Annotated in this window: 39 protein-coding genes and 3 tRNA genes; 21 read left to right on the top strand and 21 right to left on the bottom strand. The window is 45.6% G+C overall.

Annotated elements, in window-relative coordinates:
- Positions 1–178: 178 nt before the first annotated feature.
- The 3 genes from QUA80_RS23465 to QUA80_RS23455 all read right to left on the bottom strand — a co-directional run bounded on the left by QUA80_RS23465 (position 179) and on the right by QUA80_RS23455 (position 2,411).
- Positions 179–250 (bottom strand) — tRNA-Thr (locus tag QUA80_RS23465).
- Between the two features lie 57 nt (positions 251–307).
- Positions 308–392: transfer RNA gene (locus tag QUA80_RS23460), tRNA-Tyr, on the bottom strand.
- A gap of 198 nt (positions 393–590) precedes the next feature.
- Complete coding sequence (locus QUA80_RS23455) at positions 591–2,411, bottom strand: ABC transporter ATP-binding protein (protein WP_333427425.1); 1,821 nt, start codon at positions 2,409–2,411, stop codon at positions 591–593.
- 23 nt (positions 2,412–2,434) lie between these two features.
- On the opposite strand from QUA80_RS23455, the gene QUA80_RS23450 reads away from it, so the two are divergent.
- The gene (locus QUA80_RS23450; protein WP_333427424.1) at positions 2,435–2,620 is read left to right on the top strand and encodes a hypothetical protein; all 186 of its coding nucleotides are present in this window, start codon (positions 2,435–2,437) and stop codon (positions 2,618–2,620) included.
- A gap of 83 nt (positions 2,621–2,703) precedes the next feature.
- Here the strand turns inward: QUA80_RS23450 and QUA80_RS23445 are convergent, their stop codons facing one another.
- Positions 2,704–2,844 (bottom strand): hypothetical protein, encoded by a 141-nt coding sequence (locus tag QUA80_RS23445; RefSeq protein WP_333241062.1) that lies wholly within the window; start codon positions 2,842–2,844, stop codon positions 2,704–2,706.
- A 218-nt stretch (positions 2,845–3,062) separates the two neighbouring features.
- Between QUA80_RS23445 and QUA80_RS23440 the strand changes: the two genes are divergently transcribed.
- From QUA80_RS23440 to QUA80_RS23415, 6 genes are all read left to right on the top strand, one after another.
- Positions 3,063–3,134 (top strand) — tRNA-Gly (locus QUA80_RS23440).
- 248 nt (positions 3,135–3,382) lie between these two features.
- Complete coding sequence (locus QUA80_RS23435) at positions 3,383–3,787, top strand: hypothetical protein (RefSeq protein WP_333241070.1); 405 nt, start codon at positions 3,383–3,385, stop codon at positions 3,785–3,787.
- A gap of 4 nt (positions 3,788–3,791) precedes the next feature.
- The gene (locus tag QUA80_RS23430; RefSeq protein WP_333427423.1) at positions 3,792–5,057 is read left to right on the top strand and encodes a glutamate-5-semialdehyde dehydrogenase; all 1,266 of its coding nucleotides are present in this window, start codon (positions 3,792–3,794) and stop codon (positions 5,055–5,057) included.
- Positions 5,058–5,388: 331 nt separating this feature from the next.
- Entirely contained in the window at positions 5,389–6,519 is a 1,131-nt protein-coding gene (locus QUA80_RS23425) for a fatty acid desaturase (RefSeq protein WP_333427422.1), read from the top strand.
- 368 nt (positions 6,520–6,887) lie between these two features.
- On the top strand, positions 6,888–8,024 hold the full coding sequence (locus QUA80_RS23420; RefSeq protein WP_333427421.1) for a PPC domain-containing protein: 1,137 nt from the start codon (positions 6,888–6,890) through the stop codon (positions 8,022–8,024).
- Positions 8,025–8,245: 221 nt separating this feature from the next.
- On the top strand, positions 8,246–9,067 hold the full coding sequence (locus QUA80_RS23415) for a hypothetical protein (protein ID WP_333427420.1): 822 nt from the start codon (positions 8,246–8,248) through the stop codon (positions 9,065–9,067).
- A 203-nt stretch (positions 9,068–9,270) separates the two neighbouring features.
- Here QUA80_RS23415 and QUA80_RS23410 read toward each other — a convergent pair whose 3' ends face one another.
- Both QUA80_RS23410 and QUA80_RS23405 read right to left on the bottom strand, forming a co-directional pair.
- Complete coding sequence (locus tag QUA80_RS23410; RefSeq protein WP_333427419.1) at positions 9,271–10,974, bottom strand: lipoxygenase family protein; 1,704 nt, start codon at positions 10,972–10,974, stop codon at positions 9,271–9,273.
- Positions 10,975–11,293: 319 nt separating this feature from the next.
- Positions 11,294–12,427 carry a class I SAM-dependent methyltransferase gene (locus tag QUA80_RS23405; RefSeq protein WP_333427418.1) on the bottom strand — a complete coding sequence of 378 codons (1,134 nt, stop codon included), beginning with the start codon at positions 12,425–12,427 and terminating at the stop codon, positions 11,294–11,296.
- A gap of 553 nt (positions 12,428–12,980) precedes the next feature.
- Here QUA80_RS23405 and QUA80_RS23400 point away from each other — a divergent pair.
- From QUA80_RS23400 to QUA80_RS23385, 4 genes are all read left to right on the top strand, one after another.
- Positions 12,981–14,036 (top strand): adenylate/guanylate cyclase domain-containing protein, encoded by a 1,056-nt coding sequence (locus tag QUA80_RS23400; protein WP_333427417.1) that lies wholly within the window; start codon positions 12,981–12,983, stop codon positions 14,034–14,036.
- 36 nt (positions 14,037–14,072) lie between these two features.
- Positions 14,073–14,513, top strand: coding sequence for an NUDIX domain-containing protein (locus QUA80_RS23395; RefSeq protein ID WP_333427416.1), 441 nt, complete (start codon positions 14,073–14,075; stop codon positions 14,511–14,513).
- Between the two features lie 67 nt (positions 14,514–14,580).
- Positions 14,581–15,099: an HD domain-containing protein gene (locus QUA80_RS23390; protein WP_333427415.1), complete on the top strand. Its 519-nt coding sequence runs from the start codon at positions 14,581–14,583 to the stop codon at positions 15,097–15,099.
- A 135-nt stretch (positions 15,100–15,234) separates the two neighbouring features.
- The gene (locus QUA80_RS23385; RefSeq protein ID WP_333427414.1) at positions 15,235–16,086 is read left to right on the top strand and encodes a hypothetical protein; all 852 of its coding nucleotides are present in this window, start codon (positions 15,235–15,237) and stop codon (positions 16,084–16,086) included.
- Between the two features lie 421 nt (positions 16,087–16,507).
- Here the strand turns inward: QUA80_RS23385 and fabG are convergent, their stop codons facing one another.
- Positions 16,508–17,272: a 3-oxoacyl-[acyl-carrier-protein] reductase gene (fabG, locus tag QUA80_RS23380; RefSeq protein WP_333427413.1), complete on the bottom strand. Its 765-nt coding sequence runs from the start codon at positions 17,270–17,272 to the stop codon at positions 16,508–16,510.
- Positions 17,273–17,345: 73 nt separating this feature from the next.
- Between fabG and trxA the strand changes: the two genes are divergently transcribed.
- Complete coding sequence (gene trxA / locus QUA80_RS23375; protein ID WP_333427412.1) at positions 17,346–17,663, top strand: thioredoxin; 318 nt, start codon at positions 17,346–17,348, stop codon at positions 17,661–17,663.
- Between the two features lie 157 nt (positions 17,664–17,820).
- A complete protein-coding gene (locus QUA80_RS23370) occupies positions 17,821–18,405 on the top strand; it encodes a hypothetical protein (protein ID WP_333427411.1) in 585 nt (194 codons plus the stop codon).
- A 119-nt stretch (positions 18,406–18,524) separates the two neighbouring features.
- Here QUA80_RS23370 and QUA80_RS23365 read toward each other — a convergent pair whose 3' ends face one another.
- From QUA80_RS23365 to serA, 5 genes are all read right to left on the bottom strand, one after another.
- Positions 18,525–18,923, bottom strand: coding sequence for a pentapeptide repeat-containing protein (locus QUA80_RS23365; RefSeq protein WP_333427410.1), 399 nt, complete (start codon positions 18,921–18,923; stop codon positions 18,525–18,527).
- Positions 18,924–18,971: 48 nt separating this feature from the next.
- Positions 18,972–19,484 (bottom strand): pentapeptide repeat-containing protein, encoded by a 513-nt coding sequence (locus tag QUA80_RS23360; RefSeq protein ID WP_333427409.1) that lies wholly within the window; start codon positions 19,482–19,484, stop codon positions 18,972–18,974.
- A gap of 235 nt (positions 19,485–19,719) precedes the next feature.
- Positions 19,720–20,103 (bottom strand): pentapeptide repeat-containing protein, encoded by a 384-nt coding sequence (locus QUA80_RS23355; RefSeq protein WP_333427408.1) that lies wholly within the window; start codon positions 20,101–20,103, stop codon positions 19,720–19,722.
- 304 nt (positions 20,104–20,407) lie between these two features.
- Positions 20,408–21,298, bottom strand: coding sequence for a 50S ribosomal protein L11 methyltransferase (prmA, locus tag QUA80_RS23350; protein ID WP_333427407.1), 891 nt, complete (start codon positions 21,296–21,298; stop codon positions 20,408–20,410).
- A 184-nt stretch (positions 21,299–21,482) separates the two neighbouring features.
- The gene (serA, locus tag QUA80_RS23345; protein ID WP_333427406.1) at positions 21,483–23,066 is read right to left on the bottom strand and encodes a phosphoglycerate dehydrogenase; all 1,584 of its coding nucleotides are present in this window, start codon (positions 23,064–23,066) and stop codon (positions 21,483–21,485) included.
- A 290-nt stretch (positions 23,067–23,356) separates the two neighbouring features.
- Between serA and QUA80_RS23340 the strand changes: the two genes are divergently transcribed.
- The 5 genes from QUA80_RS23340 (at position 23,357) to QUA80_RS23320 (ending at position 30,094) form a co-directional block, all read left to right on the top strand.
- Positions 23,357–23,863 carry a hypothetical protein gene (locus tag QUA80_RS23340; RefSeq protein ID WP_333427405.1) on the top strand — a complete coding sequence of 169 codons (507 nt, stop codon included), beginning with the start codon at positions 23,357–23,359 and terminating at the stop codon, positions 23,861–23,863.
- 77 nt (positions 23,864–23,940) lie between these two features.
- Positions 23,941–24,528 carry a Uma2 family endonuclease gene (locus QUA80_RS23335; RefSeq protein WP_333427404.1) on the top strand — a complete coding sequence of 196 codons (588 nt, stop codon included), beginning with the start codon at positions 23,941–23,943 and terminating at the stop codon, positions 24,526–24,528.
- Positions 24,529–24,864: 336 nt separating this feature from the next.
- Positions 24,865–28,155, top strand: coding sequence for a DEAD/DEAH box helicase (locus QUA80_RS23330; RefSeq protein ID WP_333427403.1), 3,291 nt, complete (start codon positions 24,865–24,867; stop codon positions 28,153–28,155).
- A 96-nt stretch (positions 28,156–28,251) separates the two neighbouring features.
- Positions 28,252–29,076, top strand: coding sequence for an SWIM zinc finger family protein (locus tag QUA80_RS23325; protein ID WP_333427402.1), 825 nt, complete (start codon positions 28,252–28,254; stop codon positions 29,074–29,076).
- 238 nt (positions 29,077–29,314) lie between these two features.
- Positions 29,315–30,094: a photosystem II S4 domain protein gene (locus QUA80_RS23320; protein ID WP_333427401.1), complete on the top strand. Its 780-nt coding sequence runs from the start codon at positions 29,315–29,317 to the stop codon at positions 30,092–30,094.
- A gap of 104 nt (positions 30,095–30,198) precedes the next feature.
- Here the strand turns inward: QUA80_RS23320 and QUA80_RS23315 are convergent, their stop codons facing one another.
- From QUA80_RS23315 to QUA80_RS23305, 3 genes are all read right to left on the bottom strand, one after another.
- On the bottom strand, positions 30,199–31,761 hold the full coding sequence (locus QUA80_RS23315; RefSeq protein ID WP_333427400.1) for a hypothetical protein: 1,563 nt from the start codon (positions 31,759–31,761) through the stop codon (positions 30,199–30,201).
- A gap of 166 nt (positions 31,762–31,927) precedes the next feature.
- Entirely contained in the window at positions 31,928–35,068 is a 3,141-nt protein-coding gene (locus QUA80_RS23310) for a CHAT domain-containing tetratricopeptide repeat protein (protein ID WP_333427399.1), read from the bottom strand.
- 649 nt (positions 35,069–35,717) lie between these two features.
- The gene (locus QUA80_RS23305) at positions 35,718–36,506 is read right to left on the bottom strand and encodes an SDR family oxidoreductase (protein WP_333427398.1); all 789 of its coding nucleotides are present in this window, start codon (positions 36,504–36,506) and stop codon (positions 35,718–35,720) included.
- Between the two features lie 97 nt (positions 36,507–36,603).
- Here QUA80_RS23305 and QUA80_RS23300 point away from each other — a divergent pair, with 97 nt between their 5' ends.
- Positions 36,604–37,944 carry a hypothetical protein gene (locus QUA80_RS23300; RefSeq protein ID WP_333427397.1) on the top strand — a complete coding sequence of 447 codons (1,341 nt, stop codon included), beginning with the start codon at positions 36,604–36,606 and terminating at the stop codon, positions 37,942–37,944.
- Between the two features lie 267 nt (positions 37,945–38,211).
- Here the strand turns inward: QUA80_RS23300 and QUA80_RS23295 are convergent, their stop codons facing one another.
- From QUA80_RS23295 to QUA80_RS23285, 3 genes are all read right to left on the bottom strand, one after another.
- Complete coding sequence (locus tag QUA80_RS23295; protein ID WP_333427396.1) at positions 38,212–38,448, bottom strand: 2Fe-2S iron-sulfur cluster binding domain-containing protein; 237 nt, start codon at positions 38,446–38,448, stop codon at positions 38,212–38,214.
- A gap of 68 nt (positions 38,449–38,516) precedes the next feature.
- Positions 38,517–39,983 (bottom strand): cobyric acid synthase CobQ, encoded by a 1,467-nt coding sequence (cobQ, locus tag QUA80_RS23290; protein WP_333427395.1) that lies wholly within the window; start codon positions 39,981–39,983, stop codon positions 38,517–38,519.
- A 108-nt stretch (positions 39,984–40,091) separates the two neighbouring features.
- The gene (locus QUA80_RS23285; RefSeq protein WP_333427394.1) at positions 40,092–41,687 is read right to left on the bottom strand and encodes a Ycf66 family protein; all 1,596 of its coding nucleotides are present in this window, start codon (positions 41,685–41,687) and stop codon (positions 40,092–40,094) included.
- Positions 41,688–42,050: 363 nt separating this feature from the next.
- Here QUA80_RS23285 and QUA80_RS23280 point away from each other — a divergent pair, with 363 nt between their 5' ends.
- Positions 42,051–42,227: a hypothetical protein gene (locus QUA80_RS23280; protein WP_333427393.1), complete on the top strand. Its 177-nt coding sequence runs from the start codon at positions 42,051–42,053 to the stop codon at positions 42,225–42,227.
- A gap of 379 nt (positions 42,228–42,606) precedes the next feature.
- Positions 42,607–43,044, top strand: a complete 438-nt coding sequence (locus QUA80_RS23275) for a DUF6918 family protein (RefSeq protein WP_333427392.1) — start codon at positions 42,607–42,609, stop codon at positions 43,042–43,044.
- A gap of 120 nt (positions 43,045–43,164) precedes the next feature.
- On the opposite strand, the gene QUA80_RS23270 is transcribed toward QUA80_RS23275, so the two are convergent.
- From QUA80_RS23270 to QUA80_RS23260, 3 genes are all read right to left on the bottom strand, one after another.
- Positions 43,165–44,667 (bottom strand): HoxN/HupN/NixA family nickel/cobalt transporter, encoded by a 1,503-nt coding sequence (locus tag QUA80_RS23270; protein ID WP_333427391.1) that lies wholly within the window; start codon positions 44,665–44,667, stop codon positions 43,165–43,167.
- 262 nt (positions 44,668–44,929) lie between these two features.
- Positions 44,930–46,336, bottom strand: a complete 1,407-nt coding sequence (locus QUA80_RS23265; protein WP_333427390.1) for a tetratricopeptide repeat protein — start codon at positions 46,334–46,336, stop codon at positions 44,930–44,932.
- Positions 46,337–46,462: 126 nt separating this feature from the next.
- Complete coding sequence (locus QUA80_RS23260) at positions 46,463–47,677, bottom strand: DUF4331 domain-containing protein (RefSeq protein WP_333427389.1); 1,215 nt, start codon at positions 47,675–47,677, stop codon at positions 46,463–46,465.
- Positions 47,678–47,947 lie beyond the last annotated feature (270 nt).

The raw sequence follows: 47,947 nt of genomic DNA, 5'->3' as shown, positions 1-47,947 counted from the left end.
TATTGCGCCTTTCCCCGAACGACAGCGAGGAGCTGACTGCTTTTTCTTTGAAACATCTTCTCAAATCCCCTTGACAACTGCCATCCAAGCTTAACTTGTTACGAATGGGTTAAGGGCGTCTTGTCCAGATTTTGACTCTCAGTTACGAAACCCTTGAGGGATATACTAGATACCAGTAAGCCCGTGACGAGATTTGAACTCGTGACTTCCTCCTTACCAAGGAGGTACTCTACCACTGAGTTACACGGGCATAAAAAATTAAGAATGTTAAATTAAAATTTTTAACTTTTTATTTTTATTTAAATTGTGGTGGGCCGGGCTGGATTTGAACCAGCGTAGGCGTAGCCAGCGGATTTACAGTCCGCCCCCATTAACCTCTCGGGCACCGACCCATTTGTACCCACAGTTAAACATCCTAGCAGCTTCTTGTTTTTTTGCAACATTATATTTAAAAGTTTAATCATTAAGTTGAGAACACATAAGTCATTTAGCGGCAAACCGGAAAATTGAATAGTGTTTCAGGTGCGCACTGCTAAGTCTAGGCTTGGCGCCCGCCCGGAGCACCCCAAGTCTAGACTTAGCCCAAATCCCTAATTCACTAATTCCCCAGTTTCTTGCAGGGAGTGCAGGCGGCGGTAAATGCCTTGTTGACTCAAGAGTTCGTCGTGACTGCCCACTTCGACGATTCTACCGCCGTCGAGCACGACGATCGCATCGGCTTCGCGAATTGTACTCAGTCTGTGGGCAATAATTATGGTGGTGCGCGTACCGAGAATATTCCGCATGGCTATCTGGATCGATCGCTCGCTTTCATAATCCAAACTAGAAGTAGCCTCATCAAAAATTAACACATCCGGCTCCACCAACAGCGCCCTCGCAATCCCCAACCGCTGCCGCTGCCCTCCGGACAAGCGCACTCCTCGCTCCCCGACAACAGTATAGTAACCTTGGGGCAACAGTCGCACAAAATCGTCTACTTTGGCGATGCGACAAGCATCCTCAACCTGCTCGAAAGTTGCATTTCTGTTTCCGTAAGTCAGATTTTGCAGCAAAGTACCGTTAAAAACGTCTACTTCTTGGTGGACAATCGCTAAACGCTGTCGGTAGCGAGTCACGTCTAAGCTGCAAATGTCTTCTCCGTCGATCAGAATCCGACCTCCGTTGGGTTCAAAGTAGCGAAACAGAAGTTTAACTAAAGTCGATTTCCCGGAACCCGATCGCCCGACTAATGCTATGGTTTGACGCGGATGAATCAATAAATTCACATCCTGCAAAACTGGTTTTTGACTGTCGTACCCGAATGTCAAACCGCTGAACTCAACTTTGCCCGTAAATTTATAAGGTGGCTGTGCCGATCGAGCATTTTCTGCTAAATTAACCGCATCAACACCGTCTGGCGTTTGCATAAACTCGTGGAAGCGGATCATTGAAGAATAACGGCGCGCCAATAATTCGGCGATAATGCTAATCGGACGCAGTTGGGAATATGCCATGCTTGCCAACGTGTAGACGGTAACAAAATATCCGAGGGAAATTTTGCCTGCAACCGTGGCTGCTAGGCTAAAACCGAGAACTGAAAACAAACACAACTCGACGATCGTCTGCTGGTATGTTCCCAGAGTGATGTATCCTTTGTGAATGCGCTGGATCACGACTTTTAATTCGCGATCGAGTCTGGTGGTTTGCCTTTTGAGTTCATCGCTTTCTGTCGCAAAAGCTTTGACTGTTTTGATGTTGGTGATAATTTCCGAGTTGCGGCTTTCGGTATCTTCGATGTATTCATCGAGAATTTCTTCCCGCGCAGTCAACTGTTGCAGGCCTTTGAGGGTGAAACTGAGGATAAATAGGAATGAAACCAAAATTAATAAGCCAATCCGCCACTCAATTAAGCAGATAACGGCAAAAATGCCGATTAAGCGGACGATTTCGGGGATGAATTCGCCGGCAACTTCTGGGTAAGTCCAAGTATGGTTGGCGATGCCTTTGGCGATGCGGCTGGCAATCCGTCCGGCGTTGTTTTCGTCGTAAAATTCTAGGGGTAAGGTGAGGATTTTGCCGATCGCGCCTCTCATTTGATCGCGCCTCGCCCTCAATGGTATCGCCCAGTGGAACCAATTTCCCAGCCAAGGCTTTACCGGCGCTTTGGCGACTGTTACCAGAAAAATTATCCCCAGCAAGACGGATAGGGATAATATTTTGTTGGGTGACTGCTGGGTAACAGAGGCGATCGCTGCTATCAGTTTTTGGGTTACTGTATCTGTAGGTTGACTCGACAATACGTTTAATATTTGGCCGATCGCGTAGGGAACAAGCAAATCGGCTAGCGTCAAAATGCTGGATGCGCCTATGCTGTAAACTGATATTTTCCAGTAGCGACTGTAGTATTTGAAGATGTCCTGAAAGCTTGCCATAAATTTGTGTTGAGATACAACCCTTGCAAACACTTGCATCTAAAACTGCGCTCTCGGCGCGCCGTGTTTACAAGTGTACTACAAAAGTAGTCGATCGGGGAGTTATCTTGACTCATGCTAGCGACTCGCCCGATCGGGTGATTTATGGCAATCCTTTGACGGTCAAGCATCTATCCGCATTCCTTGGCAAAAAGCTCACTCACGACTAAGGGCAAAAAATGCAAAAGACAGAATTTTTCTTAAATTCTGCCTTCTGAGGAGTGCCTTATAAGTTTTACGTTTGAGCAGTCTGTTAGCTGAAGGTGTAGGCTGATTGCAGGGCCCACCAGATCAAGAAGCCGATTCCGCCCGTAATGACAATCGCCGAAATGGCGATCGCAATGGGGCTGTCAGCTCCCTTGAACTTCATGATTCCGCGATTTAAGTCTGACATAGCAGTGTTCTCCCAAATTCCAGCTTGATTTTAGCTTTGCTGTCGGCCGATGGCTGTCAAAACTATGGCAATTACCGATTTAGTTAATAATTCAGGCTCCTCAAATGTCAAAGGGACTGGGGCGCGATCGCCCCTGGGCTGAATTGGTAAAAAAAAATTAGATAAAAGACTTGACAAACAAAGATACCTAAGGCAGTATAGTTAATACCGCAGGAAATGCGGGTGTAGCTCAGTGGTAGAGCGTCACCTTGCCAAGGTGAATGTCGCGCGTTCGAATCGCGTCACCCGCTTTAAAGGTCAAAAAAAATCAAGAAAACCCGAAAGTACATCCAGAAAGTTTTCGGTATACTCCCAATGGTGGTTGAGAATACCTAAGTTAGTGGTAATATTGAATGCAGAACTTGTAAGTCAAAATTGCCAAGTGGGCGGTCGCTCGGAACAGGCACTTAAAACCCTCGCTCGGGCAGAATTAACAAGTTTAATGAAATCGATATGTTAACGATGATTTTTGCAAAAACGCTTTTTTATCCGATCGCTCGTGCCATCTCAAAAAGCTCCAAAGATTGACTTAAACGATGAGTACCCCTGCCCTTGCCGGCGGCGGGGTCGTCTCGTCCCCATAACGTTGACAGAAGCCTTTGGGTGCAACCGCTGTCAGCAAATATTTGTATTGGATGAAAGCGGACACGTCATCGAGCAACTATCGACAAACTATCCTTACAAGCAGGCTTGGCGGTGGACGGGCAACCAGTGGAACAGAGCGCATCCGGGTTTGAAAGCGCACTACTTGCCGCTGGCCCTAGGCATGATTTTGGTGCCGCTAGTGATTTGGTTGCCCCTGGCGCTTTACTCCCCGGGCCCAAATATTATTCTGTGGGCAATGGTCGCCGTGCTGCTGGCCATGTTGCCGGCGCTGATGGTATGGCTTGCTTACAGGCGTTAGCTAGATGATAATAGAGGATTTTAGTCATTCATCAGAAGCGGCAAATGTCGCGCGCCGCGCTTATCAAGCTTCTTTGGAGTTGGCGGCGACAAAGAGTGCCGATCGTGCTGCTGCTTTGCAGGCAATGGCGGGCTGCCTCAAACGCCGGCAAAATGACATTTTAGAAGCAAATACTTTGGATTTAGAAGCGAGTCGGGACATGGCTATTCCCGACTTGATAGTAGAGTGGCTGAAGCTGACGCCGGAACGGATCAAGACAACTGTGCAAATTCTGGAACGGTTGGGGGAAATGCCAGATCCGATCGGCAGGGTGATCAATGCTTCTTATCAGGTCGATCGCTGTCAGGTGTACTGTCAGTCGCTACCGCTGGGGGCAATTGCTCTCATTTACGAGGCGTTTCCCGAGTTGGGGGCGATCGCTGCGGGTTTGTCTCTCAAAAGCGCTAACAGTTTGATTCTCAAAGGCGGCAGCGAAAGCTGGCAAACTAATACTGTAATTGGGGAAGCTTTGGTTTCGGCGATCGATGAGGTCGGTTTGCCCTCGGGATGTTTGCAGGTACTGCCGCCGGATCGGGGCGCTTCGATCAGAGAATTGGTCACTCAAGACCAATATCTCAATTTAATTATTCCCTACGGCAGGCCAAGTTTGGTGCAGCAGGTGGTAAGGTTGTGCACAGCACCAGTTTTGAGGTCGGCAATGGGAAATTGTTACCTTTATTGGTCACCGACTGGCAGTTTGGAGATGGCAAGGTGGATGATTTTGGACAGCCATCAAAGCGTTCCCGATCCTGTTAACGCGATCGAGAAAGTGCTCATAGATCGCAACCAAAAGCCTTCTTCCTTAGTCAGGCTTTGGAACAGTTTAAAAGAAAAAGGCTTTCAAATTAGCGCCGATGCGGATCTCGTCGCAGATTTCCCAGACTTGAAGCTGGCGGAACCATACGAGTGGACTCAACCTTATTTAAACAAAACCATCGCGTTTAAAGTTGTCGATAGTTTAGAGATTGCGATCGGCTGGATCAACCGCTACAGCAGCGGCCACGCTGACTGCATCGCCACTGAATCTTACTTAGAAAGCCGCCAATTTGCTCTGGATGTTAACAGCGCCTCAACTTTTATTAATGCCTCGCCTCGGTTTTGGCGTTATCAAAATCGGGGAGATGCGATATTTTTGGGAATGTCCAACCAAAAAGGTTATCGTCGGGGATTGATCGGGTTAGATACGCTCACGACAATTAAAGAAATTGTTCAGGGAAACGGACTTTTTTAATTTTATAGGTTATTTAGGATTCGTGATTGGAATATTAAACCAAAGTCAAAAGTGGGATAGTATTATCGATGCGTAAGCCTTTATAAGCCTTTAATATTTGTTTCCAATTTTTTGTTTATGAGATACAATAATATTTTGGTACAACAATTAGGCAGCTTTGATATCAAGCAATTTGGTCACAAGCTCCCGGAACGACACCGTGGACAAAGATCAAATTTCCGCATCCTGACAATAAGCCTGCGATTCATTTGTGGGTCAATCTAAAATCGGTACTGGATCTAATTAACTTTAGAAAGTTATTAACTCACATCAAAATACTCTTAGCGATAACATGAAATCCGAAAAATTACTCAATACTCTAGACAAGACGGCAACGCCAAATTTAGGCGAAGAAACGCTAATTCATCACTCGGTGTATGTAAAAAAATTGCGTCCGCTGCTGCCGTCAGATGCGTTTGAACCAGATCCCAGCAAGTTAGCAATACTATTCATCAACGCTGCTATTTTATTGCTGGGATGGGGAATTGCTGCTAATCTCGATCGCTGGCCTGTCTATCTGTTAGGGCTTTACTTACCTTTAGCCGTCATCATGGGCAATAGTATCATAGTTTTGCTATTTAGCTCCCACGATTTGATGCACGGTAGCGTTCAGAAAAAGTCGCGCCTCACTTATCCGATCGCCTTTTTGGGACTAAGTATGCTGTTTATGCCGCCTACTCAGTGGAAAAATCTGCACAACCTCGTACATCACAATAACACGAATTCTTTGGCAGACCCCGATCGCAACTATCTGTACCAGCAACCAGATACTTGGGGAAAATGGATTCAAAATCTGTTTGTCCCGTCGGTGGAAGTCAATCCGGTGTGGTTAATTGTAGGGATGGCCGGTTCGTGGTTAGTGCATAATTTCCGCAATCTCACCTCGGTACTGTTATTTAACGATAAATCTGTCGATTACGTACCGGCTGCCTTTACAGTTAGTCCTAAAGATAGATTGACAATCGCATTTGAATGTCTGGGAATTTTAGGAATTCATGCCAGCATTTTGTTCTACCTGGGATTTCATCCGCTCAAAATCGCTCTCGCCTACTTTTTGCCGATCGCAATTGGTCATGCAGGCGCAATGTTTTACATCTATACCAACCACATGGGTTGCCGGATGACCGCCATTAATGACCCCCTGATCAACAGTATGTCAGTGCGGGTTCCTCAAATATTTGACCTGCTGCACTTGAATTTTTCTTACCACACAGAGCATCATATTTTCCCCAGCATGAACTCAGACTATTATCCGATAGTGCAAGAGTTGTTGCAAACTCACTATCCCGGACGCATGAATTTAATAGATGCTGGAGAAGCTTGGCGGTTGCTGATGTCAACACCGCGGCATTATCAAGATGAAGTCACCTTCACTGATTCCTCTGGTACAATGTCCGTGAATTGCCCTTTTCCTCAAAAATAGATGCAGCAGTTATAGTTTAAGTAGGGTGCGTGACAGCCATTAATTTCCTAACTGAGGGCTAAAGAGACCCAAAAGTCAGGAGAATCAAGATTGCTTGCGGTCGCGCACCCTACCTTATAATTGGGATAGCTAACCCGGATTTGGTATAATTACCCGAACCAGATATTACTTAATTAGTATTTGGCTTAATAAAACTTTCAATAACTTAACTCAACCTAATAGTAATAATTATTTATTTACAATATAAAACGTTTTTAAATGTTGTTAGAAGTGCTTAATCGTTGACAGTAACATAATATGAAAAGTTCTAGTTATAAATAAAAAAAGTGTAGCATTTAAGTATAAATACGTTTTGGCTTTGCGAGATTATGCTGGAACTACAGACTTTCTTCAATCCCAATTTTTACATAGAAAATAACCCAGAGGTAACTCAAGGTTTAATCTTGGGTAATATCCAAAGTCCATTTGAACACTTTCGGCAATCTGGTCAATTTGCAGGGCTTGACCCAACACCTTTATTTGATACAAACTATTACCTCAAAGAAAATCCAGATGTTCAAGCGGCAGTGATGGCTGGTCAATTCACGGCGATCGGACACTTCATAGAATTCGGTCAACTCGAAGGACGGAACCCGAGCCCGCTATTTGACACGGAACTCTATCTGGAACAAAATCCGGGAGTTCAAGATAAACTTGTCACAGACAAACTGACAGCGATAGAACACTACGTTAAGTACGGTCAATTTGAGGGATTCCCGATGCCTGTTCCCGATCACGCGGGGAACACCCTGAACAAAGCAAACGATTTTGGTTTACTCGATCAAACACAAACCGCCTTCGACTTTGTTGGGGATGCCGATATCCGAGATATCTATCGTTTTGAACTCAACACAGCGGAGGAGTTGAAATTAACCCTCGATAGTATGAGTGGCGATGCCGATTTGCGTTTGGTTAGGGATGTCGGCAATGATGGGGCGATCGATGCTGGCGATATCATCAATATTTCCCAAAAATCGGGTAAAAGTCACGAGTCTCTCAGTCAACTTTTGCAACCAGGAACGTACTTCGCTGTTGTCTCTCAATTTGAGGGCGATACCACTTACAAGCTGAGTTTGTCGGCAACCCATCCCGACTATTTGCCATCCGACAATGCGGGGAACACCCTAACTGAAGCGCGGAATATCGACATTCTTACAGGCGATCGCATTTTTGGCGATTATGTAGGACCTTTAGATCGAGATGATTTTTACCGTTTCTATCTGGAACGGGCTAGTAATTTCAACCTGACTGTCAATGGTTTGAGGGCTGATGTTGATGTCAGCTTACTTCAAGACATTAATGGGAATGGTGCGATCGAAGACAATGAGATTTTGAGAACGAGTTCGGAACCAGGTACTAATCCAGAGACGATTAGCGGAGTTTTGCTGCGCGGAAATTACTTTGTGCGGGTGTCTCGGTTTGAGGGCGAGACAAACTATAGCCTGACACTATCGGCGACTACTTAAGCAATCGCTGAAAATTGGTACGAAATCGATCGGGAATAGGACTTACGCACGACGGAATTCGATCGTTGCGATCGACAATCAAGTAATCGCAGCCTGGTGTTTTCCAATAATTGGCGTAAGTCCTGACTGAAAAAGCAATTGTATCTCACTCAATTGAAAAGCGCAATTGTGAATAATGCAAACCTTTTCTCTGGAAACAGCCAATATTCGGAGGCCAAATTATGTTAGGCTTTCAAAATTTTACCAGCACAAACAGTTACGATTACAGTCACGGTTATTCTGGTTTTTACCCTGACATTTTAATGACAACAGCTTTGCTCTCTGACCTTAATTCGCCATATAATTACGGGACGATCGCGGGTGCAACTCCTGTCTCGAATGCAAACAGTGCAAACAGCGATATCGCGGTGGTAGATAGTCTTTTATCTGAGGCTTGGGGAATTTTCCAGGGGGCTGGCACCAGTGCAACTGCGCCTGTTAGCAGCTATCCTAGCCCGAATAATATTGTAAATGTTGGCAGCGTTGGAGTAGGGCATCAAACAGGCGATCGGCAGGTAGATAGTTTGCTGAATCTAAGCGATGAGGTTATTGCTGATAACAAAAGCTGGCTGGATTCACTTCCTAAAGATCCTTTAACAGGTATGCCTGTGAGTTCGCAATCGACTTTAGATCCACAGGTTCAGAGTGCGCTAGGTGAGGCAAATAAACTCCTTGCTAGTGGGAGTCCGCTACTCAATACGACAGGAGGCGGCACGTCTATGGTATCTTTCTTTGAGTCGCTGGGACAACAAACTTCTACGATCCTGAATCCCAACACGACTGATGCCCAACTGAACCAGATTAACAAACAGAATATATGGGCGCAAAAGGTTATTGGAGGTCAAGTGATGTTGGGAGACACGAATAACAGCATCAACAAAACGGATCAAAGTTTGAATAAACATAGGTTTGATTCATACAACACATTCAATAATGGCCCCGTATATGGTCCCGATTGGCAATGGATTGGATACCAAAGCGGAAACGATGTCTCTTTAGTCTAGTTGCGCTAAACAAACCGGGTTTTTAACGGATATTGAGGGTTTTGGGCCAATATTTTGGGTAAAAACCCGGTTTCTAGAAAGCCGTGCGTAAATCCTAGTAGGTTTAAGTAAGGTGCGTGACAGCCAATAATTACTTCGCGGTGGCTCGAAGATTTATTGCTGTCATGCACCCTACCTGGAGGTATTCTGCGTAAGTTATCCAACTACATACTGATGCTATTGATTACCAACGAAGGCTTGAGAGCAATGTAAGGGATTACTCGTTTTTGATTGTTGGCATCAATCTTTTGTTCTGCCATATTCAAATTTTGCTGGAACTGTCTGGCTAAAATTTGGATCGGGGTTCCCGCAAAAACTTCGTCGAAGCTCATCCGGTAGAGTTCTCGGAAAGATTTATCGTAATAACCCAAACGGTCATATCGATAAGCTGACAAAATAAACAGAATTTTCAGTTGTTCAGCCGCTCGCTTGTACGGAGGAAGCAACCGTAAAATGTCCTTTTCCGTAATCACTTCGAGAGTCCCAGAAGCATTAATTTTGGGAATGTCCCGGTATGCTGCCAAAGGCATATTGGCAGCAAAACTCATGTATTCATACTGGGGAAAATTGACGGCTGAATGTTGTGGGCCACAGGTAAAAATTACAGTTGTGACAATTGCAATTAATTGTTCAACTGTGTCGATGCGGTCTGGCATTCCTTTGACTTTACCGCCGTTATCAGAGGCTAATTCTTTAGCCCAAGTTTGCAGTTCCACATCTTGTACGATCGCCCGATCCGTCGGGTAAAAGAATTTAAGATAGCCCGATACAAAGGTTTCGATCGCATTCCACAGCAGCAATCCATCATCTCGGTAAGGATAGTGAGGCAGTTGATTTGGATCGTCCATGCCCCGATTTTTCAGTTCGGTTGGGAAGGCAAATTGATCCAGACTCCAGTTACTGCAAGCCTCTCTAGCTATTTCCATTGTCTCTGGCAAGCTACCGCTTAGCAAGTCATCGACTGGCCCGCCCGGAGCGATCAAATAAGAACGCGCCAGCTCGTTGTTAGTCAACATAAACCGAAAGTGCGGTTTCAGCAGCAGGCTAAGGGGGTGATTTTTAGCCAACTGTCGGGCGGTGACGATCGCGATTGGTTCCATCACCAAATGAGTTCGACCTAAATGCGAACTCATTTCGTGGTGATTGGCATCTGCTACTTGCACGCAGAGTTTCGCAAACAGCCAATCCACAGGAGGATCGAACGAGGTGTAAAGATGGCTATTTGGCGTCGGATCTAGTTGAATGGCAATCGGCACCAGTTCACCGCGATCGCGGATTCCCGTCCACCGCCAAGCGAAAAAAGCTCGCGGTTTTGGCAAGAATTTTCTACCTTTTTCATAGCTGCCGCCTCCAATTTTTGAAGGCGCGCGATAGTGTTGGTCGCTACCCGTATAATCGGCAATGTAAATGTTTTTTTGTTGCAACTCTTGACCCAGATCGAATAATGGGTGAAAGCTGGAAATTTGTGCCAGTGTTTGCGCCCGAGGATCGCCGGCATCTAACAAACGAAGCACCATCGGATTTGCTCCAGACAGGCGCTGTTCTGCAAAAGAGCGATCGGTTTGGTAGATTTTGGCAACAGCAGGTAGCGGCAGCAGAGTAAAGAAATCTTCATAGTCTTGGAGCTCGTCGAGAGGATCGAGAAAACTCCTCGAATCGGCCGCCAGCATATTTCCGGGAAGTTCCGATGTTGCTAGTATCCGCTCTCCAATATACTTGCTCGAAAAGTTCTCGACTGGTGGCAGATCTTTCAATAATGCCAAAGGTGATAAACTCTCATAGTCAAACTGATAAGCTTGTTGCTGGCGATTCAAGGAATCTTTGCGCTGTTCTTGGTTCGGGTCGTCTTGAGGAAGAGAAGGTTTCATATTGTCTACCATTGTATAAATCAACTCTCTTTTTGTAGTAACATATCGGAGATCGTCACTACCGATCGAGGATGGAATTTAAAAAGTATTGTGCAGGCTCACGCTTGATATAGTTCTTATTCACCGAGCAATAATCTTATTCCGGATTTTTTTAAATTCAGAAAATTTTCTCAAAAGAAGGCAACACTTATCATCGCCCTCAATCAACCTAGAAAAGTTTCATTCTCACGATAAGTAGGTTGCATTTGACAACCCCGGCTTCTCTAAAGAAGTCGGGGATCGAGGTGTTCGGTTTTTTGAGCTGGGTCTTGATTAGCGGTTAGGCACGAACCATTAAATATTGACCGTTGCCGTTATATTCGCCGTCGCAACTCGCGAAATTAGTCCCCAACCAAATTAAGTAAAACCGCCAGATGCGACGAAATTTGGCATAGTCGATGCCGTAGTCCAAATCTTTGACTATTGCCTGAGAATCGTCAAAGTTTTTTAGCCAGTTAGCAAATGTTTTGGAGTAATTAGAGCCGTTGATATACCATCTTTTAATGGTCTTGAGGTCTTTATTGTGGCTGGGAACGGCATCGTATTTCCAGTAACGGCCGTGGGGGAAAATGTATTTGTGGGTGAAAACGCTGGATATATTGTTGGGAGTGCGAACTGTGATGATGTGAATGAAAACTTTGCCGTTATCCTTCAGGAAAGATGCCAGCTTTTGGAAAGCCTTTGTTAAATTGCCTACATGACAAAAAACTCCGATGGAGAGAATTTTGTCAAATTTTGTCTCGAAGTTGGCGTCGTTCAAATCGCCTTCATATAGGGTAAATCGACCGGAACTAAGGTAGCTTTCGGGATCTTGCATCTTCTGACGCATATACTCGCATTGGTGGTGGCTGAGGTTAATCCCCGTAAAGGTGACATTGGGGAATTTGGAAAGAATGTAATTGGGAACGCAACCCCAACCGCAGCCAAAGTCTAAAATATTGTCGCCATCTTGAATCTCTAGCTTTTCAATCACATCATCAATCATCTGCATTTGCGATTGTTCAAGGTTGGCGGCTCCTTTTTCCCACAACCCCATGCTGTATTTAGGATAAATGAGTTTTCCGTCGCCTAACATGGGATTCAGCATGGCTTGAGGCAAGTCGTACTGAATTTTCATTAAATCCCGCGGCCCTTCGGCGGTGCGGTCTGTTTCTGTTAGTACCCATTCATAGGGTGCGAGGAGGGAGGGAAAATACTTAAATAAGACGGGCATACAGGTATCAAAAAGCGCTCGCAATACAGAATCTGGGACTTCTAATCCGTTGATGTAAGACTCTGCTACTGCCATTTGCAGCGTGTTAACCGTACTGACTGCGAGGCGGGTTGCTCCGTAGGCGAGCGGACTTTTGGTATGGATATTTCCTACGAGTGGAATGTGTTTTTCGATGCTTTGTAGGGCTGTTGATGAACTCATGGCTATACTGGTTTTAAAGATGTTGCTATTGTATCTCACGAAAATTAGCTGGTTGTTAGAAAGCCAAAAAAGCTGAAACTATTGCCAAGTCAGGTTTCCACAGCAAAAATCCCCAAAATCATAAAAATTTATGGCGGTTGAGGGGGATTTGATAACGGATTTATCGGGCTTTGGGCGAGCTTAATTTTATTAAGAATTATGTCAGCCAATTTGAGATTTGAGATTTGAGATTTCAGATTAACTCCACAGCTTGAATCGGGTATTTTCACGGTGCGATGGCGATTTTAGTGCTCAATTATACCATTTTAGATTTGAGCATTGGCAATGACTGATGAGCTAAAAGTTGGACTATTGCCTGAAGTTGCATTCTTTTTTTAAACTGCTGTCAGTTGGGCGGTTGAGCTGAGGCAACGAGAAGCAAATGCCGATCGCGACTTATAGTTAAGGAATCAGGGGATACAGAAAAAATGCAGAGGAACCGGGCTTGCATACAGGTTCGCTGCAATAACAGATGTCCGCGAGATTCCTCGCTAATTAGTTAGACGCGCCACATATGCCACAGATTCACTATCTGCCAGACGATCGCACGATCGAGATAGACGACGACGATATAATTCTCGAAGCTTCCCTGCGTGCCGACATTCCCCACACCCACATCTGCGGCGGTAGCGCCCGATGTTCGACTTGCCGGGTATTGATTGTCGAAGGCTTGGAATTTTGCTCTCCGCGCACTTCGCCGGAAGAGGAACTTGCCAAAAAATTGCGTTTAGACCCGGAAATTAGGCTGGCTTGTCAGACACAGGTTGCGGGCGGCAAGGTGATTTTGCGCCGATTGGCGATCGATTCTGAAGACTTGGAATCATTTACCGACGAAATGGCCGGAAAGTTGATTTCTACTCCTGTAGGTCAAGAGAAGAAAATCGCAATTTTGTTTGCGGATATTCGAGGATTTACGCCTTTTGCAGAATCGCTGTTGCCCTACGATGTAATTTATGTTTTAAATCGCTATTTCCAAAAAATGGGTTATGTAATCAACCGCAACGGCGGGATGATTAATAATTATATGGGTGACGGTTTTATGGCGCTGTTTGGGTTGGAAAATCCCGACAAGGCTGCGGAACAAGCAGTGAGAGCTGGGGTGGAGATGCTGGAGGAACTAGAGAAACTCAATCCCTATTTTGAGACTTTATACCGTCACAGCTTGCGAATTGGGATTGGCATACATTACGGGTGGGTGGTTGTGGGGAATTTGGGGGCGTCCAAGAGTCAGACAGTTACGGCGATCGGAGATGCGGTGAATTTAGCGAGCCGCATCGAGGCTGCTAACAAGCAAGTGGGAACAAGTTTACTTATTTCCGAGGAGACTTATCAGGAAGTCAAGGAATTGGCGATCGTCGATCGGCGCCTATTAGTTGAAATTCCGGGAAAAAGCGGTGAATATCCGCTCTATGAAGTAGTCGGGATGCCGCCGCTGCCCGTGAAAACCGAAGAGATTTCCGAGGTCAATGAAAAATCAATTTGGCAAACTTTTGTCAATAATTTGCGTGCTTTGTATGCTGTTGTTTACAATTGGATCGGGAAAATTTTGATTCACATCAAAAACCTATAAAGTAACTTTTTCTAGTTTGGTTATTTCCTCAAAAATATGAATATTCCCAATTCAATTGTCCGCATTTTTATAATGCTCCCGAACGGTCAGATAGTCGCACAACTGCGAGATAATATTCCAGGTATTGCAAGCCAAGGAATGCTTTCTACTTTTGGTGGTGGCGTGGACATTGGAGAAAGCCCACAGCAAGCAGCAGTCCGAGAATTGGAGGAAGAAACCAGCCTAAAAAGCGATTGCAAAGTTGAATTTATCACAACTTTTCTTTACGTAAAAAACAACAATCCCGAATTTATCCAAAAAAATCACCTATTTTTGGCAAAAGTTAGCAATTTTGAAAAAATTGAAATTCAAGAAGGTGTGGGTTTTGTAGTTTTGAGAAAAGATGTCGATTTCGAGAAAGTCAATGCAGGGGAGGGTACTCAAATGGCTTGGAAATTGTTGCAAGAATATTTAAAATCAAATAACCTGTGTATGTAGGTGCGGAGTGCGTAGCTTACACCATAGATAGACAATGAAAAAATACTCTCTTGCGTAAGTCCTATGTATGTCCGACTACTTAGCTCTTCTCCGGAAGCCGGATGAAACTATAATAGAGAACTTCTTTACTATGTTGTCAAATACGAATTCAGAGTACCAATCATTACTACAGCGGGCGATCGCGATCGCAGCCAAAGCTCATGAGGGGCAGGTTGATAAGGCAGGCAATCCCTATCTCGACCATCCGCTATTTGTGATGGAAAATGTAAATTCTCTAGAGCAGAAAATCGTAGCGGTTCTCCACGATGCGGTGGAAGATTCCGAACTTACACTCGACCAACTCAGAAGCGAAGGTTTTCCTGAATTTATAGTAAAGGCGATCGAGGCGATTACCAAAATAGAAGGAGAAGCTTATGCAGCTTATTTAGAGCGCGTGATTGCCAACCCGATCGCACTGCGAGTCAAAATCGCTGATGTTACTCATAACCTCGATCTGCGTCGCATCGCCAATCCCACAGAGGCAGATTTTCAACGCATTGCAAAATACCAAAAAGTCCTCAGTCAGTTGTGTGCCGCCTTAAAGTAATTATTATTTTTAATAAAGTGAAAATAGGTAAATTCCCCCAAATGGGGCTAAAACATTTTATAGTAAGTCTCCATAAAAGGAAATTGAAGGTTTTAATAGGGTATTATCTTATCCAAATGGACGGGAGTCTATAAGATGTTGAAATGGCTGAATTATTTTTGGCGGCAAGCGCTCAGCATACTCAAGCCTGCTGTGGAGGAGCAACCCGCGCCTTCTCCTGAAATTCCTAAAACATTTCTTCACCCAGCTCCCAGAAAAACTGTTGCTAAAGAATTACCGTATAACCTTGCAGTCGATCCGCTAGAATCCAGCTTGTTTTATCGCTCGCTTGAGGGAAAAATTGTGAGCCGATCGTTAGTTTCTGGCGCAATTGAGTGGCAATCTGAAGAATATGGCTATCCCATACGAGTAACCGATCAAATCCTTTGGGCGGTGCAAAGTGATGCAATCGCCGCATATTCCACAATAGATGGTCAACTGCTTATGCGATCGAATCAGTTGTGGCTACCTGGTGAAGTTACTCACTCACGGTGTGATTTATCTGACCAAACCTTGCGGATCGCTTTACTTTACATTCACGTTTGGAAGGGAGGGACTCCTGCCCCGAATCATCGGGATTCAGCAGCTTATCAGATTAATCTGATCGCTGGAGAAGTCACTAAGACATATGCTTTTGAGGATACACCGCGTTATGATGGGCCTAATTGGATACCGGGTGATGATCGGCGGCCTAATTTGCAAGAAGTCGAGGGGCAAATCTATCCATCGGTTTCTAGTGAGCAGCTTTTGAAAATAAACCGCCCTCTAGGAATTTGTAAATCTGCTCAGTTGCAAACCGCTTCAGTAATCATTCACAACTACCGCACTGTCGACGCAACTCAAAGAATTGTATTAAGTGTATTTAGTAACCAACCTCCCTATTCACAACTGTGGGAAGCCATCATAAACGAATATAGGGAGCAAGAATGGGAGCCACCGCATTGCTAACGCGACTTAGACAAAAACTGAAGCCATTTTGGCTTCAAACCCAGATATAGAAAAACTTTTAGATCAAATGGGCATTAATCTACTTATACCAAGGGTTTCAGTCATTTTTAGGTCATTGACCTCTTTCCATTGCCAGCGAGGGGTTTTGGGTTCCTAAAGAAGCTATAAAATGTTTAAGTCCCACTAATTAATTTCAGTTCAAATACGCTAACAGACATAAATTTAACCGCAGATATCCGCCTTCATCGTGGCACAGGAATCTTGCCTGTGCGATATCTAGGAATCTTGCCTGTGCGATATCTAGGAATCTTGCCTGTGCGATATCTAGGCATCTTGCCTGTGCGATATCTAGACATCTTACCTGTGCGATATCTAGGCATCTTACCTGTGCGATATCTGCGGTTAAAAAAATTCCCAAATCCTAAGCCATCACCATCCCCCCATCCACATTAAAAACCTGCCCCGTTATGTAAGCCGCCGCCACATCCGCAGCCAAAAACTTCACCATCCCCGCAACTTCCTCAACTTCCCCGTATCTCCCCAGCGGAATATACTTCAAAATCTCATCAGACTTGACATCCTTAGTCATATCTGTAGTGATAAAACCCGGTGCAACTGCATTCACAGTAATCCCGCGACTCGCCAACTCCTTCGCCACAGTTTTAGTAAACCCAATTACCCCAGCCTTCGCCGCACTGTAATTAGCTTGTCCGGGATTGCCCATTTGCCCAGCAACCGAAGCAATATTAATAATTCGGCCGCTTCGCTGTTTCAGCATGATTTTACTCGCAGCTTTCGCACACAAAAACACGCCAGTTAAATTCAAATCAATTACCGCTTGCCAATCTTCCAACTTCATCCGCAGCAGCAAAGTATCGCGAGTAATGCCGGCATTGTTCACCAAAATGTCAATTCGTCCCCATTTTTCCATGACATGACTGGTGAGTAAATCTACTTGCTCAGTTTTCGAGACATCTGCTGCAAGTGCGACAGCTTCTCCTCCAGCAGCGACTATTTCTGCTACCACCTCATCAGCAGCAGCACTCGAACTCGCATAGTTGACGGCGACTTTAGCGCCTTCTGCTGCTAGGGCTAAAGCAACGGCGCGGCCGATTCCCCGCGACGCACCGGTCACGACAGCAACTTGACCCCGCAATCTCTGAAAAGTCTCTGGTAATAATTCCATAATTGTATCCTCGCAATCTACCAGAGAATTTTGCACTAAAATCGAGCCAGAACCCAAAAAATTATTTTGTCTTATGGCAGTTCAAAAACAGTTCAGCAGTTTTGAGGAGTTACTATCGGGCTCTGACTTGCCGGTGTTGGTAGATTTTTACGCTACTTGGTGCGGGCCTTGTCAGATGATGGCACCGATTTTAGAGCAAGTTAGCGGTCAGATGAAAGACAAGCTGATGGTTGTCAAAATTGACACGGATAAGTACGACCAGTTGGCGTCGCAGTATCACATTTATGCTTTACCGACTTTGGTGCTGTTCAAAAATGGCGCTGAGGTCCATCGAATTGAGGGAGTTATGCAAGCGGCGCAGTTGATCGATCGAGTGCAACCTTACTTGTAGCGGGAGCCAATTATCTCACATAGGGTGCGTCAGCCAATAGACATCTCCCAAAAAGATATTCAAGAACAGGCAGGATGCCTGTGAAGCGACAATTATGGGGGATGTCTAATATCTGATTAATTATGAATAAAATAATCCTAGTTGACGCACCCTACTTATGAAGACTCCCAGCCACGCTATTATCAATCTGGCAATTCTCGGCAAACCGCAACTGCCGCAAGCTAATCTCATTATTGCGATCGGCGGAATCTTACCCGACATCCCAATATTTTTATTTTACTTGTGGGCGAAATACATTGCTCGCTTGCCGGAAGCTACAATCTGGTCGCAGGCATATTATGAGCCTTTTGTCCAGAATATTGTGGCTCTGTTTCATTCAATTCCCCTTGCGGTTATTGGTTTGCTAATTGCTTATTATTTTGGCTGGCCAAGCGTGCAAATTCTTTGTCTGAGCATGATTCTGCACTCTCTGGGAGATTTGCCGGTGCATAATGATGACGCTCACAGGCACTTTTTTCCGTTCAGCAATTACCGTTTTGTCAGTCCCTTTTCTTATTGGGATCGGAATCACTACGGGTCAATTGTTTCTTTGGTTGAAATGTTGTTAGTGCTGTTATCTACTTGCCGCGTTTTTGGTTTTGTTAATTCTTATGTTGGTAAAGGATTGTTGGTTTTGGTGAATGCTTTTTATTTGGTTGCAGCGGTGTCTTTGTACGTTCGTTCTTTAGTTTCTCGTTCTTAATTATGCTGCTGCAATTGCTCTCTCACCTGACGATGGAGATTGTTTTTGCCCAATTGAGGGCGATCGTACTTACGGCATTATCCTCGAAGCTGACCCACCCTGCTACTACTTCTTCAAATTTAAAATTCACCCTCCCTAATCTCACCAGGCCAGTGGTAAGTAGCACTCGTTGGACCCTGGATAAATTCTCCATCTGTCCAAGTAGTCTGGTAAAAGAATACATCTTCTTGGAGACCACCAGAAAGACAATTTTTAGCTCCTAGGAAGTTGCTTCCTATGAATTGAGAATAACTCATGTCAACTCCTGATAAATTAGCCTCTCTCAAATCGCAATAAAAAAAATAGACACCCAACCAATCTTCATCCCGACTAAATCGAGCATTTCTGAAATCAGAAAATATAGCCATTCCCAAGCCAACATTTTCCAAACAAGCACAACTAAAGTTGACATAGCTTAAGCGAGAACGACTCAGGTCAATATCACGCAAGTCAGCACCGCTCAAATCTACACGATGCAATATTTTATCCTGAAAATTTCGCTCGCCCTCGCCATAGCGCCGGAGCAATTATTCAGCAGACAACGTTCTGTTTAAATCGTTTTGAATCCTGCCGTCAGGCATTGTCACTTGATGACAAATAGTCTGCTCTGTTGTTTTAATATCAGTCAGGTTAGCATCAGTCAAGTTAGTGTCAATTAGCACAGCACCCGTCAAGTCTGCACCCGTCAAGTCTGCACCTGTTAAGTCGGCACCAGTCAAGTCAACATTAACCAATTTAGCATTCCTGAGATTGGCATTACTCAAGTTAGCTTTAATCAGTAAGGCTGAATTCAGCCATACTCTTTCTAAATTAGCATGGCTCAAGTTAGAATTAATTAAATTAGCCCCCCCCAAACTAGCGTCTTCCAGATTAGCACCGCTCAAGTTAATATCAACCAGGAAACAGTCGGATAGATCAAAATTTTTCAGATCGAAACCAGAAAAATTTCTCTCTCCAGCTATATACCGTCTCCGTAATTCTCGCAGGTCGTAGATTATCGTTGACTTTTTTTCGTCCACCACTGTTTTTTTTCTAGCCAATATTAGTTAATTTTAGCAGAACTATTATGAAATAGCTTGGGACATCTCTAAATATTCAACACATTACAGTTCATTTAACAGTAAGGTGCGTCAGCTTATAGCAATTCAATGAGCATCCAAAATCATCTAAGCTGACGCACCCTACTACTCCACAGCGTTACTTACTTGGCTTACTAGGCTCTTGACTTTGAATAAAATTTACAACCAGCAAAAAGGACTACTTCTAGTTTAGATTCTAACCGCGTTGACGGTTGCTATACCTATTTCTTTCGGGCCAATTTTTACTATTAATAGTGCCATCCGGCATGATGGTGTTGCAGAAAATCAAACGACCTTCTCCGGTGGCTGAAAAGTATGCACCCATGAAGTTGGCTCTGGTGAGATTAGTGCCAATCAACTGCGTACACTCCAGGCTAGCTTCTCTCAAGTCAACATCCACTAAGTCGCTTGCCAGTTCAGCATAATCCAGAATAGCATCCCTCAAATCAGCACCCGTCAATATAGTAACCCATAAACTAGCAGAATCTAAGTTAGCACTGCTCAAATTAGCACCACTGAGATTAACAAAACTCAGATTAGCCACAGTCAAGTTAGCACCGCTGAGATTGATACCCCTCAAATCATTCTGACCTGGTTCGAGTTCTTCGAGGTCTTCTACGTTAGCAATGTTTAAGTTAGCATGACTTAAATCTACACCCGAAAAATCTCTTTAGCCAGCAGCGTAACGCCTATATAGTTCTTCAACGTCCATAGCTTTCTTATTCAAGCTGTTTATAATTTCATAGTAGCGCGATTACTTCTACTTTTTATCAATAAATATATCAAGCTGTGCGAGAGGTTGAACCCGATCGGATACCAAGTAATCCAGATGGCTCAGAATCAATACAACTGTCCTAAATTCTCAACTATCAAATCTAAAAACGCTAACTACGCCGAATATTAAAACAGCACCAATCTTGGCGCTTCCAGAGAGTAGCGACAATCCAGCCGTGCTGTTCGAGAGTGTCAGCAATTGGCTTAGCTTGTTCGAGCAAAATGCCGCTGAGCACGGCCCAAGTAGTCGGTTTGCTAATTGCAGTGAATTGCGGGATTAAATCAATGATTACTTCTGCTAAAATGTTGCAGATCAAACCGTCGATCGGCTCATCTACAATTTCTTTCAAGCGATCGATACTGCCGAGCTCTGCAACTAACTGCTGAGAATTAACGCGGTTGAGCAGTCTGTTGCTAATGGTCGATCGCACTGCCAAAGGATCTGTATCCAAAGCATAAACTTTTGTAGCGCCCAACAACACCGCGCCGATCGACAAAATACCCGATCCGCACCCGATATCCGCAATTACGCACTTGCTGTCATCAAAACCGATCCGCATTTCCAGCGACTCCAGACAAAGTTGAGTAGTAGCGTGAGCACCAGTACCGAAGGCCACACCGGGATCTAAACGCAAAATAATGCGATCGGTATCAGTCGGTGGGGGCAGCCAGGCGGGGTTAATTAAAAAGCGATCGCCCACTTCTTGAGGCTGCCAGTGCTGCTTCCAAGTGCTGCCCCAGTCTTCCTCTTCAATCAAATCCCACTGCATCGCAGGTATGGGCAAACCTGCACACAGAGCATCTTGGCGCAGCCACAGAGACAGAGCGGCCAAATCCAGCAATCCTGCCTGTTCTTCGGGCAAATAAGCCGACATCAGGCAGGAATTACTTTTGATCTCAGTAGCAGTTCCCCGACAGTTAAATCGTTCTAGACGCCAAAAGATGATATCTTCTAGCGCCGGATCGCAAAGAATTCTAATTTCCCACCAGCTATGTGCCATAACGATTTTAGATTTTAGATTTTAGATTTTAGATTGGCCCAGGGGAACTGGAGACTGGGAACTGGGGAGTGAGGAATGAGGATTGGCTAATAGAAAAATTCCCGCTTTCTTGCCAATTACCAACGATCGATTACCCATTACCAATTATCAGTCCTGGCATCCAAAATCTAAACTCCTAAATCCGTCAAAGATTTACCGTGTAAGCATCCCGAATTCCCGGAACTTTTAGGATCTCGGCCAGTATCCCTTCTGGTAGAGGGTCATCGAGGCTCAAAACCATCACCGCATCGCCTCGCACGATTTTACGGCCTACCTGCATACTGGCAATATTGACATTAAAACTACCCAATTGGGAACCAATTTTGCCAATAATTCCCGGCATATCGCGGTGCAGGGTAAACAGCATATGGTGAGTGGGGGAAACGTTGACCGGGAAATCGTCAACGCTGGTAATCCGAATTTCGCTTTCGCCGAGCACTGCACCTGTCACGGTGTGTTCGCCGAGGGTTCCCTTGGCCGAGAGGTGCAGGGAGCCGGTGTAGTCGCGAATCGAGGCGTCTCTGGTTTCGACGACCCGAATTCCGCGTTCTTTGGCTTCAATGCTGGCGTTGACGTAGTTAACGCGCTCTCGCAGGGCTTGGGAGAGCAGGCCTTTGAGGGCGGCAACGACTACGGGCTGGCTTTGGTTGTTGGCCAATTCGCCTTGCAGTTGAACGTTCAGGTAATCGACTCGGCCTCCGGCTAGCTGGCTGACGAGGTTGCCGAGGGTTTCGGCGAGTTGCAGGTAGGGTTTGAGTTTTTCGATCGAGTCTGGGAAAATGCCGGGTATGTTCACAGCCGATCGCGCCGGCAATCCCAACAGCACGTCGCGAATTTGTTCGGCAACATCGATCGCCACATTCACCTGAGCTTCCGCTGTCGATGCTCCCAAGTGGGGCGTCAGCACGATGTTCTGGCCGACATTCCGCAACGGGGAATCGGCTTCGAGGGGTTCGTGTTCGTAAACGTCCAAAGCTGCGCCGGCGATCTTGCCTTCTTTGATGGCTTCTGCGAGGGCTGCTTCGTCGATGATGCCGCCTCTGGCACAGTTTATGATGCGGGCCGTAGGCTTCATTTTCGACAGCACTTCAGCGTTAATTAAGTGCAGGGTTTCCGGCGTTTTGGGGATGTGCAGGGTGATGTAGTCGGATTCGCGCATCAGCAGTTCGAGTTCTACCAAGCGGCAGCCTAACTGGTCGGCTCTTTCGGTCGAAATGAAGGGGTCGTAGGCCAGCAGTTTCATGCCCATTGCTTTGGCTGCGGTCGCGAGGTGCGAGCCGATTTTGCCCAAACCGACGATGCCGAGGGTTTTTTTGTAAACTTCTACGCCGATAAAGCGGTTGCGTTCCCATTTACCACCTTTGACGGATGCGTTAGCTTCCGCGATGTGCCGGGACATCGAGAGCATCATGGCGATCGCGTGTTCGGCGGCGGCGATCGTGTTGCCTTCGGGGGAGTTGACTACTACAATTCCTTTGCGGGTAGCGGCGGGTACATCGACATTATCTACGCCGACGCCCGCTCTGCCGATGATTTTGAGCGAATTCCCGGCTTCAATGATGTCTTTGGTAACTTGGGTGCCAGAACGAATCATCAAAGCGTCGTAATCTGGAATAATTCGTACCAGTTCTTGGGCCGAGAGCCCTGTGTTTACGTCAACTTGCGCGACTTGGGAGAGGATGTCAATTCCGGCTTGGTCGATCGGATCGGATACTAGAACTTTAGGCATAGCAAGCAATTGAGTGCAATAGTAAAAATAGACCGAGCGTTGGCGAGCTCAAAGTTGAGGCTTATGACTTAGAGCAGTATCTAACAGCTCAGCTCAAGCTTGCCTTTGTGCAGTTTGAATTGTATCTGTATTCGGTCAAGGTCGGCCGTTTTTTGCGTGAAATATTTTAGCTTTGCGGGCGATCGGACTCTCTGACCGTCTGAAAATCCCGCAAGTGCTTAGCTAGTATGTCTTTTCTGGCTATAATATACTTTGGCTATTCAAGCCTAACTATCAGGAATTGTTTTCTAATGAATTATCTTATCGCCGTACTGCCCGATCGAATGCAAGCCGAAGCTGCCTACTGTGCTCTGGAAAAAGAAGGCTTGCCCATGAAGCAAGTCAGCATTTTGGGCCGCGGCTACAAAACTGCTGATGAATTTGGCTTGATCGACCCCAACCAGCAAGCGAAGAAACAAGCTAAACTCATGGCTATTTGGTTGATTCCCTTTGGCTTTATTGCTGGCGTTACTTTCAGTCTGATGACTGAGTTGAAGACTTTCGCCTGGGCGGGCGAAATTGGCGATCACGCGATCGGTGGCTTACTCGGTGCGATCGCCGCTGCGATGGGCAGTGTTTTTGTAGGAGGCGCCGGCGGTATGACTTTTGGTAGCGGCGATGCTTTGCCCTACCGCAACCGTTTGAATGCGGGTAAATTTTTGATTGCGGTTAAGGGTACTGACGATTTGACAGGGAAAGCTGCGAATATTTTGCAGCAGTTTGAACCGGAAAATATCCAAGGTTATACAGAGACTTAGTTATTTGTTGACTGTCAAATGTTGACGGTTAACGGTTAACTGTTGACTGTCAACTCGTGTAATATTTGAAGGCAGTTATGGAATCACAAACTATCCCCCTACATTCTCCCCTAGAATTAACGCTTGAATTAACTGACGAGCAGTTTTTTCAGTTGTGTACAGACAACCGGGATTTGAGATTTGAGCGCACTGCTAGTGGAGGATTGATTATTATGCCACCTACGGGTAGCGAGACTGGTAGACGGAATTCAGACCTAAACTTTCAACTTAAGGCTTGGAGTCGTCAAAACAATTTAGGAGTTGTTTTTGACTCTTCAACTGGATTTAAACTGCCCGACGGTTCAGACATTTCTCCGGATGCTGCTTGGGTGCGCCGCGACAGGTGGGATGCTTTAACTCCCGAACAGAAAGAGAAATTTGCGCCGATTTGTCCAGATTTTGTGGTGGAATTGCGCTCGACCACTGACTCGCTAGAAAAATTGCGGGCTAAAATGAAAGTGTACGTAAAAAATGGAGCGAGGTTGGGATGGTTGCTCGATCGCAAAAATAGAAAAGTAGAAATCTCCCGTAAAGGTTCAGATGTGGAAATTTTAGACTCGCCTGCAACTCTGTCAGGCGAAGATGTATTACCCGGTTTTGTGTTGGATTTAACTGATATTTTATAAATTTGTAAGGATCGTCAATTAAATAATTTCCCTTTTTTCTTGGGGGATGGGCGTCCCGCCCGCCCAGAAAGGACGGGCGGGACGCCCATCCCACAACAAATAGGAAAAGTGGATTTTGTTTAATACTCATTCCTAAGAATACTCGGCAGTTGAAACCCCGTCTCCACAAGCAAAAGCCGCTGACGCGGGTTAAAGATAGCGCGGTAAAATTACGTTATTCTCTTTAGTCCGCGTCGGCGGACATCGTTTGTATAGCAGCGGTTTCAACCGCCGTCTTATCTTTTACCACTCATTCATGATATGATAGGCTGCCAAAGGTTGCGTTTGGTATGACCTATGAAAATCCTCCACGGGACTTGGATTCCTCAAGCAGAAGAGAGTTTTGTTCAAGGTGGAACTTTTTGTCTTTGGGTTGAAACCACTAACAAGAAAAAACAGCCTGCTAAGGTTCATCCCCGACAATTGGAGACGGCACAGTTAAGAGAGTTTCTAACGAAAGAAGCCGGGATTCAACTGTCAGCAGTCAGCAATACAAGTGCGATGGGGCGAGAATACGCGATCGTCCCTCGGTATTTTTTACTGCCCACTGCCGACAACCAGCCGTTGCCTTCTTTAGAACTAGCGCGATATTTAGAGACAGAGTTACCCGAAACATTTGAGTTGGAGTATTGGCAAGTTGATTGTGTGTCCATCGCCACCCAATATTTGACTAAAGTATTGAACGATCTGCATTTTTTTGCCCTCTACGATTTAGCAGAAGTTCAGTTTGGTTCAGACTTGCTATTTTGGTATCACTACACCCAAAATTTTAAGCAAATTGTTCTGAAAGATCGTTATATTCCGGCGTTGCGCTATCGAGAAACTGCTCCGATCGCGATCGCACCCATCGAAACATCCGAACCCGCTCAGAAAGCCACGCGCGGGCGTAAAAAAGGGGGCGAGACAAAAACCAAAACAACTGCAAAAACTTCAAAAACACCTGCCCAAATTGCACCCAGCTTTGAGATTTATCCGGGATGGGAAATTGTTTCAAGACAGTACGAAACTGATTTGCAACGCTATGTTGAATGGATGCCTTTAGTTTGTGTGTCCGGTTTTCGGAAGATCCAGCTACAAGATACACCAAAGTTCTACGATCGCGAACGGTTGCTGCGGCATTTTTCCGAGTGTGCGATCGCGGAAATTGTCACTCAAACCCCCATCCCAGCATCGTTTGAAAATAAGATTGCTGATTCTTTACTCCAAATCTGCCTCAATCAAACAGGAAAAATTGCGCGAGTAAGCCTCGAACAATACCGGCAATGGCAAACCTGGCGCGATCGCATTACGCGCAATCAATCTGCTGACTCATTCTCCCTCTGCTTTCAACTACAATCCCCCGAAAACCCCGAACAACCTTGGGTTTTAGAGTTTCAGGCGGCTGCGAAAAAAGACCCATCTCTGCGGATGCCGTTGCAGGATTATTGGCAATCGCGATCGACTCAACAAAAACAGTTGCAAACACAATTCGGAGACAACTTCGAGCAACATTTGCTGACAAATCTCGGCTACGCTGCCCGCATTTATCCCCAACTTTGGCAAGGGCTAGAAACCGACAAACCCGTTAACATTACCCTCAGCTTAGATGATGCTTTTACCTTTCTGAGCGAGTCCGCTTGGGTATTAGAAGATGCCGGATACAAAGTGATTGTCCCCGCTTGGTGGACGCCGAAGGGACGACAACGGGCGAAGATTCGCCTGCAAGTCAAAGGGAAGGGCAGCAAGAGCGCTGCAATCAAGGGTAAAGGATTGTTTTCGGCGGATTCTTTGGTGGAATATCAATATGAATTGGCGATCGGGGGTGAACGGGTTAGCGAACAAGAATGGCAGGCGTTAGTAAATAGCAAAACACCGCTGGTGCAGTTCCGAGGACAATGGATGGAACTGGACAAAGACAAGATGCAGGAGATGTTGGAGTTTTGGAAAAAACATCGCGAAGAAAACCCCGATTTAAGCCTGATTGACTTTATGAAGTTGACGGCAGAAGGAGAAGCGAGCGAACAGTTGGAGGTTGAGCGCGATCGGGCTTTATCTGATATGTTGGAGAAGCTGAACGATAAGAGTCGGTTAGAGTTAATTGCAGATCCAGCAAAGTTTCAGGGCAAGTTGCGGGATTACCAAAAGCGCGGCGTTTCTTGGTTGAGTTATTTGGAAAGTTTGGGATTAAATGGCTGTCTTGCCGATGATATGGGTTTGGGTAAATCGGCGCAGGTAATTGCTCGATTATTGCAAGAGCGGGAAGTTTTATCTACTACAAAAGAGATAGAAAAACAGACGGAAAAAGCGATCGCACCTTCGGTTCTACCCACGCTGCTAATTGCGCCCACATCCGTAGTTGGCAACTGGCAAAAGGAAATGGAAAAGTTTGCTCCCGAATTGCGATCGCTCATACACCACGGCCCTGGACGCTTGCAAGATGCCAAGGAATTCAAAGCCGCCGTCCAAGGTTGCGATATGTTGATTACTTCCTTTACCTTGGTGCGAAAAGACGAGAAACTTTTGAGCAGCGTAGCGTGGCATCGCGTGGTAATTGATGAAGCCCAGAATATTAAAAATCCGAAAGCGGCGCAAACCAAGGCGATTTTAAAGTTACCCGCTACCCATCGACTAGCATTGACTGGAACACCCGTAGAAAATCGATTGCTGGATTTATGGTCAATTTTTAATTTCCTCAATCCGGGCTATCTGGGTAAAGAGGCGCAGTTTCGGAAGTTGTTTGAGATCCCGATTCAAAAAAATAGCGATCGCACGCAATCGGCAGCGCTCAAAAAATTAGTGGAACCCTTTATTCTCCGGCGTTTGAAAACCGATAAGTCGATTATTCAGGATCTCCCCGACAAAGTTGAGCAAAAGCTTTACTGCAATCTCACCCGCGAGCAAGCTTCGCTTTATGAAGCAATCGTCAAAGAGGTAGAACAAGAAATTGACGAGACGGAAGGGATGAAGCGCAAGGGGATGATTTTGGCGACACTGCTGAAGCTGAAGCAAATTTGCAACCATCCGCGCCAGTTTTTGCAAGATGAAAGTGAGTTTACACCAGAGCGATCGCACAAACTGGAACGGCTGATCGAGATGATTGAGGAAGTCAAAGCAGAAGGCGAAAGTTTATTGGTATTTACGCAGTTTACAGAACTGGGAAGCGCGTTGGAAAAATACATTAAACAAACGCTACATTACAACACTTACTACATCCACGGGGGAACCAGTCGCGAAAAACGGGAACGGATGATTTCAGAGTTTCAAGATCCAGAGTCTGAACCTTCGGTATTTATTCTGTCACTGAAGGCGGGCGGCGTGGGAATTACGCTGACAAAAGCCAATCACGTGTTCCATTTCGATCGCTGGTGGAATCCGGCAGTGGAAGATCAGGCAACGGATCGGGCGTTTCGGATCGGACAGCAAAAAAATGTGTTTGTGCATAAGTTTGTGGCGATTGGCACTTTGGAAGAAAAGATTGACCAAATGATTGAGGACAAAAAGAAATTGGCCGGGTCAATTATTGGTGCGGATGAGTCGTGGTTGACTGAGTTGGATAATGAGGCATTTAAGAAATTAATTAGGCTCAATAAAAATGCGGTTCTAGATTAGGAGAAACAACATAAGAGAGGGAGAGGGGGAGAGGGGGAGAGAGGGAGAGGATTTTTGATTGTCATCGAAATATACAATTTAAATGCAGAACAGCTTATGTCACAATTTACTCGGACTTGGTGGGGTAATAAATTTATCGATGCGTTAGAAAGATTTACAGATTCTGGGCGACTCGGACGGGGACGTTCCTATGCACGGAATGACAAGGTAAAAAGCTTTAAGATTAATGATGGCTTAGTGATGGCAGAAGTAAGGGGGTCGGTAAATCCTTATTTTGGGGTTTATAAGGAGCCTCTGTACAAAACTAAAATTGAGTTTCAGGCGATTAGTCAGGAAAAGTGGCAAATGGCGATCGCCCAAATGGCATCAAAAGCCAGCTTCATTTCTCGGCTGCTGCTCAACGAAATGCCCGACAATATTGAAAAGGCTTTTTCACCCCTCGGATTGCACCTTTTACCCAGCAGCCGCGAGGACTTTAAGACTACTTGCTCTTGCCCAGACTATAGCAATCCCTGCAAACATATTGCCGGAGTTTATTATTTGGTGGCGGCCGAATTGGACAAAGATCCATTTTTACTGTTTGAATTACGGGGGCTTTCTAAGGAAGTGCTGCACCGCGAATTAGCAAAAACGCCTTTGGGCTTGGCGCTGGCGGCGGAGTTGACGGCTGATGCAGCGGCCCCTGCGGCGGTGGATTCCTATTACACGCAGGCGATCGCCAGTGAGGCGCAAACGGTCAGCCTGAAAGAGTTTTGGCATGGTGCGAAGCGATTGCCGCAGACGATTGAGGTGGCAGCGCCAAGTGGGGTAAGTGCGATCGTGGTGAAGAAACAGGGAGATTTTCCACAGTTTTGGCACAAGGATGGTTCGTTTATTGAGGCGATGGAAGAACTGTATTTGCGGGTGAAGAAGAATAAGTAGTTGGGTGGACAATTTTGCTGCCATACTCGATCGAGCTCTTGCAAAAACTTTAACTCGAAGACTTCATAGATTTGGTACAATAATCGTGCTCATCATATCAGCTTTACCAGCAACTAAAATCATAAGATCGTTATTTGATGATTTTAGACTATAATTAAATTAGTGCGACTGTTAAAAAAGTAGACTTTTTAGTTACAGCAAGCTTTGGCAATTTCAAATTAGAATCTAAAATTGACTGATGTTACCAAGAGAAGAACTGTTAAAAGGCATCGAAAACCGCGAATGTGTGGCGCGGGTACTCGACCAAGCGGAACAAGCAATTAAAACTTGGGAAGTTACTCAGACTGATTTTTTGTCGCCTCCAGAATTGGCGGACACTCTGACGGTATTTAAGCGGTTAACAGACGTGGAAGTAGTGGCTTGGGGCGGCTACCCGCAAGCTGAAAGACAAAGAATTGCGATCGCGCGATCGGATATCCCGATCGACTCTGCTAGCGTTAACGTTGCTGCGGTAGAAATCGCTGGCAATTTCTTGTTCGATACAGCTTCTCACCGCGACTTTTTGGGGGCGATGTTGGGTACGGGAATTGTCCGCGAGAAAACTGGCGATGTGATTGTTTTGGGAGAACGCGGCGCGCAAGCGATTGTCATGCCGGAGATGGTAGAGTATTTGGAGATGAGTTTGCAGCAAGTGCGATCGGTTCCTGTACAAACGCGGCGCATTGAGTTGAGCGAACTCAAAATTAGAGAACCCAAAAAGAAAGAAATGACAACCGTTGAAGCATCCATGAGATTGGATGCTGTCGCCTCGGCTGGATTCGCAATGTCTCGCAGCAAAATGGCCGATTTAATTGGCAGCGGCGAGGTGCGAGTTAACTGGAAAGACGTTACTCAAGCTAGTTATAATGTCAAGTCGGGAGATTTAATTGCTGTTACCGGCAAGGGAAGATTGGAAATTGGGGAAGTTGCGGTTACTAAGAAGGAACGCTATCGAGTCCAGTTAACTCGATATTTGTAATTTATAGCCCAGAAACCGGGTTTTTTCCGAGAATATTGTGACACAGCCGAAAAACCCCGAAAAACCCGGTTTCTTTGGTTTTATGCGTAAGTCATAAATCCAAATTATCGGGGAAAAGTTTTCCTTACCAACACGGCGATACCCAGCATTAACAAGCCCAATAGCAAGCCAAACAGCAGACTCCAGAGAATTGTCGCAGCAAAGGGATGCAGCGGTAGAGAAAAATCGGGTTGCCATTGAATCGGTTTATCCTTGATTAGAGGATAGGCGGCGGAAAAGATTTGTCCGCCGCCGATCGCAGTTCCGACAAAAAAGATGATATTCTCAAGCTGGCGATCGCGCTTTTTCTCCTTTTCTTCATTTTGCTTGTATAATTCCATCTGTTCGCGATCGCGCGTTTTTTCCTCTTCTTCCTTTTGCCTATATAATTGTATTTGTTCGCGATCGCGCTGACGTTCTCTTTCTTCCTTTTCGCGATCGAATTCTACCTGTTCAATTTCCACCATCCCGCGCACAGTGGATATCGACTGCTGGAACAAATCTTGGCTGGCAATCAGGTAGTTTAAATCTATTTCAATTTGCCGCTGATATTTATTCTCAGCCAAATCTAGAAACTTTTGCAAGAAATCCAGATTATCGCCTGGGATGCACAAACTTCTAATTTTGGTCAAGGCATCACCATAATTTTCAGCATTAGTGTCAATAGTATTTTTGTCTTCTTTCAAATACCGCACTTGCTGAGCACAATCAAACATTTGGGTGCGGATTTCAGCCAGCAATTGCTTTAAATTCTGCAACTTAACTTGTCTATCTTGTTCCCTTTCTATTTGACTGAATGCTGGAAGCTTATTTTCTAAATCGCTGACTATTTGCTGTGCTTGGCGATACTTTTTCCTAGCTTCGCGATGCACAAATACAATTTTAGCGCGAGAGCACAGCAGATTCATCAAGTAAAAGTTAAATGTCGCCGTTGCGAAGTTCAAAGTTTGGGAATTCTCTTGCAACCATACTAGAAAGTGACACCGCTGACGCGCATCATCTTCGCGGCTGTCATACTCAAAAATCGGACTGCTGAATAACTTTCCTTCGGCGCGAAACTCTACTGATGCTGGCTGTTTATCCTGTACAAAAGCTTTAACCGATTCGTCAGCTAGTTTCCGGTAAGTATCATAAACGGCTGGTTCGGCGTATAATAATAATGTTTGTCCCAGAGACGGTTTAATTGCTTTTGGCAACAAGCAACCTTGGGGATTTAATCGAGTTAAGTCCGCTACTTTTATTGTAACATTTTGATAGTAAAATGTCAAATCTGCGGTGTAAGTGTCGTGAATTCGCAGGGCATAGATAGCACCATCAAGTTTCTGGTTATCTGGCTGAATAATTTGCGGAAACTTCAGAGTTTTACCATCTGGAATTAGCAATTCTTCGTCAGTCAAATTTTCCAGTTCGCCGTCAGGATAATACAGGCCGTTTTTGTAGCAAATTAGCTTGTCTCTGAGGGATTTGAGTTCGTTGATATTAAATTCTTTGCCGACATTATCTGCTAAATTTTCCCACAAGGATTGAGCATTTATGGCTACTTCTCCGTAGCCTTCGTCGCTATCATCTCGCAGGTGGAAAGGATAGAGGGTAATGCTGGGATTTTTAATTTGCCATTCTTGGCTCATAATCAATTTTGTTAATTATTTTAGGGGATTCCGTGGCGGTTCAAAGTCCCCCTTATTAAGGGGGATTTAGGGGGATCAAGACTGGAGTGCAAGCGAGATTTATCTGTGACTCCACATTCCTCCGATCCCCCCTAGCCCCCCTTAATAAGGAGGGGACAAGAGTTTTTTATGTCGATTCTGTGCCCGAAGTATCAGTTTCAACCACATCCACAGAAGACTCAGACAAACCCAGTCGAATCTTATTTTCCTTCAGCGTTTCGTAAAACTCCCTGACGATTTCCTCCGGTGGATCGCTATCACCGCCGCCCGCACCCATTTGATAAATTTCGTTCTCTAAATTCTCTTCAATGTGAGGCTTCGTTTCGCACCAATCCTTGATTGTTTGAGCGATAATATTGATATTATCGGTCGAACCAACATCAATCGCTGATAATTGTTTGACAAATTGCGGCTCGGATATTTTCAATAACTTACTGAAAGCCGCCACAATTTCTTCGGGTGTGGCATCATCGGGAAGTGACATTATTAATCTCCTTAAATCACTCTTTTCAGTTGACAGCGGTAAAGTTTCGGTTTCGCCAATTAGGGTAAATGCAGCCCAAGCTATGGGACGCGGAAATCGAGCTTTTGTGGTTAGCATAGCACACCGCAAGGCGGCTGCTCGATTGTCGCCCCGTGCTAAATTTTGGTAGAATTCTGTCATTAGCAATTTGGCTGCTGGCGCACCCATATTCCACAGAGAAACGATGATGCTGGGGACTCCGGCGACGATGAAGCAGCGCGACAATCCGATGACTCCATCTCCGGTGATTTTACCGCCTCCGGTGCTGCACGCGCTTAATACTACGAGTTCGGAATCGAGTTTTAATTGCAGGATTTCTGCGGCGTTAAGCGCGCCGTCGTCGGTGTCTCCTGATGGTGCTAAAATAATCGCGCCGGGGATGCCGGAACCTTGGAAATCGTCGAGGAGTCCGTGGGCGGATAAATGGACGATGCGCGTGTTTAGCATTCTGTCTAAAATGGCGACTTTGGTGGCTTTTTTTCCGCTAATTGCTTCGGTTCCTAAAGTTGCGGCAATGGCTTCGGCGGCTTCTTTTGCCCTGGGGATTTGGCGGAGTTTGTAGGGGTTTTCGTTGAATTTTGCGGCGATGGTTGGATCGCCGACAATTAGGGCGGCTTGTCTCAATCCTCGCACTCGCTGTTGATGTTCTGCGGTTTTTTCTAATACTTGGATGGAAGGGGCGGTGAGGATGGTATGATTTTCGATTAGGTAGCGGTTGTTGCTATCTTGCAAGGCGGCGAAGGGTACTAAAAATAAGTCGTAGTGGGGGATGAAGATGATGGGGGAATTGGCATCGGTGGGGAGTAAGTCGATGATGGGTTCGATTAGGATTTGATGGAGGAGTTGCAATAGGGGAAAGCCACCTGTTTTGTCTGGTTGGTAGTGGGATTCTGGCTGAATTTTGTTGCCTTGGTCGTCGGTTTCTACGGTGCCGATGGAGACGCGGGTTTTGAGGATGATTTGTTTGAGGGTTTGGTTTTGTTGCTTGAGGGGTTGGAGGTTGGCGGCGCGATGGGTGATGTTGCCGTTTGGTTGGATTACCCAGATGTAAATATCTTCATCAGAGATAATCGAATATTCAACTATTGTGGAGTTTCTGTCGCGGGCGATTTGTTGGATTTTGGGAATTGATAATCTATCTGTTTGGTCATTCGCTGGCAAATCATTCGTTAATAAGGTTTGTTGCAATAATTCGACGAAGGCACGGGTGCGGGACATTTCGGAAATTTCTAAGGCTTCATCAAATTTAGTTTGGGCAACTAGAACTTTTTGTAGGTCGCGATAGGGAGATATTTGGGTTTCAAAGATTGAGGCTTTGTGGTCATTACTTACCAATTCAGAACGCAGAGTTTCATGAATTGCGATCGAGGCACGAAGTTGTGATTCTGCTTGTTCAAGGCAATAATGATCAAAAATAATGAAAATTTGTTTAACAATGAAGGCTAGGATTCTGGGAATGCTTTTATAAAGAATCCTAAGTCCCTTGCTGATTTGATAGTAAGCTAAGCCCAAATCGCTAAGGGAATTTGCTTCCCATTGACGATTTCCGATTTTATGTGAAATCTTTAAAGACCGTTCCTGAAATTCGATTACCTTATGGTATTGCCCTAAATAATTGTAAGCAATACCCAAATTGCAAAGGGAAGCTGCTTCTCCATTACGATCACCGATTTCCCGTTTAATCATTAAAGACTGTTGGTAAAATTTTATCGCTCTGTGATATTGCCCTAGGTAATCGTAAGAATTGCCCAAATTGTTTAGGGAAATTGCTTCTCCTTTACGATCTCCGATTTCCTGTGAAATTACTAAAGACTGTTCGAGAAATTCGATCGCCCTGTGATATTGCCCTAGGGAATTGTAAGCATTGCCCAAATTATTTAGGGAACTTGCTTCCCCTTCACGCTCTCCTATTTTTCGTAAAACTACTAAAGACTGTTCGTACAATTCGATCGCCCTGTGGAATTGCCCTAGGGAATAGTAAGAATTCCCTAAATAGCCTAGGGAAGTGGCTTCTCCTTGACTATTTCTGATGTCCCGTTCAATTGCTAAAGACTGTTCGTGAAACTCGATCGCTCTGTGGAATTGCGCTAATATCCAGTAAGCATTCCCCAAATTGCTGAGACGAGTGACTTCTCCTTGACGATCGCCGATTTCCCGTAAAATCACTAAAGACTGTTCGTACAATTCGATAGCTTTGTAGTATTTATGTAAAGAATCGTAAGCGACACCAAAATTGTAAAGGGAAGCAGCTTCTCCTTGACGATCGCCGATTTCCCGTGAAATCCCTAAAGACTGTTCGTGAAATTTGATCGCCTTGTCGTATTGCCCTAAAAAATTGCAAACTAAGCCCAAATTGCCGAGGGAACCCGCTTCTCCTTTGCGATATCCGATTTCCCTATAAATAGTTAATGCCTGTTCGCAAGACTGCAAAGCTTCTCGATATTGACAGAGGTTATTCTGCTGATAGCCTTGTTCTGACAGCCTGTCTGCTTCCGCTTTCAATTCAATTCCCGCTAGGAAGTCGCCATCCACCTTACCCAGTAGCCCTGCAAAATTTTTCAACCAATTAGCATTATTTAGTTCGCCTTGTTCTCTAAGACGATCTGCCTCTTCTAGCATTGCCGCCACCAAGCCATCATCCAGCAATTCCGGGTGAGTTTTCAATATCTGGGCTTCTTCGCCGCTGGTACAGGTTAGCAGTTGATTTATCAGGTTGAGATAGGCTTGTTGGCGTTCTGACTTCATTGCGATTTCGGATTTGGGATTGTGCGATCCATTCATTTATTATCGGTGAAACTCATCTGTTTGGGGCGGGCGATGCCAAGTTTTTTGTAAGGGTTCTCGCATTTGGGCGACAATATTTGCAACACCACGGGGATTTATCGTTTATTTGTCGGCCCGATGGTTTGTCCGTGGGTGCGATGGTTTGTCCTGGGGGTCGTTTGTTTGTCCGCGATTCCGCGATTCCGCCAGGGGTTGAAACCCCTGTCTCATAGCTAAAGTCGGTTGAAACCGACTGAATAATGGTGACAAATAATCGATTATGGTGGCAAATACTTGATTGTTTATTTAATGTGCTTTTCAGTCCTCTTTTAGAGGACTTTTGCTATGAGACGGGGGTTTCAACCCGGCGGATTTGTGGGGTAGCGTCGGGGATTTTGGTGGCCCGAATGTGCGATCGACTTTTGGGAAAATTTGGATTAGGGGCGATCGAATGTTTGTCCTTGGGTGGGGGCGGGTTTATCTAGATTGTTGGTGGGAATTGGGGATGGTTGGTAAAACCCGCCCCTACACGATCGGGATGTTTGATTGTTTTGGGAAAAGTTGGGTTTTGGGCGATCGAATGTTTGTCCTTGGGTGGGGGCGGGTTTATTTATATTGTCAACGATCGCGATTATTCGTCTTTCGCCCGAAACAGCTTTTCTACCGACTTCACCAAAACTTCTCGCGGCATCAATCTAGGCATATTTACGATGATTTGATTGGGAATTCCCCCTGTCACAACATTAGACTCATTTTTTTCTAAAGCTTTCAAAGCATCTCGCACTACTTCCGCTGCTGGAACGAGTTTTTGCCCGCTGCTGGATGCCAAAGCTTTCGGGAATTCAGCTACTGCAAAAAAGTCCGATTCTGTCGGCCCTGGACACAGGCACAAAACGCGAATTCCTAAATCTTTGTTTTCCGCCCAAAGCGCCTCGCTGAAACTCAGGACAAAGGCTTTACTTGCTGCGTAAATTGATAAGTACGGCATCGGTTGAAAAGCTGCGATGGAGGCAACATTGATGATACTTCCTGCTTTTCGCTGCCGCATTCCCTGCAAAAATAAGTGCGAGAGTTCAACTAATGCTACAATATTTAGTTGCACCATTGTTAGTTGTTTCGCAAGCGGGCGATCGGCAAAAACACCGTAATCGCCAAAACCCGCATTATTCACCAACAAATCTACCGTCCAACCTTTTTTAACAACCGTATCAAATACAGCAGTTCCAGCGCCCGGTGCGCTCAAATCTTGAACGATAATTTCGACCAAAATATTGAATTGTTGTTGCAGTTTAGCAGCTAGCTGTTGCAATTTGTCTTCGGAACGAGCTACCAAGATTAGATTGTGCTGGCGTTTGGCTAATTCGGCGGCAAAGGCTGCACCAATTCCGCCAGAAGCACCGGTGATTAAAGCAGTGGGCATGAACTTAATTCGGATTATTTGATATAAACTTTATATATTTTAACAATTTTTGTGGCCGGCAACCTGTAAAGTAATTAAAAGGGAATAGGTGAGTTTTATGGCGCGTCTTACCGATCGAGCTTTTGAAATTTTGCGGGCAGAAATTGACAAGTGCGCGGCGGCTGATAGTCTAGGAGGTGAAGTCTACCGACGGATGGTCATCAAGCGGTTGGAGAAGTTGCGATCGCAAAAGGGGACTTTCGCCTCAAGAGATGAAATCCGCGATACCTTCAAAGACGAATTTCCCAACTTCAGCGAACAAGTGCTCAAAGCTGCCGTCAAAGCCAACCGCCCGCCCGGATTGTTCAGTAAAATCATCTTTGCTGGGAGTTTGTTGGGAAGTGCTGCGGGGATAATTTGGCTGATTAACCTACCTTTTCCCATGATTCGCTGGCCCGTGGCGAAAACAATGCCGATATTGTTGCTGCCGAGTTTTATGAGTATGGATCACAATTACCGGCAGGCGATCGCCCTTGTGGAACAATCCGATCAACTCATCAATAAAGCCACTGCTGTCGCTGATTTTGACTTGGGCGAAACCAAAGCAAAAGAGGCTCAAAAACACCTCGACGCCTTGCCTGTGTGGTTCCTCGGCTATTACCCAAAAAGGTACTGCTCTTTTTTTAGCTGCAGTTGGCAGTTTACACTCGATGAATTTCAAGCCGCCCGCAAAAATGTCGGGCGGATGGAGGCTCAAATTTTCCAGCAAAAAAATGCTTTTACTCAGTTAAATCAAGTAGAACAAACGCTAAAGGCGGCGAAACAGCAGTATCAGCAAGCCAAAACCGCTGCAGATAGACAAAAAGCGACGGTAAATTGGCAAAGTGCGATCGATCAACTCAATCAAATTCCCGCCGAAACCCTCGCGGGAGAAACGGCTAAGAAAACACTCAAAGCAGCAGAAAGAGACTTTCAAGCAATGGGCGGCGTCGCCACCGGTTCTGTGCAGGCTGACAACTTAATTGAAGCTGCTAAAGAATTTGCTCTCTCCGCCGCCGTCGCCTCCCAAAAACCGCCGCATCCAGCCGCACAGTGGGAACAAATAGCAGAATTGTGGCAAGAAGCTATTAACAGACTGAAATTGATTCCAGTCGATAACCCCGGCTATCTCGACGCTCAAACCAAACTTGCTGAATATCAGAAAAACTTAGGAATTGCCCAGATGAGACTGGCAGCAGAAAAAGATTCGGCTACAGCTTTACAAGCAGCTAAAAGCTTGTTTGCCAACTTGCAAAATGATGTGAATTCTCCGAATCAAAATCCCGGTAACTCTCTGGGTCAGTTGCAACAAATTATCAATCAATTAGAATCCGTCAAACCCGGGACAACTGTTTATCCCGAATCCCAAAAATGGCTGCAATCTGCTCGCAAGAAACAGCAAGAATGGCAAAAAAATTAGTCAGTTGACTGTTGACTGCTGACTGTTGACTGATAACAATCTAAAATCTCAAATCGATTGACTGTTGACTGTTGACTGTTGATTGTTGTGTTGATTGTTGACTGATAACAATCTCAAATCGATTGACTGTTGACTGTTGACTGTTGATTGTTGACTGATAACAATCTAAAATCTAAAATCTAAAATCTAAAATCGATTGACTGTTGACTGTTAACTAATGACTAATGCCAACAACCAACAACTAACTGCCAACTGACAACTGACAAATTACCAAGTCGGGTCAACATAGAGATTAATTGTCACTTGCTTTTTCCCGGAAGGGACGCCGGAAATACAAGCACAAATCGTATCTCCGCCGTCAATTTCTATTTCGCAAGCGTGACAAGAACCCATGAGGCAGCCGGTAGGAATAGAAACCCCTGCACGTTTGGCTACATCAAGCAAAAGCTCTCCTGGTTCAGCTTCAACTGTCACGTTATCAGGTAAAAAACAAACTTTTGTCATTCAATTTTAACCTCAACTCTAACAAACAATAGTTAACAGTTAACAGTCAACAGTCAACTGTTAACTAATTAACCTAAAATATGCTTGATATCTAAATGCTTTTCCACTGTATCTGCTAGAGAGTCTAACAAAGCTTCTCGGTGTTCTCGGTAATTAGAAATACCTGTAGGCAGTGCGCGGAGTCCCCGCTGCTGCCGCAAGTGATTTAACCAAGCTCGCCGCCAAGCTCCGTTGTCAAAGATGCCGTGCAGGTATGTACCCCAAATTGATTGAGAAGTGTTGACAATGCCTAAACTCCCATCGTCAAATAACGGTTCAGTCAAATCTGACTCTAGGATTTGCGTTTTTCCTTGATGAATTTCGTAACCGGAAACTGGCAAACCCGGTTGAGGATAGTTAGATGTTACGATTCGTTGGCGAGCTATTTTGTTCGGTGCGATCGCAGTTTTCAAAGGTAGCAATCCTAATCCTGGAAATTCTCCTTTTTCTCCCTCAAGGCCTTCTTTATCGCTGATACTTTCTCCCAGCATCTGAAAGCCGCCGCAAATCCCCATGACTGTACCGCCAGCTACTAAGTAATTTTGAATAGATTTTGCCATACCTGTTTGGCGCAGCACGTGCAAATCAGAAATTGTAGTTTTAGACCCTGGTAAAATCACGGCGTCTGGATGGCCTAAATGGTCTTTTGGGCTGACATATTTGACTGTGACAGTAGTTTCCGACTCCAGGGGGTCAAAGTCGGTAAAATTAGAAATTCGGGGCAGGCGGATAACCGAAATATTGATGTCGGTTTGAGAATTGGGAGAACGCCGATCGAGCAAATCGAGAGAATCTTCTGAGGGAAACACTTCGTCTATCCAAGGAATCACCCCAACTACCGGGATTCCCGTCCTTTCTTCCAGCCAAGTCAGGCCCGGATCTAATATGGATTTTTGCCCTCGGAACTTATTAATAATGAATCCTTTAATTAAAGCCCGTTCGTCTGGATCGAGCAATTCCAAAGTACCGATAATGTGAGCAAAAGCACCGCCGCGATCGATATCAACTACTAGCAAAGTTCGAGCCTTTAAATATTTAGCTACCCGCATATTTGTTAAATCGCGGTGTTTGAGATTGATCTCAGCAGGACTACCGGCTCCCTCACACACAATCATGTCAAATTCTTGGCGGAGAAATTCTAAAGAGTCCCGAATAGCTTGCCAGCCGATATCGAAATACTGCTCGTAATATTGAGATGCTCGCACATTGGCGATCGCCCTGCCCTTGACAATCAATTGAGAAGTCATGTCTCCTTGGGGCTTGAGCAAAATCGGATTCATTTCTACCCAAGGTGCGACGCCTGCGGCCCAAGCTTGCACTGCTTGAGCGTAACCAATCTCTCCGCCGGCCGCTGTGACATAGGAATTCAGTGCCATATTCTGACCTTTAAACGGAGTTACGCGCCAGCCTCTCCGAGAAAAGATTCGACACAACGCTGCCACTACTAAAGATTTCCCTGCGTGAGATGTTGTTCCCACGACCATAATTGCTTTCATAATATTAAGGAAAAAGGAATAAGGAAAAAGAAATAAGGCAGAAGGCAGAAGGCAGAAGGCAGAAAGCAGAATCAAAAAAATTCTGGTTTCTACCTTTTGCTTTCTTCCTCAAGATAACGGCTTATCTTCGCCGGATACCTTCTCAGACTTGGATTCTTCGGCTGCTCGAGCAGTGTCTGCTACCTCCGAAATGGGGGGATTCGGGCGAATCAATTCCGGTTGTTCTCCCTCAGAAGATGGTTTTGTATCTGTGGATTCGACGATCGAGATCGCTGATACTGAAACCGTTTCCACCTGCACGCTCAACCCAGGTTCTCCCGGTACTTGTATCTCTACGGGCTCTGCCACTTCCACCACAGTCATTTCTAGAGATACAGGAGGGGCTTCTGCTTCCGTTGCGCCTGCTGCTGCTGCTTCCGGTTCACCCACCCGGACCTCCGGCGTTTCTTGAGCCAGCGGCGCTGTCTGAGTTTCAGCGGAGGCTCCGTCTAAAATTGGAGTTTCCCCTATTGTGTCAGAACTCGCGGTTTCTGCGGCCATCAACTCGGCCATTGTTTCAACATCGGTGGGAAACGGCACTCCTTGGCTGGTTTCAACAGCAGTGCTGCTGCTTTCGGCTGCAACTTCCGCAGCGGCCTCGGCTAATTCGGATTCGAGAATCTGGTCGAGATCCGGTGCAGGAGTTGCCGTTATTTTAGATTCAGGTGCGATCGATTCTGGAGTGGCTGAAGGTGTTGGTGCTGTCTGGGGAGTTGCATCAGACTTGTTTTTACCCGCACCCCGTCCCAACATACCGCCTAGACTATTTTTGATATTGCCGAACAGACTTCCGAAACCGCCGGATTTTTTAGCTGTTTTGGCAGAAGTTGAGTTTGCCTCAGAGGCTGGCGTTGGTGTCGCCGTTGGGGCTGCCGAACTCGCAGCAGACTGCGACTCTTTAGCCATCGCCCTCCACATCTCCTCAAAATCATCGTCTTCTGGCTGCTGTTTTGCTTCTGGTTGAGCCTCTGTTGGCTCCACAGTTGCTGCTGCTGGAATTTCTGAAAATTCTAGAGGTAGGGGTAGAGGAGTGAAGTTGCTGGCTAATTCTGCTGGGGTTGGTGAAGTCTCAGCAACAGGAGTTTCGACCGAAAAGACGGGTATTTCTGCAATTGCTGGTGCGCTGCTGTCGGGAATTTTCAAGTCAGGGGCGATCGCACTTTCGGCGGTCGGCTCGATCGTCGAACTTTCGGCAATTTCAGCTATTGGGGAAGTCGCCGGCTTTTCCTCTAGCTTGACCTCGCCCTTATCCGCAGCGGGTGCTGGAACCGCATCAGTTTTCGGTTTGGGCGATCGAACAAACTTAGGTTTTTTCGCTGCGGGCTCTTTTTTCTTGCCAAACAAGCCCGCTAACGGCCCGCCCGCAGCCCCCGGCAAATTCACCGACTGAGGAATCGGCGTTTGCTCAGCAACGGGCGTCACCTGTCTGCGCAAAGTCAGAGTTTCCCAAGCAAACCAGCCCAACATAGCCACGCCCGCCATTTGACCAAGCAGCAGAGCACCGGTAATCCGTCCCGCACAAACCCATAAAATTAACGCATAAAAAAGTCCTACACCGCTCCAGGTAAAATCACTTTTGCGGTGAACTTCTGGAAAAAAGAATGCCGCCATGTAAATACTGAAGCTGCCCAGACCGACTGCCAACGCCAAAAAGTATGCAAGCATATTGTCGGTACCTCCGCTGTGTCAAATAACTTCTACGGGCTAATTCTACCTTTGAGAGAGACTCAACGGCTTCTTTCTCTGGGACAATTATCGATTTGGAGGGAAGTTCGGCACTGAAACTGTGTACGGGATCGATCGGGATGTTGACGGTAGAAGTCCTAGCCAATATTTTCCCACTCTCCCCCACTTCCCTCTCCCTTTACCCCCTATCCCCTTCACCCCCTATCCCCATCACCCCCCGTTGAGGCGTGATACGTGTCACTTAACAATGTCCCTGCGATCGCACCAAGGGACTGAGGATGTTTATATCTTGTAGGTGTAAGAGGAATTATGCCCTAGGGCATATGTATGGGAGACAGTGCCATGTTAGAAAAACTATTATTAGCGGCCGGCTTAACCTTATCGCTTCAAATATTTCCCGGACTAAGCACTTCCGCGAAATTACCGAAAAATTTGGTATTGCGCTCGAGCGATCGCCCCGCTCAAACCCTAAAAGTTCCCGTCATTGCAACACCTGCGGGCATCAAGCCGAATGTCTAATCCTAATGATACGTGCCATATAATACGTGCAAGTGCGATCGGACTTAGACAGAGCCTCTATAATATTTTTTTCGAGCTGTTCTATGTTTTATGTGAGCGTTCACAACTCATCAGTTTGTAGTGAGGACTAAATTTCTCATTAATATCACCTAATAAGGACTCAAGCCCTTACTACAAACCGCAGGCCAATAATTAGTAGCAGATAGAACATTAATTCCCATAACATACTAGACAAATCTCAACATTAGGTTGTCTCGTAGAGACATTCAAACCTTAAAAAACTTGGCAAACCTTGAGTAAACGCTCAAAATAGATATATGATGTCAGATTGAGCTTAAAGCTAATAAGCACATTGACTATTAAATCAAGGAAAGTGAAAATGGGACTTAGCGATATTCTCTTGAATGAAAACCACAGAGAAACTTTTGTTGATGACTGTGTAAAGTTGATAGACCAACAAGTTGCAGCAGCGCCGGGATTGGGTGGTCTGGCTCTTAAAGCTGCCTACTCTACTGTCAAGGGGATACGGGCTGACTATTGCGCCCAAGTCCTAGATCAACTTCTGCCAGAAATCTCGATCGCACTCGATCCGATGTGGACTGAAGCGAAAAACAATGGCAACCCAGTAGAATATCTAGCCCAAAGAAAAGGTGAAGTAGCAGACGAATTGCTCCAGATAAGTGACAAAAGGGTCGAGAAAAGCACAAGATCAATGGTTAAAGGCGCCTATGCCAAACTCCGCCCCTCAGCTAAGACTTACGTGGAAAACGGAGTACCGGATTTAGCCAAAATTATTAATAAACATAGTGCGGCCTGATAAGTGAGCAACGGGTAAAAAACACAATACCCAGATACCCGGCTTCTTCAAGAAATCGGGTATCTAAAATCAGACTTATTTCTAAGTTTGCAGTTAGGAATGAGAGTCCTAATTTTCTGCTTATCCATTGCCAATTACCCATTGATTTGCAGCCAATATTTTCAACATCGCCTGTCCGGTAATTCCCAACCCCAAAAACATTACAAACATCGCACTAATCGCAGGCAGAAATTTGACTGCTGTTATCTGTTTGGGCAGTTTATCAAAATTCCGTTTTGCATAAACTAAGATTAATCCGATCGCACTCAGCACTAAAGCCAATCCCAAACTAAACGCTACCACTAACGTCATTCCCAAACCAACATTGCCCAAAGCCGACGCGCTCAACAGCATCACCAAAGCGGAAGGACAAGGCAACAAACCGCCAGAAATCCCCAACGCCAATAAGCTTTTCCAAGTAATCGGAGAACCGTCAGCACCTGGAGGCAAATGCGAGTGAATCCGGCCGTCTCCGTGATGGTGGTAGTGGTGAGATATATCGGGTTTTACAGGTTTAAATTCTCTCTCCCAAGTTCCTCTACTCAAAAGATTTACTGGTTCTTCACATTCCGCAGTAACGACTTTATTCCTGAGAAACCAGTTTTTATTAAAAACTTTACTTTTGATTTTTTTGAGAGCTTCAGTCCTCACTACCAACCTCGTCTTAATTTTTGATAATAATAAGTTAAGACCGATCGAGGCTACTAATAAACCCGAGATTAAACTCAGCCAAGGATCTAATTTTTCTTGGTCAATTAAGTTAGAAGCAAACAAAGTAATTCCGCCCACCGCAAACACACCGGCAGTGTGAGTAATTGTAGTCGTCGCTGCTAGAAATAAAGCGTGTATCGGAGTAGCCCGCGAACCCACTAAATAAGCGCCGACTATGGTTTTGCCGTGTCCGGGCGACATCGCGTGCACGCATCCCCAAGCAAATGCTCCCGCTACTGCTAGCAGCAAACTCCAACCTGAATCCCAAATAGATTCCTTTCCTGCTAACAAAAAGTCGCGGTTTTGCGGCGTAAATACAAAGCTTTTTACAGCACCCGCTTGCACGATCGTAGCTTGACAGCTAGCTGTCGGAACTCCGGGCAAAAACAGATTGTAATTAATCCGCAATTTCTCGGGTTTGGAGATGGAAATTGAGTCAGGTAAACCGGGGGTTGTATTTTGAGAAGGTGCGGGCCAGGTGTAGTTTAAGATTAAGGTACTGTGGGTATTCGGCTGCTGGATAACACTGGCGCTTTTAGCTGATATTTCTAGCGGTTTTACTGCTACGGAGCCTTGAATGTTACTGCTGTTGGTAATGCGAATTTGTTGGCTGAAAAACTTTTCTAGCTGTGTTTGGTTGCTGCGAATTTCAGCAGGTTGTAGCTGGCTGTCTCGATTGTCGTCGGCGAAGTTTGTTAAGCCTGTTGGGAAAGTTAAGGTTATTTCGGTTTGCAAATCGTTGACTACTATTTCTGCTACGGATAAGTCTGACCAGTGCGAGTAAACTGGTCGGGTTGAGGTTGTTAGTAATAAGAAAAATGTCAGAAAAAATAGGATAAATAATTTTAAAAATCGGTTAAGTTTGTACTGCATAAATACCTGTTTTTTTAGTGATTTTCGGATGAATTATTTGTTTTTGTTGTGATTTTTACGGCGCGCTTACCCGCAAGCCCGCCGGGGATTTCAATCCCCGTCGAGAAAGCGAAAGTCGGTTGAAACCGACTAAAAGATTTTCTACTTTTTAGTGAAATCTTTTAGTCCTATGCAAGAGGAATTAAGCTTTTAGCCAGGGGTTGAAACCCCTGGCGGATTGACGGAATGGCGAACTTGGCCGAATGGCTGCTATTAGCTAATCTCAAAATTCATAACTTCCCAAACCCAATGCTTGGCGAGATCGATCGTCAAAACTCGGGTCAATTTCCTTAGACTTTTGAAAATAAGCGCGAGATTCAGCATCCTTACCTAAAGTCCGGGCGATCGCACCAGCCCGGTAAAATATCCCCGCATCCCGAATCCCCGATCGCACTATTTCGGCCATGACTCGATCGGCTTTTTGCCATTCCCCAGAACTCGAAAGCGCCCAAGCCAAAGTATCCAGCGTCACCGCATCCCGCCGAATTTTCACCTCCTCCTGCATTAACGCCAGCGCTTCCGCGACATCCTGCGATCGACCTTTTTCCAGCAGCAAACTTGCCAAATCCCTGCGGTGGCCAAAACCGCCAGATCCAGAAACCTGTTCCTGGCGCAGCCCTGCTTCTGCTTTGTCGCGAAGTCGCCGGGATTCGATCGCATCTCCCTGCAAATCCTTCACCCTCGCCATACCGCGATCGACAATGCGATCGAACACCGTCGCAACTGGGCCAGAATACGCCGAAACCTTCCTGTAATAGCCTTCCGCCTCCCGATAATTGCCCTGGCGCGTCTCCAAATCCGCCAAATAAATCAGCGCCAGCGGGTATCGCGGCACCAACCGCAGCGCCTCCAAAAACAGCGCTTTCGCCTGCACAAACTGCCCGCGACGCGCGTAAAATCGACCCAAGAGCGATCGGGCCCGCGCCGAACCCGCAACCTCTCCCGGTTCCTCCGCCGCCATTGCTTGGCGGTAATCCTGCAAAACCTCAGCATCTCGGCCCTGAGACTCTCTCACCAAAGCTCTCAAAGTGAGAGAACCCAAGTTCGGAATCCGGTTAACTAAAGCTTCTGCCGCTGCATTTGCCTCGCTCACTTTTCCCATTGCTAAGTGAGATGTAACTTCCAGGGCGATCGCCTCTTCATTGTCAAAACCCACCTGTTTAGCAAAGCGCAAAGCAGTAGCAAAATCGTGTCTTGCCTCAGCAATTCGAGCTAAAACTAAAAGCGCACCTTTGTTGTCAAAAGGCAAATCGGCGATCGACCTTTGAGCCGCCTGTTCTGCCAATAAAAACCAACCTCCCTCCCCAGTAGCGCGAGCCATTTTTAAATAAGATCCCGCCAGCGCCGCCCGGTTCAAACCGCTGCGGGAATCAACAGCCAATCGCTGCTGGTAAAAAGCAATTTCTTGCTGAATTGCTTCCTTTTGATTGGGATTATTTCTCAAACTTTCCGAGAAATGATATCGGTAATTAATATCGAGATTTTCGGCACTTTTGTTAGAAAAAATTTCTGAAATAAAACGCCAATTAGGAGAGAAATTTACTACTACCATCCCAGCTACAGGCACTACTATCAGCAGCCCCCACCCGAAGATATCCGATTTTATTCCTTGTCCTATTTTTGTTTTCATACATCCGCGTTCATCTGCGTTAATCCGCCTGCATCTGCGGTTAAAAAAAGCATTTCCGATATGTCACTAGCCAATAATCAATAACTAATGACTAATGACTAATGACTAATGACTAATGACTAATGACTAATTAGGCAAAGCCAAATAAGGAAAAGTCGGTTCTAAAGGTTTGTGTCCCTGAGCCGGATTTCCCGGAGTTCCGTTATAAGAAACGTTATCGCTAACCGGAGAGCCCACCAAAGCTCCCAGAGTGATATCAATAACGTCGTCCATCAGCATACGACCTCCGATCAAACTTCCTTGAGCATTTGTAGCGCTAGCGTAGCCGCTGGTTTTTGTGGTATCGATCCGCATGACATCGGGTAAGAAAGCTCCAGCGATCGCATTTGGATCGACATTATCCCGACCGTCCAAAAGATCCACAGCATTCAGAGTAGCAACAGCTTCCTGCCGCACGGGAGCAGCAGCAGCGCTCAAATCCAATCTCGGAGGAATATTATTGAATGCTTCCAGATAAGCGGGAGTAACTATCAAACCCTCATTAATTGCAGGTCTCGCCAAACGCTCGAATTGTTTGAAACCGCCAGCTCCATCGCGGATAGAAACAGTTGACCAAACATCAAAAGTATTCGCCCCACTTCCAGCTTGCAAAAATGCTTTCGGAACGCGGACAGCAATTGTATTGACGTTGTAACCTTTAGTAAAGTCGATCGCTTGATTCGGTTGTTTGAAAGCAGTACGCGGCCCAGTTCCCAAAGCTGCGGCGCGAACTCGGAAAAATTGTTCCACATCGAAGAAAAACGGGTCTTCCCGCAACCCGGCAAATACAGTCAAGTTAGAACCGCCCACAGGTACTGTATTCAAAACAGCATTAGAATTCAGCGGAGTTGTGGCAATTAGCCCGCCGTTAACTGTAGTCTTAGTAGTTGTCTCCGAGCCACCGCGAACAACAGTTACAGCTACCGCTTGCATACCTTGATTGTTAGGCGGACTGAAGGCAAACCGCAAGATAATATCCGAGCGTCCAGTAGGTGTAGAATTCACGTCACCTACTTGCGTGATGTGAAATTGGTAGAGGGCTGTAGTGCTGAAATAATATTGATAACGGGCGACAGACCTGGGATTTGAATTCATGGTAAATACTAAATCCCCGTCCGCAGCACCGGAGTTTTGGTCTTTTTCGCGATATACGTACAGGTCAGTTAAATTTACAGCGCGACCTTTGATATCTACTTCGCCGTCGTCGTGGTCAGAAGCGACAATTATCCCTGGAGTTAATAGAGCAATTAGAGCTACTTCAATAGCTAGTATGGTTCGGCGAATTTTTTTTGTGAGCTTCACAGTTAGCACCTTTATTGCAATGAATTTTTTGCACAAATCAATGGTAAATAACCCGCATTCGCGGGTTTTACTTTTGTAGCAACAGGTTGAAATCTGTCAACCTGTCGCGCTTTTGCGCTGTTGCTGAGCCTTCTCCTATTGGTGGTATACGAAGGTTTGGCAATTTTGGATCTGTGCTGCCAGACTAATTTATTTGACACTCCTCGGCATAAAGGCACGAGGATTCTTGGTTCATCCAATCGGCTTGCTCGTTGATGTCACCACCATCGA

The organism is Microcoleus sp. F4-D5, from assembly GCF_036704885.1.
Classification (GTDB): Bacteria; Cyanobacteriota; Cyanobacteriia; order Cyanobacteriales; family Microcoleaceae; genus Microcoleus.
The sequence above is the reverse complement of the archived record's forward strand: the minus strand, read 5'-3'. Positions and strand labels throughout refer to the sequence as shown.

Bases quoted from the DNA above. Each gene is read 5' to 3' on its own strand.
- QUA80_RS23295 (WP_333427396.1), bottom strand. From the start codon at position 38,448: ATGACAAAAGTTTGTTTTTTACCTGATAACGTGACAGTTGAAGCTGAA.
- QUA80_RS23340 (WP_333427405.1), top strand. From the start codon at position 23,357: ATGAATTATCTTATCGCCGTACTGCCCGATCGAATGCAAGCCGAAGCT.
- QUA80_RS23305 (WP_333427398.1), bottom strand. From the start codon at position 36,506: ATGCCCACTGCTTTAATCACCGGTGCTTCTGGCGGAATTGGTGCAGCC.
- QUA80_RS23335 (WP_333427404.1), top strand. From the start codon at position 23,941: ATGGAATCACAAACTATCCCCCTACATTCTCCCCTAGAATTAACGCTT.
- QUA80_RS23300 (WP_333427397.1), top strand. From the start codon at position 36,604: ATGGCGCGTCTTACCGATCGAGCTTTTGAAATTTTGCGGGCAGAAATT.
- QUA80_RS23270 (WP_333427391.1), bottom strand. From the start codon at position 44,667: ATGCAGTACAAACTTAACCGATTTTTAAAATTATTTATCCTATTTTTT.
- cobQ (WP_333427395.1), bottom strand. From the start codon at position 39,983: ATGAAAGCAATTATGGTCGTGGGAACAACATCTCACGCAGGGAAATCT.
- QUA80_RS23310 (WP_333427399.1), bottom strand. From the start codon at position 35,068: ATGAAGTCAGAACGCCAACAAGCCTATCTCAACCTGATAAATCAACTG.
- QUA80_RS23425 (WP_333427422.1), top strand. From the start codon at position 5,389: ATGAAATCCGAAAAATTACTCAATACTCTAGACAAGACGGCAACGCCA.
- QUA80_RS23415 (WP_333427420.1), top strand. From the start codon at position 8,246: ATGTTAGGCTTTCAAAATTTTACCAGCACAAACAGTTACGATTACAGT.
- prmA (WP_333427407.1), bottom strand. From the start codon at position 21,298: ATGGCACATAGCTGGTGGGAAATTAGAATTCTTTGCGATCCGGCGCTA.
- serA (WP_333427406.1), bottom strand. From the start codon at position 23,066: ATGCCTAAAGTTCTAGTATCCGATCCGATCGACCAAGCCGGAATTGAC.
- QUA80_RS23385 (WP_333427414.1), top strand. From the start codon at position 15,235: ATGTTGAAATGGCTGAATTATTTTTGGCGGCAAGCGCTCAGCATACTC.
- QUA80_RS23405 (WP_333427418.1), bottom strand. From the start codon at position 12,427: ATGAGTTCATCAACAGCCCTACAAAGCATCGAAAAACACATTCCACTC.
- QUA80_RS23330 (WP_333427403.1), top strand. From the start codon at position 24,865: ATGAAAATCCTCCACGGGACTTGGATTCCTCAAGCAGAAGAGAGTTTT.
- QUA80_RS23390 (WP_333427415.1), top strand. From the start codon at position 14,581: ATGTCCGACTACTTAGCTCTTCTCCGGAAGCCGGATGAAACTATAATA.
- QUA80_RS23315 (WP_333427400.1), bottom strand. From the start codon at position 31,761: ATGAGCCAAGAATGGCAAATTAAAAATCCCAGCATTACCCTCTATCCT.
- QUA80_RS23265 (WP_333427390.1), bottom strand. From the start codon at position 46,336: ATGAAAACAAAAATAGGACAAGGAATAAAATCGGATATCTTCGGGTGG.
- QUA80_RS23410 (WP_333427419.1), bottom strand. From the start codon at position 10,974: ATGAAACCTTCTCTTCCTCAAGACGACCCGAACCAAGAACAGCGCAAA.
- QUA80_RS23280 (WP_333427393.1), top strand. From the start codon at position 42,051: ATGTTAGAAAAACTATTATTAGCGGCCGGCTTAACCTTATCGCTTCAA.
- QUA80_RS23285 (WP_333427394.1), bottom strand. From the start codon at position 41,687: ATGCTTGCATACTTTTTGGCGTTGGCAGTCGGTCTGGGCAGCTTCAGT.
- QUA80_RS23420 (WP_333427421.1), top strand. From the start codon at position 6,888: ATGCTGGAACTACAGACTTTCTTCAATCCCAATTTTTACATAGAAAAT.
- QUA80_RS23445 (WP_333241062.1), bottom strand. From the start codon at position 2,844: ATGTCAGACTTAAATCGCGGAATCATGAAGTTCAAGGGAGCTGACAGC.
- trxA (WP_333427412.1), top strand. From the start codon at position 17,346: ATGGCAGTTCAAAAACAGTTCAGCAGTTTTGAGGAGTTACTATCGGGC.
- QUA80_RS23400 (WP_333427417.1), top strand. From the start codon at position 12,981: ATGCCACAGATTCACTATCTGCCAGACGATCGCACGATCGAGATAGAC.
- fabG (WP_333427413.1), bottom strand. From the start codon at position 17,272: ATGGAATTATTACCAGAGACTTTTCAGAGATTGCGGGGTCAAGTTGCT.
- QUA80_RS23275 (WP_333427392.1), top strand. From the start codon at position 42,607: ATGGGACTTAGCGATATTCTCTTGAATGAAAACCACAGAGAAACTTTT.
- QUA80_RS23320 (WP_333427401.1), top strand. From the start codon at position 29,315: ATGTTACCAAGAGAAGAACTGTTAAAAGGCATCGAAAACCGCGAATGT.
- QUA80_RS23370 (WP_333427411.1), top strand. From the start codon at position 17,821: ATGAAGACTCCCAGCCACGCTATTATCAATCTGGCAATTCTCGGCAAA.
- QUA80_RS23395 (WP_333427416.1), top strand. From the start codon at position 14,073: ATGAATATTCCCAATTCAATTGTCCGCATTTTTATAATGCTCCCGAAC.
- QUA80_RS23430 (WP_333427423.1), top strand. From the start codon at position 3,792: ATGATAATAGAGGATTTTAGTCATTCATCAGAAGCGGCAAATGTCGCG.
- QUA80_RS23455 (WP_333427425.1), bottom strand. From the start codon at position 2,411: ATGGCAAGCTTTCAGGACATCTTCAAATACTACAGTCGCTACTGGAAA.
- QUA80_RS23325 (WP_333427402.1), top strand. From the start codon at position 28,252: ATGTCACAATTTACTCGGACTTGGTGGGGTAATAAATTTATCGATGCG.